The organism is Falsiroseomonas bella (assembly GCF_003173615.1).
GTDB classification, from domain to species: domain Bacteria; phylum Pseudomonadota; class Alphaproteobacteria; order Acetobacterales; family Acetobacteraceae; genus Falsiroseomonas; species Falsiroseomonas bella.
In genome coordinates this window covers 55,136-109,909 of the sequence record NZ_QGNA01000002.1, presented here as the reverse complement: position 1 = coordinate 109,909, position 54,774 = coordinate 55,136, and the positions used below count along the sequence as shown (strand labels likewise).

General features: G+C 71.2%; 59 protein-coding genes (2 of these 59 only partly in view). 42 read left to right on the top strand and 17 right to left on the bottom strand.

Annotated elements, in window-relative coordinates; genetic code table 11:
* Positions 1-1,288, top strand: the 3' portion of a protein-coding gene (gene accC, locus DFH01_RS08880) for an acetyl-CoA carboxylase biotin carboxylase subunit (RefSeq protein WP_109870095.1). The gene continues 65 nt to the left of window position 1, outside the view; the window shows 1,288 of its 1,353 coding nt (coding positions 66-1,353); its start codon lies off the left edge, out of view; it ends in the stop codon at positions 1,286-1,288.
* Positions 1,289-1,357: 69 nt separating this feature from the next.
* A complete protein-coding gene (gene aat / locus DFH01_RS08875; RefSeq protein ID WP_109870094.1) occupies positions 1,358-2,032 on the top strand; it encodes a leucyl/phenylalanyl-tRNA--protein transferase in 675 nt (224 codons plus the stop codon).
* Between the two features lie 6 nt (positions 2,033-2,038).
* Here the strand turns inward: aat and DFH01_RS08870 are convergent, their stop codons facing one another.
* From DFH01_RS08870 to DFH01_RS08855, 4 genes are read right to left on the bottom strand one after another with little or no spacing between them, the layout of a single operon-like run.
* Positions 2,039-2,407, bottom strand: coding sequence for a DUF2155 domain-containing protein (locus DFH01_RS08870; RefSeq protein ID WP_109870093.1), 369 nt, complete (start codon positions 2,405-2,407; stop codon positions 2,039-2,041).
* Positions 2,407-2,616: a hypothetical protein gene (locus tag DFH01_RS08865; RefSeq protein WP_109870788.1), complete on the bottom strand. Its 210-nt coding sequence runs from the start codon at positions 2,614-2,616 to the stop codon at positions 2,407-2,409. The genes DFH01_RS08870 and DFH01_RS08865 overlap by 1 nt, the downstream gene beginning before the upstream one ends.
* A 5-nt stretch (positions 2,617-2,621) precedes the next feature.
* Positions 2,622-3,128, bottom strand: a complete 507-nt coding sequence (gene mlaD / locus DFH01_RS08860) for an outer membrane lipid asymmetry maintenance protein MlaD (RefSeq protein WP_109870092.1) — start codon at positions 3,126-3,128, stop codon at positions 2,622-2,624.
* Entirely contained in the window at positions 3,128-3,478 is a 351-nt protein-coding gene (locus DFH01_RS08855; protein WP_109870091.1) for an NADH:ubiquinone oxidoreductase subunit NDUFA12, read from the bottom strand. Before DFH01_RS08855 ends, mlaD begins: the two co-directional genes overlap by 1 nt.
* 180 nt (positions 3,479-3,658) lie before the next feature.
* Here DFH01_RS08855 and DFH01_RS08850 point away from each other — a divergent pair, with 180 nt between their 5' ends.
* The 26 genes from DFH01_RS08850 (at position 3,659) to DFH01_RS08725 (ending at position 29,159) form a co-directional block, all read left to right on the top strand.
* Complete coding sequence (locus DFH01_RS08850; RefSeq protein ID WP_109870090.1) at positions 3,659-5,188, top strand: TSCPD domain-containing protein; 1,530 nt, start codon at positions 3,659-3,661, stop codon at positions 5,186-5,188.
* Positions 5,189-5,242: 54 nt separating this feature from the next.
* The gene (locus tag DFH01_RS08845; protein WP_109870089.1) at positions 5,243-5,710 is read left to right on the top strand and encodes a RidA family protein; all 468 of its coding nucleotides are present in this window, start codon (positions 5,243-5,245) and stop codon (positions 5,708-5,710) included.
* Between the two features lie 37 nt (positions 5,711-5,747).
* Positions 5,748-6,914: a GNAT family N-acetyltransferase gene (locus DFH01_RS08840; protein WP_109870088.1), complete on the top strand. Its 1,167-nt coding sequence runs from the start codon at positions 5,748-5,750 to the stop codon at positions 6,912-6,914.
* Positions 6,914-7,309, top strand: coding sequence for an MGMT family protein (locus DFH01_RS08835; RefSeq protein ID WP_109870087.1), 396 nt, complete (start codon positions 6,914-6,916; stop codon positions 7,307-7,309). The genes DFH01_RS08840 and DFH01_RS08835 overlap by 1 nt, the downstream gene beginning before the upstream one ends.
* Before the next feature lie 51 nt (positions 7,310-7,360).
* Complete coding sequence (locus tag DFH01_RS08830; protein WP_233256039.1) at positions 7,361-8,230, top strand: DMT family transporter; 870 nt, start codon at positions 7,361-7,363, stop codon at positions 8,228-8,230.
* A 41-nt stretch (positions 8,231-8,271) separates the two neighbouring features.
* Entirely contained in the window at positions 8,272-8,562 is a 291-nt protein-coding gene (locus DFH01_RS08825; RefSeq protein WP_146217019.1) for a hypothetical protein, read from the top strand.
* Between the two features lie 3 nt (positions 8,563-8,565).
* Positions 8,566-9,696: a glutathionylspermidine synthase family protein gene (locus DFH01_RS08820; RefSeq protein WP_109870085.1), complete on the top strand. Its 1,131-nt coding sequence runs from the start codon at positions 8,566-8,568 to the stop codon at positions 9,694-9,696.
* A 164-nt stretch (positions 9,697-9,860) separates the two neighbouring features.
* Positions 9,861-10,262, top strand: coding sequence for a DUF350 domain-containing protein (locus DFH01_RS08815; RefSeq protein WP_109870786.1), 402 nt, complete (start codon positions 9,861-9,863; stop codon positions 10,260-10,262).
* Between the two features lies 1 nt (position 10,263).
* A complete protein-coding gene (locus DFH01_RS08810) occupies positions 10,264-12,273 on the top strand; it encodes a DNA/RNA helicase domain-containing protein (protein ID WP_109870084.1) in 2,010 nt (669 codons plus the stop codon).
* Positions 12,274-12,346: 73 nt separating this feature from the next.
* On the top strand, positions 12,347-12,703 hold the full coding sequence (locus DFH01_RS08805) for a carboxymuconolactone decarboxylase family protein (RefSeq protein WP_109870083.1): 357 nt from the start codon (positions 12,347-12,349) through the stop codon (positions 12,701-12,703).
* A 55-nt stretch (positions 12,704-12,758) separates the two neighbouring features.
* Positions 12,759-13,628, top strand: a complete 870-nt coding sequence (locus DFH01_RS08800; protein WP_109870082.1) for an endonuclease/exonuclease/phosphatase family protein — start codon at positions 12,759-12,761, stop codon at positions 13,626-13,628.
* A complete protein-coding gene (locus DFH01_RS08795) occupies positions 13,625-14,851 on the top strand; it encodes an MFS transporter (protein WP_158287677.1) in 1,227 nt (408 codons plus the stop codon). The genes DFH01_RS08800 and DFH01_RS08795 overlap by 4 nt, the downstream gene beginning before the upstream one ends.
* Positions 14,852-14,861: 10 nt before the next feature.
* Positions 14,862-15,743 (top strand): polyphosphate kinase 2 family protein, encoded by an 882-nt coding sequence (locus tag DFH01_RS08790; protein WP_109870080.1) that lies wholly within the window; start codon positions 14,862-14,864, stop codon positions 15,741-15,743.
* A complete protein-coding gene (locus DFH01_RS08785; RefSeq protein WP_109870079.1) occupies positions 15,743-16,618 on the top strand; it encodes an alpha/beta hydrolase in 876 nt (291 codons plus the stop codon). The genes DFH01_RS08790 and DFH01_RS08785 overlap by 1 nt, the downstream gene beginning before the upstream one ends.
* 136 nt (positions 16,619-16,754) lie before the next feature.
* Positions 16,755-17,951: an ABC transporter substrate-binding protein gene (locus tag DFH01_RS08780; protein ID WP_109870078.1), complete on the top strand. Its 1,197-nt coding sequence runs from the start codon at positions 16,755-16,757 to the stop codon at positions 17,949-17,951.
* Between the two features lie 145 nt (positions 17,952-18,096).
* Complete coding sequence (locus tag DFH01_RS08775) at positions 18,097-18,966, top strand: branched-chain amino acid ABC transporter permease (protein WP_109870077.1); 870 nt, start codon at positions 18,097-18,099, stop codon at positions 18,964-18,966.
* Positions 18,967-18,978: 12 nt separating this feature from the next.
* Positions 18,979-19,929: a branched-chain amino acid ABC transporter permease gene (locus DFH01_RS08770; protein WP_109870076.1), complete on the top strand. Its 951-nt coding sequence runs from the start codon at positions 18,979-18,981 to the stop codon at positions 19,927-19,929.
* Positions 19,926-20,663: an ABC transporter ATP-binding protein gene (locus DFH01_RS08765; protein ID WP_109870075.1), complete on the top strand. Its 738-nt coding sequence runs from the start codon at positions 19,926-19,928 to the stop codon at positions 20,661-20,663. Before DFH01_RS08770 ends, DFH01_RS08765 begins: the two co-directional genes overlap by 4 nt.
* A complete protein-coding gene (locus tag DFH01_RS08760; RefSeq protein WP_109870074.1) occupies positions 20,660-21,373 on the top strand; it encodes an ABC transporter ATP-binding protein in 714 nt (237 codons plus the stop codon). Before DFH01_RS08765 ends, DFH01_RS08760 begins: the two co-directional genes overlap by 4 nt.
* A 4-nt stretch (positions 21,374-21,377) precedes the next feature.
* On the top strand, positions 21,378-21,845 hold the full coding sequence (locus tag DFH01_RS08755) for a 4-hydroxylaminobenzoate lyase (RefSeq protein WP_109870073.1): 468 nt from the start codon (positions 21,378-21,380) through the stop codon (positions 21,843-21,845).
* Between the two features lie 25 nt (positions 21,846-21,870).
* Entirely contained in the window at positions 21,871-23,433 is a 1,563-nt protein-coding gene (locus DFH01_RS08750) for a benzoate-CoA ligase family protein (RefSeq protein WP_109870072.1), read from the top strand.
* The gene (locus DFH01_RS08745) at positions 23,430-24,227 is read left to right on the top strand and encodes an alpha/beta fold hydrolase (protein WP_109870071.1); all 798 of its coding nucleotides are present in this window, start codon (positions 23,430-23,432) and stop codon (positions 24,225-24,227) included. Before DFH01_RS08750 ends, DFH01_RS08745 begins: the two co-directional genes overlap by 4 nt.
* Positions 24,228-24,296: 69 nt before the next feature.
* On the top strand, positions 24,297-25,946 hold the full coding sequence (gene boxC / locus DFH01_RS08740; RefSeq protein WP_109870070.1) for a 2,3-epoxybenzoyl-CoA dihydrolase: 1,650 nt from the start codon (positions 24,297-24,299) through the stop codon (positions 25,944-25,946).
* Positions 25,947-26,019: 73 nt separating this feature from the next.
* Positions 26,020-27,468 carry a benzoyl-CoA 2,3-epoxidase subunit BoxB gene (gene boxB, locus DFH01_RS08735; protein ID WP_233256038.1) on the top strand — a complete coding sequence of 483 codons (1,449 nt, stop codon included), beginning with the start codon at positions 26,020-26,022 and terminating at the stop codon, positions 27,466-27,468.
* Between the two features lie 43 nt (positions 27,469-27,511).
* Entirely contained in the window at positions 27,512-28,729 is a 1,218-nt protein-coding gene (gene boxA, locus DFH01_RS08730) for a benzoyl-CoA 2,3-epoxidase subunit BoxA (RefSeq protein WP_109870784.1), read from the top strand.
* Positions 28,713-29,159, top strand: a complete 447-nt coding sequence (locus DFH01_RS08725; RefSeq protein WP_109870069.1) for an acyl-CoA thioesterase — start codon at positions 28,713-28,715, stop codon at positions 29,157-29,159. Before boxA ends, DFH01_RS08725 begins: the two co-directional genes overlap by 17 nt.
* Here DFH01_RS08725 and DFH01_RS08720 read toward each other — a convergent pair whose 3' ends face one another.
* Genes DFH01_RS08720 through DFH01_RS08690 form a run of 7 tightly spaced genes read right to left on the bottom strand, consistent with a single transcriptional unit; the run spans position 29,160 to position 37,615 of the window.
* A complete protein-coding gene (locus DFH01_RS08720; RefSeq protein ID WP_109870783.1) occupies positions 29,160-30,062 on the bottom strand; it encodes a helix-turn-helix transcriptional regulator in 903 nt (300 codons plus the stop codon).
* Between the two features lie 54 nt (positions 30,063-30,116).
* Positions 30,117-30,995, bottom strand: a complete 879-nt coding sequence (locus DFH01_RS08715; RefSeq protein ID WP_109870068.1) for an NAD(P)-dependent oxidoreductase — start codon at positions 30,993-30,995, stop codon at positions 30,117-30,119.
* Positions 30,992-33,361, bottom strand: a complete 2,370-nt coding sequence (locus tag DFH01_RS08710) for a xanthine dehydrogenase family protein molybdopterin-binding subunit (RefSeq protein WP_158287676.1) — start codon at positions 33,359-33,361, stop codon at positions 30,992-30,994. Before DFH01_RS08710 ends, DFH01_RS08715 begins: the two co-directional genes overlap by 4 nt.
* On the bottom strand, positions 33,358-34,419 hold the full coding sequence (locus tag DFH01_RS08705) for an ABC transporter ATP-binding protein (RefSeq protein WP_109870066.1): 1,062 nt from the start codon (positions 34,417-34,419) through the stop codon (positions 33,358-33,360). The genes DFH01_RS08710 and DFH01_RS08705 overlap by 4 nt, the downstream gene beginning before the upstream one ends.
* 4 nt (positions 34,420-34,423) lie before the next feature.
* On the bottom strand, positions 34,424-35,344 hold the full coding sequence (locus DFH01_RS08700; protein WP_109870065.1) for a carbohydrate ABC transporter permease: 921 nt from the start codon (positions 35,342-35,344) through the stop codon (positions 34,424-34,426).
* On the bottom strand, positions 35,344-36,270 hold the full coding sequence (locus DFH01_RS08695) for a carbohydrate ABC transporter permease (protein WP_199231179.1): 927 nt from the start codon (positions 36,268-36,270) through the stop codon (positions 35,344-35,346). Before DFH01_RS08695 ends, DFH01_RS08700 begins: the two co-directional genes overlap by 1 nt.
* A gap of 1 nt (position 36,271) precedes the next feature.
* Positions 36,272-37,615, bottom strand: coding sequence for an ABC transporter substrate-binding protein (locus DFH01_RS08690; protein ID WP_158287675.1), 1,344 nt, complete (start codon positions 37,613-37,615; stop codon positions 36,272-36,274).
* Between the two features lie 140 nt (positions 37,616-37,755).
* On the opposite strand from DFH01_RS08690, the gene DFH01_RS08685 reads away from it, so the two are divergent.
* Together DFH01_RS08685 and DFH01_RS08680 are read left to right on the top strand one after the other, a co-directional pair.
* Complete coding sequence (locus tag DFH01_RS08685) at positions 37,756-38,373, top strand: NIPSNAP family protein (RefSeq protein ID WP_109870063.1); 618 nt, start codon at positions 37,756-37,758, stop codon at positions 38,371-38,373.
* A 106-nt stretch (positions 38,374-38,479) separates the two neighbouring features.
* Positions 38,480-38,968 carry an RrF2 family transcriptional regulator gene (locus DFH01_RS08680; RefSeq protein ID WP_109870062.1) on the top strand — a complete coding sequence of 163 codons (489 nt, stop codon included), beginning with the start codon at positions 38,480-38,482 and terminating at the stop codon, positions 38,966-38,968.
* Here DFH01_RS08680 and DFH01_RS08675 read toward each other — a convergent pair.
* Positions 38,929-39,333 (bottom strand): ArsR/SmtB family transcription factor, encoded by a 405-nt coding sequence (locus DFH01_RS08675; RefSeq protein WP_233256037.1) that lies wholly within the window; start codon positions 39,331-39,333, stop codon positions 38,929-38,931. The genes DFH01_RS08680 and DFH01_RS08675 overlap by 40 nt on opposite strands.
* A gap of 129 nt (positions 39,334-39,462) precedes the next feature.
* On the opposite strand from DFH01_RS08675, the gene DFH01_RS08670 reads away from it, so the two are divergent.
* The 5 genes from DFH01_RS08670 to DFH01_RS08650 are packed head-to-tail and all read left to right on the top strand — an operon-like array spanning position 39,463 to position 44,777.
* The gene (locus DFH01_RS08670; RefSeq protein ID WP_233256036.1) at positions 39,463-39,897 is read left to right on the top strand and encodes a YeeE/YedE family protein; all 435 of its coding nucleotides are present in this window, start codon (positions 39,463-39,465) and stop codon (positions 39,895-39,897) included.
* 8 nt (positions 39,898-39,905) lie between these two features.
* Positions 39,906-40,361: a YeeE/YedE family protein gene (locus DFH01_RS08665; RefSeq protein ID WP_109870061.1), complete on the top strand. Its 456-nt coding sequence runs from the start codon at positions 39,906-39,908 to the stop codon at positions 40,359-40,361.
* A 25-nt stretch (positions 40,362-40,386) separates the two neighbouring features.
* Entirely contained in the window at positions 40,387-41,280 is an 894-nt protein-coding gene (locus tag DFH01_RS08660; protein WP_109870060.1) for an MBL fold metallo-hydrolase, read from the top strand.
* A gap of 57 nt (positions 41,281-41,337) precedes the next feature.
* On the top strand, positions 41,338-43,011 hold the full coding sequence (locus tag DFH01_RS08655) for a bifunctional protein tyrosine phosphatase family protein/NAD(P)/FAD-dependent oxidoreductase (protein ID WP_109870059.1): 1,674 nt from the start codon (positions 41,338-41,340) through the stop codon (positions 43,009-43,011).
* Complete coding sequence (locus DFH01_RS08650; protein ID WP_233256035.1) at positions 42,981-44,777, top strand: SulP family inorganic anion transporter; 1,797 nt, start codon at positions 42,981-42,983, stop codon at positions 44,775-44,777. The genes DFH01_RS08655 and DFH01_RS08650 overlap by 31 nt, the downstream gene beginning before the upstream one ends.
* 9 nt (positions 44,778-44,786) lie before the next feature.
* Here the strand turns inward: DFH01_RS08650 and DFH01_RS08645 are convergent, their stop codons facing one another.
* Positions 44,787-45,785, bottom strand: coding sequence for a patatin-like phospholipase family protein (locus DFH01_RS08645; protein WP_233256034.1), 999 nt, complete (start codon positions 45,783-45,785; stop codon positions 44,787-44,789).
* Positions 45,786-46,033: 248 nt separating this feature from the next.
* A complete protein-coding gene (locus DFH01_RS08640; RefSeq protein WP_109870057.1) occupies positions 46,034-46,897 on the bottom strand; it encodes an amidohydrolase family protein in 864 nt (287 codons plus the stop codon).
* 65 nt (positions 46,898-46,962) lie between these two features.
* Between DFH01_RS08640 and DFH01_RS08635 the strand changes: the two genes are divergently transcribed.
* Complete coding sequence (locus DFH01_RS08635; protein ID WP_109870056.1) at positions 46,963-47,664, top strand: cysteine hydrolase family protein; 702 nt, start codon at positions 46,963-46,965, stop codon at positions 47,662-47,664.
* A gap of 7 nt (positions 47,665-47,671) precedes the next feature.
* Here DFH01_RS08635 and kynA read toward each other — a convergent pair whose 3' ends face one another.
* Complete coding sequence (gene kynA, locus DFH01_RS08630) at positions 47,672-48,508, bottom strand: tryptophan 2,3-dioxygenase (protein WP_109870055.1); 837 nt, start codon at positions 48,506-48,508, stop codon at positions 47,672-47,674.
* Positions 48,509-48,569: 61 nt separating this feature from the next.
* Here kynA and DFH01_RS08625 point away from each other — a divergent pair, with 61 nt between their 5' ends.
* From DFH01_RS08625 to DFH01_RS08615, 3 genes are read left to right on the top strand one after another with little or no spacing between them, the layout of a single operon-like run.
* The gene (locus DFH01_RS08625; RefSeq protein ID WP_109870778.1) at positions 48,570-49,715 is read left to right on the top strand and encodes an aminotransferase class V-fold PLP-dependent enzyme; all 1,146 of its coding nucleotides are present in this window, start codon (positions 48,570-48,572) and stop codon (positions 49,713-49,715) included.
* Positions 49,716-49,748: 33 nt separating this feature from the next.
* Entirely contained in the window at positions 49,749-50,735 is a 987-nt protein-coding gene (gene pdxA / locus DFH01_RS08620) for a 4-hydroxythreonine-4-phosphate dehydrogenase PdxA (RefSeq protein ID WP_109870054.1), read from the top strand.
* On the top strand, positions 50,732-51,463 hold the full coding sequence (locus DFH01_RS08615) for a pyridoxine 5'-phosphate synthase (protein WP_109870053.1): 732 nt from the start codon (positions 50,732-50,734) through the stop codon (positions 51,461-51,463). The genes pdxA and DFH01_RS08615 overlap by 4 nt, the downstream gene beginning before the upstream one ends.
* Before the next feature lie 160 nt (positions 51,464-51,623).
* Here the strand turns inward: DFH01_RS08615 and DFH01_RS08610 are convergent, their stop codons facing one another.
* Entirely contained in the window at positions 51,624-51,974 is a 351-nt protein-coding gene (locus DFH01_RS08610) for a hypothetical protein (RefSeq protein WP_109870052.1), read from the bottom strand.
* Positions 51,975-52,144: 170 nt separating this feature from the next.
* On the bottom strand, positions 52,145-52,573 hold the full coding sequence (locus DFH01_RS08605; protein ID WP_109870051.1) for a CBS domain-containing protein: 429 nt from the start codon (positions 52,571-52,573) through the stop codon (positions 52,145-52,147).
* Positions 52,574-52,698: 125 nt separating this feature from the next.
* Between DFH01_RS08605 and DFH01_RS08600 the strand changes: the two genes are divergently transcribed.
* The 3 genes in view from DFH01_RS08600 to folB are tightly spaced (at most 50 nt apart) and all read left to right on the top strand, a layout consistent with a single transcriptional unit that may run on beyond the window.
* A complete protein-coding gene (locus tag DFH01_RS08600) occupies positions 52,699-53,772 on the top strand; it encodes a dipeptidase (protein WP_408609189.1) in 1,074 nt (357 codons plus the stop codon).
* Between the two features lie 50 nt (positions 53,773-53,822).
* Positions 53,823-54,599, top strand: coding sequence for an SDR family oxidoreductase (locus tag DFH01_RS08595; protein WP_109870049.1), 777 nt, complete (start codon positions 53,823-53,825; stop codon positions 54,597-54,599).
* A protein-coding gene (folB, locus tag DFH01_RS08590; protein ID WP_233256033.1) for a dihydroneopterin aldolase crosses the window boundary here: on the top strand, positions 54,599-54,774 show its 5' end (the start). It continues 253 nt past the right edge of the window; 176 of the gene's 429 nt are visible here — the first part of the coding sequence; it begins with the start codon at positions 54,599-54,601; its stop codon lies beyond the right edge, outside the window. Before DFH01_RS08595 ends, folB begins: the two co-directional genes overlap by 1 nt.

Genomic DNA, 54,774 nt, shown 5'->3' with positions numbered 1-54,774 from the left:
TCAGGAGATGGGCATCCAGACGGTCGCGGTGCATTCGACCGCCGACAACACCGCGATGCATGTGCGCCTGGCGGATGAGAGCGTCTGCATCGGCCCGCCGCCGGCGCGCGAGAGCTACCTGAACATGGCCGCCATCCTCTCGGCGGCCGCGATCACGGGCGCGGATGCGATCCACCCGGGCTACGGGTTCCTCTCCGAGAACGCCTCCTTTGCGGAGATGGTGGAGGCGCATGGCCTCGCCTTCATCGGGCCCTCCCCCGAGCACATCCGCATGATGGGCGACAAGATCGCCGCGAAGGACGCGATGCGCCGGCTCGGCGTGCCGCTGGTGCCCGGCTCCCTCGGCGCGCTGGAGAGCCTCGAGGAGGCCCGCGCCGTCGCCGAGGAGGTGAAGTATCCGGTCCTGATCAAGGCCGCCGCGGGCGGCGGCGGGCGCGGGATGAAGGTGGCGCGCTCGGCCGAGGAGCTGGAGGAGGCCTGGCGCGTCGCCCGCACCGAGGCGAAGGCGGCCTTCGGCGACGATGCCGTCTACATGGAGAAGTATCTCGACCGCCCGCGGCATATCGAGCTGCAGGTGCTGGCCGACACGCATGGCAACGTCGTGCATTTCGGCGAGCGCGACTGCAGCCTTCAGCGGCGGCACCAGAAGCTGGTCGAGGAAGCCGGCAGCCCCGTGCTGACCGGGCCGGAGCGCGACGAGCTCGGCGCGAAGGTCACCGCGGCGCTGCGCCAGCTCGGCTACCGCAACGCGGGCACGCTGGAATTCCTCTGGCAGGATGGGCAGTTCGCCTTCATCGAGATGAACACCCGCCTGCAGGTTGAGCATCCGGTGACGGAGATGGTCTGCGGCGTGGACCTTGTGCGGGAGCAGATCCGAATCGCCGCCGGCGAGCCGCTCGGCTACGACCAGGCCGAGGTCCGCTTCAACGGCCACGCCATCGAGTGCCGCATCACCGCCGAGGACCCCGAGTCCTTCGCCCCGAGCCCCGGTCGCGTGGAAATGTACCATGCGCCGGGCGGGCTCGGCGTGCGCGTGGATAGCGCGCTCTACAGCGGTTACGTCGTGCCGCCGCACTACGACAGCCTCGTGGCGAAGCTGGTGGTGCACGGTGCGACGCGGGCCGAGGCGATCGCGCGGCTGCGCCGCGCACTCGCGGAAATGGTGGTCAGCGGCATCCGCACCACCCTGCCGCTGCACCAGGCGATCGTCGCCGATCCCGAATTCCAGGCCGGCGACTACACGATCCACTGGCTGGAGCGCTTCGTCGCGGGCATGCGCGCGGCGTAGTCGCGGCCACATCGTCGCGGCCGCGCCGGGACGCTCGCGCGCGGGCCGCCGCTTCGCCATACTGAGGGCGTGAGCCGCCGCCAGTTCGAGATCACGCCCGAACTCCTGCTCCGCGCCTATCGCGCGGGGCTGTTCCCGATGGCTGAAAGCCGGCGCGGCGAGCGGCTGTACTGGCTCGACCCTGAGCAGCGCGGCGTCCTGCCGCTGCAGGGGTTCCACCTGCCGCGGCGGCTGCGGCGCACCGTGCTGTCCGGCGCCTTCCAGGTGACCTCGAACCGCGACTTCGCCGGCGTCATCGCCGGCTGCGCCGAGTCGGTGGCCGGGCGGGAGGAGACCTGGATCAACCCGGAGATCGAGCGCCTGTTCGGCGCGCTGCACCGGATAGGGCACGCCCACTCCATCGAGGTCTGGCACGGCCCGCCGCAGGATGGTGCGCTGGTCGGCGGGCTCTACGGCGTCGCGCTCGGCGGCGCCTTCTTCGGCGAGAGCATGTTCAGCCGGGTGCGCGATGCCTCGAAGGTGGCATTGGTGCATCTGGTCGCGCGGCTGAGGCTGCTCGGCTTCCGGCTGCTGGATGCGCAGTTCCAGACCACGCACCTGGCGCAGTTCGGCTGCCGCGAGGTGCCGCGCGCCGACTACAAGCGCCTGCTCTCCGAGGCGGTCGAGGAAGCCGTGCCGTGGCGGGACGAGATGGACGCCGCGCGGCTCGAATCGGAGATCAGGGCGATGCGCGAGGCGGGCTGAGGCGCGTCATCGCGCCTGACACTCCAGCACGCGGATATCGTAGACGGGATGCTGCAGCATGTGCACGCCCGGCGCATTGGCGAACATCCAGCCGCGGAACACCGCCGCGCCATTCGCCGGGGCACGGCTGTCGGTGATCTCGAGCCAGGCGGCGGCGTCGGGGACCTCGTCCGGGGGCCGGGCATTGCAGGCGCGGACGGTGATGGTGAGGCTGCCGAAGCTCTCGGGCCGGTCCACCGGCACGCGCAGCGTCGTGACGCGGGCAGTGACCTTGTCCAGCGCCTGAAGCTCCGCCACGCGCTGCGGCACCCAGGACTGGGCGAAGGCCGTGGCAGGCAGCAGCAGTGCCGCGAGCATCAGCGCGGTTGCGCGCATCACGGCCGCTTCGGGCTGGGCAGGGCGGCGACGAGATCGGTGAGGATGCGCCGCATCGCGGCCTCGTCCACGCCCATCAGCACCGCGTCCTCGAAGGCGTCGCGCAGCACCTGCGCGGCCTCCCGGTGGTTCTCGGCCAGCATCTTCAGCTTCTCCCGGCAGGCGACCGGGGCGCCATCGGCACCCGGCCACTGCGCCGGGGGGTCCATCACGCTCATCGCGGGGTGGCGGTTCCGCCCTCCTGACGGCCCTGGGCGTTGCTGCCCTGGCCTTCCGTCATGGAGAAGATGAAGCGCCCGAGCAGGCTTTCCAGGCTGATCGAGGATTGCGTGATCGTGATCTGGCCGCCATCGGCCAGGATGCGGTCGGAGCCGCCGGGCACGATCGAGACGAACTTGCCGCCGAGCAGCCCCTCGCTCGCGATCTCGGCCGAGCTGTCATCCGGCAGGCGGAGGCTGCCATCCACCCGCATCGTCAGCACGGCGAGGAAGGTCTGCGGGTCGATGCGCTGGTTGGTGACCGAGCCGACCTTCACCCCCGCGATGCGCACATCGGCGCCGGGCGCGAGGCCGTCGATCCGGTCGAACTTCGCGGTGAGGCTGACGGCCGGGCCGGAGATGCCGCCGCGGCCGGAATTGGTCACGGCGAAGATCAGGAAGGCGATGGCGACGAGCAGCACCACGCCGCCCGCGGCAACCTCGGTGACCGATCGTCCGCGCATCAGCTCCCCGGGGTCCAGGCCTCGTAGTCGCCGGCCGTCCGCTGGCGCCGGCCGCCGACATAGTCATGGCCCTGCGGGCGATAGGCGGCGGCCGTCCCGGTCGGGTTCGGGCGGTGCTCGATCATCCAGGGATGGCGCTTGCCCTCGGGCAGCGGCGCATCGGTGGTGTGGTGCAGCCAGCCATGCCATTCCGGCGGCACCGAGGAGGGCTCGGCCTTGCCGGCATAGATCACCCAGCGCCGCTTGCGGCCATAGGCGCGGTAATCCTGGCGCGACTCGTAGTAGGTGTTGCCGAACCGGTCCGTGCCGACCTGGCGGCCGGAAAGGCGGGCGAGCAGGCGCTCGAACATGGAAAATCCTCGATCCGCCGCGCGGGCGGTGCGACGTGCATCTGCGGTGGAGGGCACTCTTGCACAAGCCCCGCTGCGGCGCAAAAGCCGGCGGGCTATCCACAGGATATTGCGGCTCCGGCGCCGCTACACCCCAAGATACGGCTTGCTAGCAACGAGTCGCGGCCGCAGGATGCCGGCATGTCGCAGCTTCGCGGAACCTTGTGGGACGGGGTGGCACTCTGGCGGGTCCGGGCCGCGCCCGAGCCCGATGCAGCCCCCCGCGCCATCGCCCTGCCCGTCGCCTGGGAGGAAGAGGAGGCCGCGGCGCTCGCCGCCATCGCCCCGGGCAGCGGCCCGGTGGCGCTGCCGCGCCTGGCCGAGGCCTGGATCGCCCCGCTGGCCGAGCGCGGGCGGCAGCTCGGCATCCTGGCCGACGCCGCCGAGCAGCGCGACTTCGCGGAGGGGCTGCGGGCGCTGCTGCTCTCGCGCCGCGCCGCGCCCGGCCTCGCGCTGTGGCGGCAGGAGGCCAAGGCCGCCCCGCGCTTCGTGCTGAACCTGCCGGAATTCCTTTCGCCCGAGGGCGGCTTCGCGGCCGAGGACTATGCCGCCTCCGTCGCGCTGGCGGTGCGGGCGCTCGACATCGCGACCGGCGCCAAGGCAAGCCGGCTTTCCGTCGGCTTCGCCGACCTCGCCGGGCTGCTTGCCGGCCTGCGCCTTGCCTATGACAGCGCCGAGGGGCGCGCGGTCGGTGCCGCCATCGCCGCCCTGACCCGCGGCGCCGCCGAGGCCGAGAGCGGCCGCCTGGCCGAACGGCTCGGCGCCCGGGAGCCCGTGGCGCTGCTGGCCCCTGCGCCCCCTGGCGCGACGCCGGTGCCGGGCCTGGCCGAGGCGGCGCGGGCGGCGCTGGATGCCGCTGCCGGCTGCGCCGGGCTGCGCCACCGCGCCCTGGTTGCACTCGCCGCGCCGGATGCGGTGGAGCGGCTGCTCGGCGCGGAATCCGGCGGGATCGCGCCCGCCCAGGGCCCGAGCCGCCTGACGCTCGATCGCGACGGCTGGGTCGCGGAGTTGCCGACGCGCGCCGCGCTGCGCGCCGGGCCCGCCGCCGAGCGGCTGCTCGCCCCGGTGCCCCATGCCGCCTGGATTGCCATGGCGCAGGCGGTGGCCCCCTACCTGCACGCCGCCCCGCCCCTGCCGGCCGCGGAACCCGCCCCCGCCCGGCCCGCCGCGCCGGCCCCCGCGCGCGGCCCGGCCTTGCCGCTGCGCCCCTCCGGCGCGGTCTGGAAGGTTACGGTCGGCGGGCATCGCGTGGTGTTGCGCACCAGCGAGGACGCGAATGGCCAGCCCACCGAGATCGCCATCGCGCTGACGAAGGAGGGGGCCGCCTATCGCAGCCTGATGGATGCGATGACGCAGTCCGTCTCCATCGCGCTGGCCGCCGGCGTGCCGCTCGCGGCCTTCGTGGACGCCCATGCCTACACCCGCTTCGGCCCGGCCGGCGCGGTGGAGGGCGACCCGGCGATCCGCCGCGCGACGAGCGTGCTGGACTGGGCCTTCCGCAAGCTGGCGCGGGAATATCTCGGCCGGCGCGACCTGCCCGACCCGGCGGAGGAGGATTGCGCGCCCGACGCGGTGGGCCGGGCCGCGGAACAGGCGCCGCTGCTGCCGCTCGACCTGCCCGAGACCCCCTCCCCCCGCGCGCGGCGCAAGCAGTTGCGGCTGGTCGGGTAGCCATCCGGCGCGGGGTGCAGCACTCTCCGCGCGGCTGACAGCACGGAGCGCATCATGGCCGGCACCATCGCGGCGAAGCTCGCCGAACTCGGCATCACCCTGCCGCAGCCGGCGGCGCCGGTGGCCAACTACATCGGCTACAACATCGTCGGGAACCAGGTGATCGTCTCCGGCCAGATCCCCTTCGTGGAGGGCAAGATCGCCGTCACGGGCAAGCTCGGCGCCGGCGTCTCGATCGAGGACGGGCAGCGCGCGGCGCGGATCTGCTTCGTCAACCTGCTGGCGCAGGTGAAGGCCGCGGCGGGCGGCGACCTGGACCGGGTGAAGCGCGTGGTCCGGCTCGGCGGCTTCGTCGCCTGCACGCCGGACTTCACGCAGCAGCCGCAGGTGATCAACGGGGCCTCCGACCTGGCCGTCGCGGTGTTCGGCGAGAAGGGCAAGCATGCCCGCGCCGCGGTGGGCTGCCCTTCCCTGCCGGGCGACGCGGCGGTGGAGGTCGAGGGCATGTTCGAGTTGGCGTGACATTGCGCCGGCCGCGCGCGCCCCAACCTGACGTCCCATGCCGGATGGCGGGCCCGAACTGAGCCTCACGCTGCACCGGGCGATCGCGGAGATCGCGGCGCCGGAGTGGGATGCCTGCGCGGGCGGCGGCAATCCCTTCGTTAGCCATGCCTTCCTGCAGGCGCTGGAGGAAAGCGGCAGCACCGGCGGGCGCAGCGGCTGGCTGCCGCAGCATGCCGCGCTGCGCGACGCGGGGGGCCACCTGCTGGCCTGCGCGCCGATGTATGCCAAGGCGCATTCCTATGGCGAATACGTCTTCGACCATGGCTGGGCGGACGCCTTCGAGCGCGCGGGCGGGCGCTACTACCCGAAGCTGCAGGTGGCCGCGCCCTTCAGCCCGGTGCCCGGCCCGCGGCTGCTGCTGCATCCGGCCTCCGGTTTGGGATTCGGGGCGATGGCGCAGGGGCTCGCGCAGGCCTGCCGGCAGCTCGACCTCTCCTCGGCCCATGTCACCTTCTGCACCGAGGCGGAGTGGACGGCGCTGGGCGAGGCAGGCTGGCTGCAGCGCATCGGCACGCAGTTCCACTGGACCAATGCCGGCTATGCCAGCTTCGACGATTTCCTCGGCGCGCTCTCCTCCCGCAAGCGCAAGGCGATCAGGCGCGAGCGGCGTGATGCGGAGGCCTCCGGCTTCGTGCTGAAGACACTGCGCGGGCATGAGATCACGCCGCGGCACTGGGCGGCGTTCCACCGCTTCTACAAGGCGACCACCGACAAGAAATGGGGCCGCAGCGCCTATCTCAACGCACGCTTCTGGCCGCTGCTGGGCGCGGCGCTGGGCGACCGGGTTGTGCTGATGGTCGCGGAGCAGGATGGCGAGCCGGTGGCGGGCGCGCTGAACCTGCTGGGCGACGAGGCGCTGTATGGCCGCAACTGGGGCGCCGTGGTGGATGCGCCCTTCCTGCATTTCGAGCTCTGCTACTACCGCGCCATCGACTTCGCGATCGAGCACAGGCTGCCGCGCGTGGAAGCCGGCGCGCAGGGCGAGCACAAGATCCAGCGCGGCTACCTGCCGGTGCCGACCTATTCCGCGCACTGGATCGAGCATGCCGGCCTGCGCCGCGCCGTCGCGCAGTTCCTGGACCAGGAGCGGCCGGCGATGCTGCGGGAGATGGAGGCGCTGGCGACGCTCTCGCCCTTCCGCAGGGACGGCGACGAGGGCTGATGGGCTCGCCCTTCTTCGCGCGGATCAAGGGCGATGTGCTGCGGATCGTGGCGGCGGTGCCGCCGGGGCGCGTCGTGACCTTCGCGGATGTGGGCGCGCATCTCGACGTGATGCCGCGGCATGTCGCCTACATCCTGGCGACGCTGTCCGAGATGGAGAACGCGACGTTGCCCTGGCATCGCGCGGTGACGGCGGACGGCATGCTCGGCGTGCCGAAGTCGGGCGCCGGCGGCGAAAGCCAGCGCGCCCTCCTTGCCACAGAGGGCGCGGCGTTCGACCCGGAGGGGCGCATCACCGACTTCGTCGTGCGGCGCGCCGAGGTGGCGGCGCTGCCGCATGGCGTGGCGCGGCAGACCCGGCCTGCGGAGGCGCCGAAGGTCCAGCGCAGGCGGTAAGCAGCAGCGCCGCCCCTCCCCGCCGAAGCGGCGCAAGGCTAAGGTTGCCCCGTGTTCCTCGCCTATTCCCAGCTCGCGCTCTCCATGGCGCTGGTCGGCGCCAATGTCGCGGTCGCGAAGCTGCTGGCCGAGAGCCTGCCGGTCGCGCTGATCCTCGCGCTGCGCTGCCTGCTTGCCGTGGTGGTGCTGTGGCCGCTGGCGCGCGCGATGGATGGCAGCCTGCGGACCTCGCCGCGCGTGTTGTGGAATCTCGGTCTGCAGGCGCTGTTCGGAACGCTGCTCTACAACCTGGCGCTGCTCGCGGGGCTACGACTGACGACGGCGCTGGAAGCGGGGCTGATCCTGGCGACGCTGCCGGCCGTGGTGGCGGTGGGCGGCGCCGCCTGGCTGCGCGAGAGGCTGCCGGCGCGGCAATGGGCGGCCGTGATCCTCGCCGCCTTCGGCATGGGCGCGCTGGTTCTGGCGCGCGTGGCGGCGGATGGGCATGGCAGCGCGCTCGGCAACCTGCTGGTCTTCGCGGGCGTCTGCGGCGAGGCGATGTATGTGCTGCTCGCGCGCCGCATCGCCGGGCAGGTGCCGGTGGTGACCGCGACCTTCTGGATGCAGCTTTTCTCGCTGCTGATGCTGTTGCCCTTGGCGTTGCCGGTGGTCGGCGCCGTCTCCGCCTTGGCGGACCCCACCGTCTCCGGGCTGCTGGTGTTCCACAGCCTGACCTCGAGCGTGATCTGCCTGCTGCTGTGGTACGCGGGCATGAAGCGGGCCTCCGCGAGCCTCGCCGGCGTCTTCACCGCCTTCCTGCCCGCGACCGCGGCCGCGGTCGCGGTCGGCGTGCTGGGCGAGCCCTTCACGGCGGTGCACGGCGCGGGCTTCGTGCTGCTGCTCGGCAGCCTGCTGCTGGCCACCTGGCCGGCGCGGCGCTGATCCTCTCGACACCGGCCGACGGCGCTGTCACGCTCGCAACCGTGAAGCGAACCAAGGCGCTCCGACTTGTGCTGCTGGGGGGCGGCGTCGCCACCATGCTGGCCGCCTGCGGCGACGACGAGGCGAAGGCGCGCGCCTGCCAGGAAGCCAAGGCCGCGCAGCGCCCGGACGCCGCCGAGATCTGCGCCCGCAGCACCAGCGCGACTTCCAGCGGCTCGCGCGGCTATGCCGCGCCCTTCATGTATGGCCGCACGCGCTCCTCCGGCTCCAGCGTCACGCGCAGCAGCGTGAGCCGCGGCGGCTTCGGCTCGGTCGGGCGGTCCAGCTCCTGAGCCATGCGCCGCATCGCGCTCGCCCCCCGCCCCGACCAGCGCGCGCATGCCGCGAAGCTCGGCTTCGCCTTCGCCGAGATCGCCGCCGAGCCCTATTGGGACGAGACCGCCTGCTACGCCTTCACCGCCGAGGAGGTGGACGTGCTGGAGGCAGCGACGCAGGAGCTGCACCAGCGCTGCCTCGACGCCGTGGCGCATGCGGTGCGCAACGACCTGAACGGTCCGCTCGGCATCCCCGACGGCGCCTGGCCCATCGTGAAGCGCAGCTGGGAGCGGGACGAGCCCTCGCTCTATGGCCGGATGGACCTGCGCTGGGACGGCACCGGCGCGCCGAAGCTGCTGGAATACAACGCCGACACGCCGACCGCGCTGTTCGAGGCCGGTGTCGTGCAGTGGGAATGGCTGGAGACGCGCCAGGCGCTCGACCGGCCCGGCGCGAAGCCCGCTGACCAGTTCAACTCCATCCACGAGACGCTGGTCGCGACCTGGCCGAGGCTGCGCCTGCCGCCGATGGTGCATTTCGCCTGCGCGCGCGACAGCGACGAGGATCGCGGCACGGTGGACTACCTGCGCGACACCGCGATCCAGGCCGGCATCGAGGCGCCCTTCCTGCACATGGACGAAATCGGCTGGGACGGCGCGCGCTTCCTGGACCTGCAGGAGCGGGAGATAAGCGCGATCTTCAAGCTCTATCCCTGGGACTGGCTGCTGCGCGAAACCTTCGGCCGCAACATCCCCCGCGCGACGACGCGCTGGATCGAGCCGGCCTGGCGGCTGGTGCCCTCCTCCAAGGCGTTTCTTTCGCTGCTCTGGTACTTGTTCCCCGATCACCCGAACCTGCTGCCGGCCTTCCTGGAGCCGGGGCGCACCGGTGGGCCGGAACTGTCGAAGCCGCTCTGGGGGCGGGAGGGCGCGAATATCAGCGCGCCGGGGATCGAGACGGACGGCCCCTATGCCGGGCAGCCGCGCGTCTGGCAGGCCTATGCGGAGCTGCCGGTCTTCGGCGGCCGCTATCCGGTGCTGGGCAGCTGGATCGTGGGCGGCACCGCCTGCGGCCTCGGCATCCGCGAGGACGCGACGCCGATCACGCGCGACACATCGCGCTTCGTGCCGCACTTTTTTGAGGGCGCCTGAATGCGCCGCATTCAGGCCCTCAGACGCCGGCAGCGGCCATCCGGCCGCCTTGGCTTCGCGCAGGGCACTGCTGCGCCAGTTGCAAGGTCGGTTTGTGCGCGGGCCGCATTCGCGGCCTCGGCCTGCGCTTCGCGCCGGCCGCCCATGAAGAGGATGTCTGCGTCATGACCAGCCTCGCCACGCTGCCGGGCTTCCTGGCCTATTTCGTCACCGGCGTCGTGCTGCTGGCCGGCGCGATGTTTCTCTACGTGCAGGTCACGCCGCACAGCGAGTTGGCGATGATCCGCGCCGGCAACCAGGCGGCCGCGATCACGCTGGGCGGCGCGCTGATCGGCTTCTGCCTGCCCATCGCCTCCGCCTTCTCGCATTCGATCAACCTGGTGGATGCGGCGGTGTGGAGCCTGGTGGCGCTGGCGGTGCAGATCGGCGTGTTCTTCGCGGTGGCGAAGCTGCTGGGCAGCGAGTGGCGCGGCGCGATGGAACGCGGCGAGACGGCGGGCGCGATCCTCAAGGCGAGCGTCGCCATCGCCGTGGGCATGCTGAACGCGGCGTGTCTTTCGACCTGACGTGAGGGCCTGGTTCGCCTGCAGCGGCGCGACCCTTCTCGCGCGCGATCCCGCGGACACGGTCGGGCGGCTCGCCGCGGCGCAGCAGGCGCGGGGCTATCCGGGCGCGACTGAGCAGCAATACGCCTGGGAGCAGCAGGTCGCGGCGCTGCGCATCGCGATAGCCGCGGCCGGCGGCGGAGCATGGACCGTCGCGCTGGAATACGACCTGCTGCGGCTGGAGAAGCGCATCGACGCGGTGGTGCTGACGGACCGCGCGATCATCGCCATCGAATTCAAGTCGGGCGCCGCCGCGCCCGCGTTGCTCGCGGAAGCCGAGGACTACGCGCTCGATCTGCGGGATTTCCATGCCGGCAGCCGCGACCATCCGATCGTGCCGCTGCTGGTCGCCGGCGATGCGCCCTTCGCACCGCCCGCCCAGCCGCCGCTGATCTGGGAAGGCGTAACGGCGCCGATCGGCTGCGGCCATGCCTCGCTCGGCGCGGCGCTCGCCTGGGTGCAGTCCACGGCACCGGAAGCTCGCAGGCCACTGGATGGCGAAGCATGGTTGCAGGCGCCCTATCGCCCGGTGCCGACCATCATCGAGGCCGCGACCATGCTCTACGCCCGCAACGGCGTGGCGGAGATCGCGACGGCGCGCGCGGACACGGCGAACCTGACGCGCACCGCCGAGGCGATCCGCCGCGCGGTCCGCGCCGCGCAGCAAGCCGGCGACAAGCGTCTCGTCGTGGTCACCGGCATACCCGGCGCCGGCAAGACGCTCTGCGGCCTGAACGCGGTCTTCGCGCCGGAGGCCGGCCCGCACAGCGCGTTCCTCACCGGCAATGTTCCGCTGGTGGCGGTGCTGCGCGCGGCGCTGGCGCAGGATGCGGTGCGGCGGGGCGAATGCGGCCGCGACGAAGCCGTACGGCGCGCGAAGCAGCGGCTGCAGAACGTGCATCGCTTCCTTGAGGACGGCGCGATGGATGCGGCGCGGCGCGCTCCGGTGGACCGGCTGATCGTCTTCGACGAGGCGCAGCGCGCCTGGGATGCCGCGAAGGCGCGGCTCGGCACGCGAAACAAGCCCTCCAAGCTCACCATGAGCGAGCCGGCGCACACGCTGGAAATCATGGGCCGGCATGAGAGCTGGGCCGTCATCGTCGCGCTGATCGGCAACGGGCAGGAGATCAACACCGGCGAGGCCGGCCTCGCGGAGTGGGGGGACTGCGTTGCAGCCTCACACGGCGCCTGGCGTGCGGTGGCGGCGGCGCGCGCCATCGAGAACGCCGACCCGGTGCAGCGACTGGCCGAGGGTTGGCCCAACTGGCTCGACCGCGACGACGACCTCGACCTCACCGTGCCGGTGCGCAGCGTGCGCGACAGCGCGGGCGCGGCCTGGGTGGATGCGGTGCTGCGCGGCGCGGTGGCGGAAGCGCGCGACATCGCCGGCGGCGCGACCGACCTGCCCTTCCTGCTGACGCGGGACCTGCATGACCTGCGGGCGGCGTTGCGCCGCTTCGCGCGCGGACAGCGCCGCGCCGGCCTCGTCGCGGCCGCCGGTGCGAAGCGGCTGCGGGCGGAAGGGCTCGGCGTGCAGGCCGAGGATGTGGCGGACTGGTTCCTCCGGCGCTGGCCCGATGTGCGCGCCTCCGATGCGCTCGAAACCTTCGCCACCGAATATGACTGCCAGGGGCTGGAACTCGACGTCGTCGGGCTCGCCTGGGGCGGCGATCTGCTGTGGCGCGGCGACGCCTGGCTGCCGCGGCGCTTCGCCGGGGCGGATTGGCAGATCGTGCGCAGCGCCGAGGAACGGCGCCACATCGTCAACACCTACCGCGTGCTGCTGACCCGCGCCCGCTACGAGACGGTGATCTGGGTCCCGCGCGGCAGCCGCGGCGGCGGCCCGCACCACGACAGGACACGCGATTCACGTGAGCTCGACGCCATCGCCGACTTCCTGCTCGCCTGCGGCGCACGCCCGCTGGAGGCCGCGCGTCATGCCGAGGCCGCCGCGGTGCCCACCCTCCTTTAGCCAGGCTTGATGCAGCGCAAGGCCAAGCGGGGCGAAGCGCGCTGATCTCCGCCTCACCTCACAGGAGATCGCCATGCACCAGGACTGGCCCGCCCTCGCCGCCGGGCTCTCGGCGCCGCTGAAGGAACTGCGCGGCGGCACGCCCGATGTGATGAAGGGCTTCTCCGCCCTCGCCCGCGCCGCGCTGGATGCCAAGGCGCTCGATACCAAGACCAAGGAGCTGATCGCCCTCGGCATCTCCGTCGCCACGCGCTGCGCGCCCTGCATCGCCTATCACGCCGAAGCCGCGCAGAAGCTTGGCGCGACGCGGGACGAGGTGATGGAGACGATGGGCATGGCGATCTACATGGGTGCCGGCCCCTCCGTGATGTATGCGGCGCAGGCCGTGGAGGCCTTCGACCAGTTCACCGCCAAGGCTGCGGCCGGCTGACCCGCGGTGCCGGGGGGGCGGGACGAAGGGGCGCCTTGCTGCTAGGCTCCCGACCATGCGTCGTTTCCTCCTCGTCCTGCTGCTCCTGCTCGCCGCGCCCGCCTGGGCGACGCAGGAGGTCAAGCTCGCCACCTGGAACATCGCCTGGCTCACCCTGAAGCCCGAGGGCCATCCCGACCTGCCGCGCGAGATCCGGCCGCGCTCGACCGAGGACATCCGGCTGCTGCGCGGCTATGCCACGCGGCTGAACGCCGACATCGTCGCGCTGCAGGAGATCGACGGCACCGCGGCAGCCGAGCGGGTCTTCGACCCGGCGACCTACGCGATCCACCTGACCAGCGAATCCGACACGCAACGCCCCGGCTTCGCCGTGCGGCGCACGCTGCGCATGACGCGCCACCCGGACCTCGCGGAGCTCGACATCCGGGCCGGCGCACGACGCAGCCTGCGCCGTGGCGCCGACATCACGGTGGAGGGCGAAGGCTGGCGGCTGCGCCTGCTGTCGGTGCATCTCGACGCCGGCTGCCGTGACGAGCCCTTGCAGGCCAACCCCTCGCGCGATTGCGAGGGACTGGCGCGGCAGGCGCGCATCCTGGCGCGCTGGGCAGAGGCGCGGCAGCGGGAGGGCGTCGCCTTCGCCATCCTCGGCGACTTCAACCGCGTGATCGGCCGCAACGACGATTTCATCCGCATCGTCACCGAACCCGCGCCGCTGCTTCGCCCGACCGAGGGCTTCTCCACGCCCTGCTGGGCGGATTCGCGCGGCGGGCGCCCCTTCATCGACCACATCCTGCTCGGCGGGCCGGCGCGCGACGCCGTCGTGCCGAACAGCATGGCCGTGATGGCCTATGCCGAGCGCGACCGCAGCTTCCGCCAGCGCCTGTCCGACCATTGCCCGGTGAGCGTGCGGCTGCGGCTGCCGTGACGCCGCCGAGCTTCGCCCGCCTCACCCTGCCGCTGGCGGGGCTGAACTTCGTCAACCAGGCCTCCCGCACGCTGATCGCCACGATCGGCCCGCTGCTGGCGGTGGAGTTCGCGCTTTCCGCCAGCGAGCTCGGGCTGCTCGCGGCGATGTTCTTCGCCGCCTATGCCGTGGCGCAGCTGCCGGTTGGGTTGGCGATCGACCTCTGGGGCGCGCGGCGCGTGCAGAGCGTGCTGGCGCTGGTCGCCGCCTCCGGCTTCCTGATCTGCGCGCTCGCCGGTGGGCCGATGACGCTGGCGATCGGGCGCGTGGTGACCGGTCTCGGCATATCGGCCGGGCTGATCGCGATGCTGAAGGTCAACACGCAATGGTATCCGAAGGAACGCGTGGCGGGCCTCACCGGCCTCGGCGTCTTCGTCGGCGCCATGGGCAGCCTGGCGGCGACGCTGCCGGCGCAGATGCTGGTGCCGCTGCTGGGCTGGCGCGGCGTGTTCCTGCTGCTGGGCGCGATGGCGATGGCGGCCTCGGCCTGGATTTTTCTTTCGGTACCGGATCGCGGACCCGGTCCTGCGCCACCGCGGCGCAGCCTCGTGCTCGAGACGCGGGAGTTCGGGCGCATCTTCGCCCATCCGGCCTTCCTGCGGCTGGCGCCGGCCATCGCGCTGCTCTCGGCGATGAACTTCACCTACCAGGGCCTCTGGGCCGGGCCCTGGCTGCGCGACGTGGCGGGGCTGGACGAGCAGGGCCGCGCGACGCTGCTGCTGGTCTACGCGCTCGGCCTGATGCTCGGCAGCGCGGGGCTGGGCCAGGCGGCGTCGCGGCTGCAGCGGCGCGGCTGGTCGCCGATGGCCATGCCGGTGCTTGCCATCGTGGTGATGGCGGTGGTGCAGGCACTGCTGATCGCGCTGCCCTCGACGCATCCCATCCTGCTCGGTGTCCTGTGGTTCGTCTTCGCCTTCTGCGGCGCCGGCGGACCGGCGGGCTACGCGGCGGTTGGGCAGCGCTTCGGCGCGGAGCTCGCCGGGCGCGTCGCCACCGCGATCAACGTCGCGATGCTGGTGCTGGTCTTCTTCCTGCAGAACGTCACGGGCTGGATCCTCGACCTCTGGCCGCGCACGGCGTCGGGTGGTTGGGCCTCGCAGGGCTATGGCTGGTCGCTCGCGCTCACGCTGGCCTTGCAGCTTGCCTCCATCGCCTGGATGCTGCGCCCGGAACGAGGCCGATAGGGAGAGGCGGATGGACAGGAAGGTCGAGAAGCTTCTGGCGCGCTATCGCGTGGAGGCGGGCAAGGGCTTTCGCCTGCGTGACCACAGCCCGGACGACGACGGCGGCCTCGACCTCGAGAAGGACGGCGCGCCGGACCTGCTGCAGCGCGGCGTGGAGTACCTGGCCGAGCAACAGGACATGCTCTACGCGCAGGACCGCTGGTCCGTCCTCTGCATCTTCCAGGCGATGGACGCGGCGGGCAAGGACAGCGCGATCAAGCATGTCTTCTCCGGCGTCAACCCGCAGGGCTGCCATGTGGCGAGCTTCAAGGCGCCGACCTCGCTGGACCTCGACCACGATTTCCTGTGGCGCCACCAGCAATGGCTGCCGCAGCGCGGCCAGATCGGCATCCACAACCGATCCTGGTACGAGGAGGTGCTGGTGGTGCGGGTGCATCCCGCGATCCTGGAGAACCAGAAGCTGCCGCCGCGCCTGGTGACGAAGCGCATCTTCGACGAGCGGCTGGAGGACATCGCCGCCTATGAGCGCTACCTGGCGCGGCAGGGCGTGGTGGTGCTGAAGTTCTTCCTGCATGTCAGCCCGGAGGAGCAGCGCAAGCGCTTCCTCGCCCGCATCGAAGAGCCGGAGAAGCACTGGAAGTTCAGCGCCAGCGACGTGGCGGAGCGCGACCACTGGGACGACTACATGAAGGCCTACCAGGCGGCCATCCGCGCAACCGCTGCGCCGCATGCGCCCTGGTACGTGGTTCCGGCGGACCGCAAATGGTACACGCGCCTGGTGGTCGTCGCCGCGATCGCGCGCGCGCTGGAAGGTCTCGGGCTGCACTACCCGAAGGTCGCCGCGAAGCAGCGCGAGGCGCTGACGCAGGCGCGCGAGGCGCTGACGGGCTGATGCTGCGCAGGCTGCTGCCCGGCGGCCTGCTGCCACGCCTGCTGGCCAGCGGCGCGCCGATGCGCCTGGCCGGGCTGATGACGCCGCGTGCCGGGGCGGAGGAGTTGCGCGGCCTGCGCTACGGCCAGGGGCCGCGGCGGCTGCTGGACCTGACCCTGCCGAAGGGCGCGGACGCTGCGACGCCGCTGCTGGTGTTCTTCCATGGCGGCTCCTGGCAGACCGGCTCGCGCGGGGACTATGCCTTCCTCGCACGTGCCTTCGCGGCGGAGGGCATCGCGGTCGCGCTGCCCGACTACCGGCTGTGGCCGACGGCGCGCTGGCCCGACTTCATCGAGGACGGCGCCGCGGCGCTGGCCTGGCTGCGCGGCGCGCCGCAGGCGCCGCGCGGGCCGCTCTTCGTGATGGGGCATTCGGCCGGCGGCTTCATCGCGGCCGCGCTGGCGCTCGATCCGCGCTGGCTCGACGCCGCGGGATTGGCCGGCGGCCGCGCCGCGCTCGCGGGCGCGGTGCTCGTCTCGGCGCCGATCGCATGGCAGCCCACGGACGAGCCGATCCGCAGCATCTTCGCGCGCGCGCCAGGCGGTCGCATCGCGGCGGTGCCGGACGCCGCCACGCTGCGCGGCGCGCCGCCGCACCTGCTGATCCACGGCACCGCGGACACCGTGGTCGGCCCCTTCCATAGCGAAGAACTGGCGAAGGCATTGCAACAGGCCGGCGGCACGGCGCGGCTGCACAGGGTCCCGGGCGCCGGCCATGTCGCACCGATGGTGGCGATGAGCGCGCCGGCGCTGCGCTGGGGCTGGGCGGAGCGCGACACCTTGCGGGCGACGCTGCGCTTCCTGAGGCAGGCGACGTCGCGCGGCTCAGCCGCCTGAAGGCCCAGGCGCACAGGAAGCTGGCAAGATCCTGCACGCACATGCATGATCTTGCCAGTCCCTCCCGGCTCATTCATCCTGACTTGCAAGGAAGCCTGTCCTGGCGTGTTCTGCCCGGACAGAAGAAGGGAGGTTCATGTCCATGCCCGCTGGCTCCATGCCGTTGTCCCGCCGAAGCTTCGGTGCGCTCGCCGCGGCAGCCGCGGCAGGCGGGCTTGCCCGCCCCGCCGTCGCACAAGGCGCGCCGCTACGCATCGGCTTGATGCTGCCTTTCTCGGGCACCTTCGCCGCACTCGGCGAGAACATCGCCGCGGCCGTCGAGCTCTATATCGCGGAGAAAGGTGGGCGCATCGGCGGCCGCACGCCGCAGCTCATCCGGCTCGATGACGAGAGCAACCCGGCCAACGCGGTGCAGAACGTCAACCGCCTGGTCGGACGCGACCGCGCCGAGGTGATGATCGGCACGGTGCATTCCGGCGTGGTGATGGCGCTGGTGCAGGCCAGCCGCGAACGCGGCGTGCCGCTGATCATCCCCAACGCCGGCAACGTCGCGGCGACGCGCGAGCTGTGCTCGCCGACCGTGTTCCGTTCCTCCTTCAGCAACTGGCAGCCGGCCTATGGCATGGGCCTGGCGCTGGCGAAGTCGGGCGTGAAGCGCGCCTGCTGGGTCACCTGGGACTATGCGGCCGGCGCGGAATCCGGGCAGGGCTTCGCCGATGGCCTGAAGGCCGGCGGAGGCGAACTTGTCCGCGAGCTGAAGCTTCCCTTCCCGGAAACGAACTTCCAGCCGCTGCTCGCACAGATCCCCGGTCTCAACGTGGATGCGGTCGGCAGCTTCTTCGCAGGCGGCGGCGCGGTGCAGTTCGTGCGCGAATACGCGGCGGCCGGGCTGAAGGACCGCATTCCGCTCACCGGCTCGGGCTTCCTGACCGAAGGCGTGCTCGGCCCGCAGGGTGCCGCGGCCGAGGGCGTCCGCACCGCGCTGCATTACGGCGACGGCCTCGACAACCCGAAGAACACCGCCTTCCGCGCCGCCTTCAAGCAGAGGACCAACCGCGACGCCGATGTCTATGCCGTGCAGGGCTACGACGCGGCGCAGATGCTGGCCGCGGGCCTCGAGGCGACGCGTGGCGACCCGACCGCGGAGGCCGCCTTCGCCCGCGGCATCCGCAGCGCGCGCATCGACAGCCCGCGCGGCGCCTTCACGCTCTCGCCCAGCCACAACCCGGTGCAGAACATCTACCTGCGCGAGGCGCGCGGCGGGGAGAACCGGGTGATCGGCGTCGCTGCGGAAGCGCTGGCCGATCCCGGCACCGGCTGCCGCATGACGTAATTCCCCACGACGTCGCTGCGCGACGCCGCGGGGACCCCGGTTTGGCTGTCTTCCTGGATGCTACGGCTCCGACTGCCGCAGCAAAGCTGCGGCAGGGCACCGGGGGGCTGCGGCTGCCAGGGCACCAGCAAAGGATCTGGCGCGCTTGGATCTGTCAGGCCTTTTCGCGCAGGTCCTGAACGGCCTGCAGTATGGGTTGCTGCTGTTCCTGATCAGCAGCGGGCTCACGCTGATCTTCGGCGTGATGGGCGTGATCAACCTCGCGCATGGGTCGATGTTCATGATCGGCGCCTATCTTGCCTATGTCATCGCGAGCCTGACGGGCGCGCTCTGGCTGGCGCTGCCGCTCGCGGTGCTCGGCGGGCTGGCCATGGGCGCGGCGCTGGAAGCGGGGCTGTTCCGCCGCTTCTACAAGCGCGAGCATCTCGACCAGGTGCTGCTGACCTTCGCGCTGATCCTGCTATTCGAGGAAGCGCGCTCCGCCATGCTCGGCAACGACTTCCACGCCGTGCCGGTGCCGGCGATCCTGGACTTCTCCGTGCCCGTCACTGCGGAGTTCGCCTATTCGGCCTACAGGCTGGCGGTACTGGTGGTGTGCCTGTTCGTCGCCCTGCTGATGTTCCTCGGCATCGAGCGCACGCGCATCGGCTCCGCGGTGCGGGCCGCGGCGGAGAAGCCGGAGATGGTGGACCTGCTCGGCCTCGATGCGCGGCGCATCCACCTGCTGGTCTTCGCCGTCGGGACAGCGCTCGCCATGCTCGCGGGCGCGCTGGCCGCGCCGCTGCAGAGCGTCTATCCGAACATGGGCGAGAGTTTTCTGATCATCTGCTTCGTCGTCGTCGTGGTGGGCGGCGTGGGCTCGATCGCCGGCGCCTTCTGGGCGGCGCTGCTGATCGGGCTGGTGGACACGCTGGGCAAGGCGTATCTGCCGGAGATCGCGGGGCTCGTGGTCTATCTGCTGATGGCCGGCGTGCTGCTCTGGCGGCCCTCGGGCCTGTTCGCCCCCGGGCGATGAGGGGCCGCTGAGATGCTCGTCGCGGGCCGCACCGGAACGCTGCTTCTGCTGCTCGGCGCGGCGGTGGTCGCCTCGATGCCCTGGTGGGCGTCGTCGTATCACCTGCAGCTTGCCTCGACCGCGCTGGTCTCCGCGATGTTCGCGCTGAGCCTGCAGCTGCTGGTCGGCGGCGCGGGCATGGTGAGCCTGGGTCACGCCGCCTTCTTCGGCGTCGGCGCCTATGCCGTCTATCTGCTGCCGCCGGGGCTTTCGATCGGGCTGACGCTGCCGGCGGCGGCGCTGCTGGCGGGGGTGGCCGCGCTGCCGGTCGGCGCACTCAGCCTGCGCACGCGCGGCTTCTTCTTCCTGATGGTGACGCTCGCCTTCGGGCAGATGCTGTTCTTCCTGTTCCACGACACGCCGCTCGGCGGCGGCAAGGACGGCGTCTTCGTCACGCGGCCCGCCTTCGAGATCTTCGGCCTCCTATGGGAGGTGCCGCGCCGGCAGCGCGCGCAGGTGCTGCTCTGGGTCAATCTCGGCCTGCTGATCGCGATGTATGCGGCGCTGGCCGCGCTGATGCGCACGCTGTTCGGCCATGCGCTGCTCGGCATCCGCGCGAACGAGGACCGGATGCAGGCGCTGGGCTACGACACGCGGCGGATCAAGCTGGTTGCCTTCGTGATCGCGGGCGCGCTGGCGGGCATATCCGGCCATATGTGGGCGATGACCGAGGCCTTCGTGAACCCCGAATTCCTCTCCTGGCACCGCAGCGCGGAGGCGCTGCTGATGGTGCTGCTGGGCGGCATCGGCGCGCTGCACGGCCCGATCCTCGGCGCCTTCGCCTATGTCGGCCTTGGCGAGGCCGCGACGCTGATCACCGAACGGCAGCGCCTGGTCGAAGGGCTGGTGTTCCTGGCCGTCGTGCTGCTGCTGCCGAAGGGCCTCGCGGGCCTCCTGCCGCGCGGGAAGGAGGGCGGGCGATGAGCGCGCTGGAAGCGGAGGCGCTGACGCGACGCTTCGGCGGCCTCACCGCCGTGGCCGATGTCTCGCTCTCGATCGCGGTCGGCGAACTGCACGCCGTCATCGGGCCGAACGGCGCGGGCAAGTCCACGCTGGTGAACCTGCTCTCCGGCACGCTGCCGCCAAGCTCGGGCCGCTTTCGCCTGGGCGGGCAGGACGTGACGGGCTGGCCGAGCTGGCGCCTGGCGCAGGCCGGCATCGGCCGCAGCTTTCAGCGCACCAACGTGCTGCGTGAGATGAGCGTCTTCGAGAATGTGCGGCTGGCCGCGCAGGCCGCGGGTTTCGCGCCCGGGCTCTGGCTGCGCCGCGCCAAGCGCGCGGCCGCGCCGATCGAGGCCGCGCGCGCTGCGCTGGCCCGCGTCGGGCTGGAGCGGGAGGGCATCGCCGGCACGCTCAGCCATGGCGAGCTGCGCCTGCTGGAGATCGCCATGGCGCTGGCCACCCACCCGCGCGTGCTGCTGCTGGACGAGCCGCTGGCCGGCATGGGGCCGGAGGAAGGCGAGCGCGTGGCGGCGCTGCTGAAGGAGCTTGCGCGCGACCATGCCGTGCTGCTGATCGAGCACGACATGGATTTCGTCTTCGCGGTCGCGGATTCGATGACGGTGATGGTGGATGGCCGCGTGCTGGAACAGGGCACGCCGACTGCGATCCGTGCATCGGACGCGGTGCGCGAAGCCTATCTCGGTACCGACGCATGACGCCCCCCATCCTCGAAGCGCGCGGCCTGCAGGCGGGGTATGGCGAAGGGCTCGTGCTGCGCGGGGTGGACATCGCGGTGCGGCCCGGCGAGGCGATCGGGCTCATGGGCCGCAACGGCATGGGGAAGACCACGCTGATCCGCACCCTGCTCGGCCAGCTGCCCGCGCGCGCCGGACAGGTGCTGGCGGACGGGCGGGACATCACGCGCGAAGCCACCTTCCGCCGCGCGCAGCGCGGCATCGCCGTGGTGCCGGAAGGCCGCGGCGTGTTCGCGTCGCTCAGCGTGATGGAGAACCTGCTTCTCGCCGCGCGGCCCGACGCGGATGGCCGCACGCCCTGGCCGCTGGAACGCGTGCTGACCACCTTCCCCCGCCTGGCGCAGCGCGCGCGCAACCGCGGCGACCAGCTTTCGGGCGGCGAGCAGCAGATGCTCGCGATCGGCCGCGCGCTGATGACCAATCCGCGCCTCCTGATCCTGGACGAGGCGACGGAAGGCCTGGCACCGCTGCTGCGTGACGAGATCTGGCGCACCATCCGCACGATCCGCGAGGCCGGGCTGGCCTGCATCGTCGTGGACAAGACCGTCGGCGCCGTGCTGTCCGTGGTGGACCGGGCGGAGATCCTGGTGAAAGGCTCACTGGTCTGGTCCGGCCGGCCGGACGCGCTGCGCGCCGATCCGGAGTTGATGCACCGCCACCTGGGAGTGTGACCCCATGTCGCTTGCAGCTTTCGAGGCGAAGATCAAGGACGTGACCGCGGCCATCGCAGGGCTGCCTGTCGAGCCGGATCTGGCGGAAACACTGGCAGAAAGGTTTCCGCCGGGATCGGAGACCTTCGAGGCGCTGAAGGCGCTCTGCCGCCAGGGCATCGCGGAAGGCTGGCTCTGCCAGCGCGAAGCCGGCGGCATCCGCTTCGGCCGCCCCGTGAAGCCAGGCCCCGACACCGCTGGCTACAGCGTGGACGTGGTGCTGATGGACAGCCTCGCGGGCCCGCATCACAGCCATCCGAACGGCGAGATCGACATGATCATGCCGGAGACGCCGGGCGCGGCCTTCGACGGCAAGGGCGAGGGCTGGCTGGTCTATGGGCCGGGAACCGCGCATCACCCGACCGTGTCCGGCGGCCGCGCGATCGTGCTGTATCTGCTGCCCCAGGGCGCCATCCAGTTCACGAAGGGCTAGCGGCCCGCCAAACGGGAAGGCTTCCATGACAAACGCCGTCGCCTGGTTCCTCGATCGCCATGTGGACGAAGGCCGCGGCCAGTCGCCGGCCTTCGTCGATCTCCATCGCAGCGTCACCTATGAGCAGCTTGCGCGGACCTCCGCGCGCGTGGCCGGCGGCCTGGCGGCGGCGGATGTCGGGCGCGAAAGGCGGCTCGCGATGCTCATGCTCGACACCGTGGATTTCCCGGCGGTGTTCTGGGGCGCGCTCCGCGCCGGCGTCGTGCCCATCCCCATCAACACGCTGCTGCCGGCCGAGCAGGTCGCCTACATCCTGCAGGACAGCCGGGCGGAGGCGCTGGTCGTCTCCGCGCCGCTGCTGCCGGCGCTGCGGCATGTCCTCGCGCGGCTGGATGCGCTGAAGCTGGTGCTGGTGGCGTCCATGGACGGCTCGCCTGCGGCCGGACTGAAGGGGAACGAGCGCGACTTCGGCGGCTTCGTCGCGCAGGCGCTGCCGGCGGCGATCGCGGTGGAGGCCTCGGACGACGAGGTCGCCTTCTGGCTGTACTCCTCCGGCTCCACCGGCGCGCCGAAGGGCGTGAAGCATGTCCATGCGAGTTTGAAGGCGACGGCGGACACCTATGCCGACCAGGTGCTGGGCATCACGCGCGACGATGTGTGCTTTTCCGCGGCGAAGCTGTTCTTCGCCTATGGCCTCGGCAACGCCATGACCTTCCCGATGCATGTCGGCGCCTGCGCCGCGCTGCTGCCGGACCGGCCCACGCCGGACAGCGTCATGGCGACGATGCAGCGCCACAAGCCCACGATGTTCTTCGGCGTGCCGACGCTCTACGCCGCTATGCTGGCGAACCCGGCGCTGACGCGCGGCGCCGGCTCGCCGCGCCTGCGCCGCTGCGTCTCCGCCGGCGAGGCGCTGCCGGAGCATGTCGGGCTGCGCTGGAACGAGGCGGTGGGCGTGCACATCCTGGACGGCATCGGCAGCACGGAGATGCTGCACATTTTCGTCTCCAACCAGCCCGGGAAAATCCGCTACGGCAGCTCCGGCATCGCCGTGCCCGGCTATGAGCTTCGCATCGTGGACGAGCACGACCGCGACGTGGCCGATGGCGAGACGGGCGAGCTTCTGGTGAACGGCCCGAGCGCGGCAGAGGGCTACTGGAACCAGCGGGCGAAATCGCGCCGCACCTTCCAGGGCGAATGGACGCGCACCGGCGACAAGTATCTGCGCGACGCCGAGGGCTTCTATCGCTACCAGGGCCGCGCCGACGACATGTTCAAGGTCAGCGGCATCTGGGTCAGCCCCTTCGAGGTGGAGGCCGCGCTCGTCTCGCATGACGCGGTGCAGGAAGCGGCCGTGATCGGGCGCGAGGATGCGGACGGGCTGGTGAAGCCGATGGCTTTCGTCGTCCTCAAGGGCGGCGGCATCGCCGGGGAGAAGCTGGTCGCGGAACTGCAGGCGCATGTGAAGGCCTCGGCCGGTCCTTGGAAGTATCCACGCTGGATCGAGGTGGTGGAGGACCTGCCCAAGACCGCCACCGGCAAGATCCAGCGCTTCCGGCTGCGCGAACGCTTCGCGAGCCACACGTGAAGGACGTCTCCTTCGACCTCGACGGTCGCCGCATCGAGGCGGCGTGGTGGGGACCGGGGCCAGAGGAGGCTCCGACGCTCGTGCTGCTGCATGAGGGGCTGGGCTGCGTCGCGCTGTGGCGCGACGTGCCGGCGACGCTGGCGGCGATGACGGGCTTCGGCGTCATGGCCTGGTCGCGCCTGGGCTACGGCCAGTCCGACAGCGTGGCCCTGCCTCGCCCGCTCACCTACATGCATGACGAGGCGCGCGACATGCTCGGCCGCGTGCTGGATGCGCAGCGCATCCGCCGCTGCATCCTCGTCGGCCATTCGGACGGCGCCTCCATCGCGCTGATCTATGCCGGCTCCCACCAGGACCGCCGCGTGCGCGGCATCGCGCTGCTCGCGCCGCATGTCATGGTGGAGCCCTTCTGCATCGGCGAGATCGAGCGCGCGCGGGATCGCTGGAACACCACCGACCTGCGGGAGCGCCTGCGGAAATACCATCGCGACCCCGACGCCGCCTTCCTCGGCTGGAACGGCGCCTGGCTCGATCCGGGCTTTCCCGCCGTGCTCGACCTGCAGCCGGAGATCGCGCATGTGCGCGTGCCGATCCTGGTGGTCCAGGGCGCAGCCGACCCCTACGGCACGCTGGAACACCTGCACGTCATCGAGCGCGAGACCTACTGCCCCGTGGACCGCCTGGTGCTGCCGGGGGTGGGCCACGCGCCGCATCTGGAGGCGCCGAGGCCGACGCTGGACGCGGTCTCCGACTTTGCCAACCGCCTTTTCCGGGTTCATGAGCCGGCAGAATAATGCATCTTTCTGCTTGCATCGGGCAGAACGCCTGCATTATTTAGCATCCCACGAGGGCAGGAAACGCGCATGGCACGCATCGACTTCCAGACGGAGCCGAGCCGCTGGCGCCATTGGCGCCTGGAACTCGATGGGCCCGTCGCGAATCTGATCATGGACGTGGATGCGAATGGCAGCCTGTTCGACGGCGTCGAGCTAAAGCTCAACTCCTACGATCTCGGCGTGGACATCGAGCTGCATGACGCGATCCAGCGCCTGCGCTTCGAGCACCCGGAGGTCGGCGCGGTCGTCATCCGCTCCGGCAAGGAGAACGTGTTCTGCGCCGGCGCGAATATCCGGATGCTCGGCAAGGCGACTCACGGGCACAAGGTGAATTTCTGCAAGTTCACCAACGAGACGCGCTGCGCGATTGAGGACGCAACCCACAACTCCGGCCAGTTCTACATCGCGGCTGTGAACGGCGCCTGCGCCGGCGGTGGCTATGAGCTGGCGGTCGCGGCGGACTACGTCATGCTGATCGATGATCGGCGGTCCTCGGTCGCGCTGCCGGAGACGCCGTTGCTCGCCGTGCTGCCCGGCACCGGCGGGCTGACGCGCGTGACGGACAAGCGGAAGGTGCGGCGCGATCTTGCTGACGTCTTCTGCTCAATCGAGGAAGGCGTGCGCGGCAAGCGCGCGGTGGATTGGCGCCTGGTGGACGAGGTGGTGCCGCCCTCCGCCTGGGCCGAGCGCGTGCGGCAACGCGCGCAGGAATTCGCCGCGAAGACCGATCGGCCGCAGGACGCGAAGGGCGTTGCGCTAACGCCGCTCGACCGCCGCTTCGAGGGCGAGCAGGTGATCTATTCCCGCGTGCGCGTGGAATGCGACCGCGCCGCCGGCCGCGCGACGGTCACCGTGATGGGGCCGGAGGCCGCGCCGCCCGCAGGCCTCGACGCCGCCAAGGACGCGCAGTTCTGGCCGCTGCGCGTCGCGCGGGAGCTGGACGACGCGATCCTGCATCTGCGCACCAACGAACCCGAGCTCGGCCTGATTACCTTCCGCACCGAGGGCGACGCCGCGCTGGTGCTGGCGCATGACGCCTTCCTGGATGCGCACGCGGGCGACTGGTTCATCCGCGAGGTCCGCCACTACCTCAAGCGCGTGCTGAAGCGCGTGGACATGACCTCGCGCAGCCTGGTCGCGCTGGTCGAGCCCGGCAGTTGCTTCGCCGGCACGCTGGCCGAGCTCGCCTTCGCCGCGGACCGTGCGGTGATGCTGTCGGGCAAGCGCGAGGGCGACAACCGCCCGCCGGCCGCGATCACGCTGTCTTCGATGAATTTCGGCGCCTATCCCATGTCCAATGACCTCACGCGCCTGCAGGCCCGCTTCTGGGGCGAGCCGGCGAGCGTGGACCGCGCGAAGGAGGCCATCGGCGAGAAGCTGGACGCCGAGCGCGCAGAAGAACTCGGGCTGGTCACCATGACCTTTGACGAGATCGATTGGGACGACGAGGTCCGCATCATGCTCGAGGAGCGCGCGAGCTTCTCGCCCGACGCACTGACGGGGATGGAGGCTAACCTCCGCTTCGTCGGGCCGGAGACGATGGAGACGCGCATCTTCGGCCGCCTGACGGCCTGGCAGAACTGGATCTTCCAGCGCCCCAACGCGGTCGGCGCGGAAGGCGCGTTGAAGCTCTACGGATCGGGCGTGAAGCCCAACTACGACAAGCAGCGCGTTTAGCGCGTCCGATCGCCGCAGCGCTGCAGGCGCGAAGGCGTGAATCGGCCGCGTAAACGATATGGAGGACACGCAGATGCCCGACGGCATGAACGTCAACTATGACGGCCTGATCCCGAACAACGTGGACCTCAACAGCGACGCGCGCGTGCGCAAGGCGCTGGAGACCTGGCATCCCGGCTACATCGACTGGTGGAAGGACATGGGGCCGGAGGGCTTCCAGGAATCCCTGGTCTATCTGCGCACCGCCATCAGCGTGGACCCGAAGGGCTGGGCGAAGTTCGACTATGTGAAGATGCCCGAGTACAAGTGGGGCATCCTGCTCGCGCCCGCGGTGCCGGACCGCAAGATCGGCTTCGGCCACCACAAGGGCGAACCCGCCTGGCAGGAAGTGCCGGGCGAATACCGTTCCATGCTGCGCCGCCTGCTGGTGATCCAGGGCGACACGGAGCCGGCCTCCGTCGAGCAGCAGCGCCACCTCGGCAAGACCGCGCCCTCACTCTACGACATGCGCAACCTCTTCCAGGTGAACGTCGAAGAGGGCCGGCATCTCTGGGCGATGGTCTATCTGCTCCAGAAATACTTCGGGAAGGACGGGCGCGAGGAGGCGGAGGAGCTGCTGCGCCGCCGCTCGGGCCACCAGGACACGCCGCGCATGCTCGGCGCCTTCAACGAGGCGACGCCGGACTGGCTGTCCTTCTTCATGTTCACCTTCTTCACCGACCGCGACGGCAAGATGCAGTTGGAGGCGCTCGCCCAGTCCGGCTTCGACCCACTGTCGCGCACCTGCCGCTTCATGCTGACGGAAGAGGCGCACCACATGTTCGTCGGCGAGACCGGCGTGATGCGCGTGGTGGAGCGCACCTGCCAGGCCATGAAGGATGCCGGCATCCAGGACGCGCATGACATCGAGAAGGTCCGCGCCCTCGGTGTCATCGACCTGCCGACCATCCAGAAGAAGATGAACCTGCACTTCTCGCTGACGCTGGACCTGTTCGGCAGCGAGGTCAGCACCAATGCGGCGAACGCCTACAATGCCGGCCTCAAGGGCCGCTACCGCGAGGACAAGATCGAGGACGACCACCGCCTGATCGACAGCACCTATCCCGTGCTGCGCTGCATCGACGGCCAGGTCGTGAAGGAGGACGTGCCCGCCCTCTCCGCGTTGAACATGCGGCTGCGCGACGACTATGTCGTGGACTGCCAGGGTGGCGTCGGGCGCTGGAACAAGGTGATCGAGAAGGCCGGCATCGCCTTCCAGCTCAAGCTGCCGAACGTCGCCTTCAACCGGAAGATCGGCGAGTTCAACAAGATCCACGCCGACCCCGAGGGCCGCGTGATCGATGCCGGCACCTGGGGCGCGAAGCGCGACGAATGGCTGCCGTCCACGGACGACAACCTCTTCATCACCGCGCTGATGCAGCCCGTGGACACCGCCGGCAACTACGCCAACTGGATCGCCGCGCCGAAGGTCGGCATCGACAACAAGCCCGGCCACTTCGAATACGTGAAGCTGCACGATTGAGCGCGGTGCAGGTGAGCTAAGCCGGGAGCGAATTATGGACGGGATGCAGAACTCCGAGGGCACGACCCTCAAGCAGCACCTGATCGACCCCGAGATCTGCATCCGCTGCAACACCTGCGAGGCGACCTGCCCGATCAATGCGATCACCCACGACGACAACAACTACGTCGTGGATGCGAACACCTGCAACGCCTGCGGCGACTGCATCTCCCCCTGCCCCACCGGCGCGATCGACAACTGGTTCAACGTCGCCAAGCCCTACTCGCTTGACGAGCAGTTCTCCTGGCAGGAATTGCCGCCGCGGCCGCCGGAACCGGCGCTCGCAGCCGCGGCCGCCGATGCCGAGGCCGCTGCGCTCTTCGCGGAAGCGCACAAGGGCGCCGGCGGTCCGGCGCGCGCCCCAAGCACGGCCGCGAAGCCGAAGGTGAACCTGTTCAATCGCGCGACGCCGGCGCAGGCGCGCGTCGCCGGCAACATCCGCGTGACGAAGTCCGGCACTTCCTCCGACGTCCACCACATCATCCTGGACTTCGGCTCGACGCCCTTCCCGGTCCTCGAAGGCCAGAGCATAGGCGTCGTCCCGCCCGGCCTCGACGCCACCGGCCGCCCGCACGCCATGCGGCTCTATTCCATCGCCAGCGCGCGCGACGGCGAGAAGCCCGGCGCGAACAACCTCGCACTCACCGTCAAGCGTGTCGCCGAGCCGCGCGAGGATGGCAGCGTCTTCCGCGGCGTCGCCTCAAATTGGCTGTGCGACCTCAAGGTCGGCGACAGCCTCGGCGTGATCGGACCCTTCGGCACCACCTTCCTGCTGCCCGACGAGCCCGAGGCCGATGTCGTGATGATCTGCACCGGCACGGGCTCGGCGCCCTTCCGCGGCTTCACCGAACGCCGCCGGCGCATCGCACAGGCCGGCAGCGGGAAGCTGCATCTCTACTTCGGCGCGCGCACGCCGCAGGAACTGCCCTATTTCGGCCCGCTCCAGAAAGTGCCGGCCGAGGTGCTGGCGCAGGAACTCGTCTACAGCCGCTTGCCCGGCGCGCCCAAGGAATACGTGCAGGACCGCATGCGCGCGCGCAGCGCCGAGCTCGGCGCGCTTCTCGCGAAGCCGCGCACCCACATCTATGTCTGCGGCCTGCGCGGGCTGGAAGCCGGCGTGGATCAGGCGCTGACGGAGATCGCGGCGGCGCGCGGAATGGACTGGCCGGCGGTCCGCGCGGCGATGCGCGAGGAAGGCCGGTTCCATGTCGAGACCTATTGAGGGCAAGGCCTACCCCTTCATCCACGCCCGGCGCATCCGCTGGGGCGAGTCCGATCCGGCGCGCATCGCCTACACCGCGCGCTTCCTGGATTTCGCGATGGACGCGATCGAGGCCTTCTTCACCGACCGCCTCGGCGTCAGCTTCTACGAGTTCAACGTGGACATGGGCTCCGGCTCGCCCTTCGTGCGGGTCGAGCTGGATTTCCGCAGCCCCGTCACGCCGCGCGACACGCTGGAGACCGAGGTGCGGATCGCCAGGCTCGGCGGGTCCTCCGTGACCTTCGTCGTCATCGGGCGCGTCGGCGACCGCGTTTCCTATGAGGGCCGGCTGGTCTGCGCCTTCGTGGATTCGACGGGCGAGAAGATGAAGCCGATCCCCATCCCGCCCGAATTCCGCGCGAAGCTGGAAGCGGACGTGCTGCCCGGCTGATCAGGCGCGGGCCAGCAAAGGCAGCGTCAGCAGCGCCTCCAGCACCTGCTCGACGCCGCGGCCGGAGGTCTCCACCGTGTAGTCGGCGCGCGCGTAGAGCGGCGCGCGGCTTTCCAGGATCGCGCGCAGATCCTCCATGGCGCGGCGATTGTCGCGCATCGGCCGCGTGTCGCCCTGCGCGATGACGCGCCGCATATGGTCCTCCGGCGTCGCTCGCAGCCAGACGGTGAGGCAGCTGTCGAGCAGCAGGCCGAAGGTCGCGGGCTCCGCCACGATGCCGCCGCCGGCCGCGATCACCGCGGGCTGGTCCTGCCGCACCAGGCGATGCAGCGCCGCCTGTTCCAGCCGCCGGAACCCCTCCTGCCCGTGCACGGCGAAGATGTCGGACAGCTCCATCCGGCCTTCGCGTTCCACCTCCCGGTCGAGCTCGACGAAATCCACGCCGAGCCGCTCCGCCAGCAGGCGGCCAAGCGTGGACTTGCCCGCGCCGCGCAGCCCGATCAGCGCGATGCGCTGCGTGCGGGAGGGCGCCGGCGTTCCGCCGAAATGCTGCAGCAGCAAGCGCCGCGCCTCGGCCAGGCGTGCCTCCGGCAGTTGCGCCAGGAACTTGTCGAGCAGCGCGTGCTCCACGCTGCGCTCCGCACGCTCAGCCGTCAGCTCGTCGGCGCCGATGCCCAGCGCACGCGCGATGCGGCGCAGCAGCAGGATGGAGATGTTGCCGCTGCCGAGCTCCACCTGCGCGATGTGCCGCTCCGAGACGCGGGAGAGCCGCGCGAGGTCGCGGCGCGTCACGCCGCGCCGCGCGCGGATGGTGCGCAGGCGGCTGCCGAGGGCGCGCAGGAAGGCCTCGTCGTCCGGCTCGCCATCGGCCGGTGCGGGGCGTTGCGGGGTTTCGCCAGACATCGCCCGCAGCATAGGCCAGGTCGCGCGCGCCGGGCAGACGCACGCGTGCTGCGCTCAGCGATAGGCGGCGATGATCGCCTGCGTGCCGACCTCGCCGCCGAGTTCCGCCTGGACGCGCTCGAACAGCCGGCGGGACTGCGCCATGCCCGGCAGGTCGAGGCCCATCGCCTCGGCTTCGGCCATGGCGATGCCGAGGTCCTTGAGGAAGTGCTTCACCATGAAGCCTGGCGCGAAATCGCCCACCAGCATCTTCGGTCCCATCACGTTGAGCTGCGTGGAGCCCGCCGCGCCAGGCGCCAGCGCCGCCAGCACCGATTCGCCATCGAGGCCCGCGCGGCGCGCGTAGGAGACGGCCTCGGCCACGCCCATCACGGCGGAGGCGATGGCGATCTGGTTCGCCATCTTGGTGTGCTGGCCGGCGCCCGGCCCGCCCATGTGGCGGATCGTCTTGCCCATTTTCTCGAACACGGGTTGCGCGCGCGCGAACGCGTCCGCCGCGCCGCCGACCATGATGGAGAGCGCCGCGTTGCGCGCGCCGACATCGCCGCCGGAGACCGGCGCATCCAGCGCCGCGCAGCCCCGCGACGCGGCCTTCTCGGCCAGCGCCACAGCCAGGCGCGGCGAGGAGGTGGTCATGTCGATCAGCAGCGTGCCGGGCTTGGCGCCGGCCAACAGGCCATCGGCACCGAGCCAGACCTGCTCCACATCCTGCGGGAAGCCCACGATGGTGATGACGATGTCGGAGGCGGCGGCCAGCGCGGCCGGCGTCTCCGCCCAGGTCGCGCCGGCCTGCAGCAGCGCCTGCACGCCCGCCCCGCGCGAGCGGTTGGCGATGGTCATGGGATGGCCGGCGGCGCGAAGATGGCCGGCCATCGCGCCGCCCATGATGCCGAGCCCCATGAAGCCGATGCGGGGAAGCGTGTCGTTGCTCATGCCTTGTCCTTCGCGGCCTGCAGCGCCGCCCAGATGCGGGCCGGCGTCGCCGGCTGGCTTTCGAGATGCGCGCCGGTCTGCGCCAGCGCGTCGTTGACGGCGTTCATCAGCGCGCCGATGCCGCCCATCGTCCCGCCCTCCGCCATGCCCTTGATCCCGGCCGGCGTGCGCGGGTTCGGCGTGTCGTGGTGGGAGAGCGTGAAATCGGGCAGATCGGCGGCGCGCGCAAGGGCGTAGTCCATGAAGGAACCGGCGAGCGCCTGGCCGTCCTCGCCATAGGCGGCGTGCTCCATCATGGCGCCCGACAGGCCCATCGCCGTCGCGCCATGCGTCTGGCCCTCGACGACGAGCGGGTTGATGCGCGTGCCGGAATCCTCGGCGACGACGTAGCGCAGGATGCGCAGCGCGCCGGTGGCGGGCTCGATCTCCACCGCGCAGGCATGCGTGCTGTTGGTGTAGGTCATCGCCGGCGGATCGAAGGCGAGCACCGTGTGCAGCCCGGGCTCCATGCCCGGCGGCAGGCGCAGCGGATCGAGATGCGCGGTGCGCGCCACCTGCGCGAGCGTGAGGCCCGTGTCGGCCCAGGCGCCTTCCACCTGGCGCAGCACGCGACCTTCGCGCAGGTCGAGACCGTCGGCGCTGTTGAGGTCGAGCATCGCCGCGGCGATCGCCAGCACCTTCGCCTTCAGCCGCTGCCCGGCCATGTAGAGCGCGCCGCCGCCCGCCGCCGCGCCGCGGCTGCCGCGGCTGCCCATGCCGTATGGCGCGATGTCGCTGTTGCCGATCTGGATCACCAGGTCATCGAAGGCGGCACCGAGGCCCGCGGCGGCGGCCTGCGCCAGCGTCGTCTCGTAGCCCTGCCCCGATCCCATCAGCCCGCAGGAGGCGATGACGGCGCCGGAGGGTTCCACGCGGACCGTCGCGACCTCATGGCCCGATCCTGGAATGCCGGCCGACCTGTAGAAGGCAGAGCCGTAGGTGGTGCTTTCCACCACGGTGCAGAGGCCGATGCCGAGCAGCGTCTCGCGCTTCTGCGCCTGCTGCGCGCGCAGCGCGTCGTAGCCGAGCGTGTCGGCGGCGGCATCCAGCGTGGCGCGCGGGGTCAGCGCGTCGTAGCGCTCGCCGGTCGCGGTGATGAAGGGCAGGTCGGCGTCGGCGATGGAGTTGATCCGCCGCACATCCAGCGGATCGAGGTCGAGTTCGCGCGCGATGGCGTCCATCGTCCCCTCCATGATCCAGGAGGTGACGGCCATCGGCGCGCGCATCGGGCCGGCGGGGCATTTGTTGGTCAGCCAGACCTGCACGTCGTAGCCGTATTCCTTCACACGATAAGGCCCCGGCAGGATCATCGCGACGACGCGCGCCATGTAGTTGGCGGGAAAGAAGGCCCAGGCGCCGAAATCGGCCTCGATGGCGCAGGTGAGGCCGAGCAGGCGGCCATCGGCGCTGACGGCCGCGCGGGTGGTGACGATCTCCTCGCGCGCCATCATCGCGGCGGTGAGATTTTCGCCACGCGTTTCGCGCCAGCGCACCGGGCGGTTCAGCAGGCGGGACGCGGCAGCCAGGCAAAGATCTTCACGCAACGGAATGATCTTCTGGCCGAAGCCGCCGCCCATCTCCGGGCTGTCCACCGTGATCTGGAATTCCTTAAGGCCGAGCCGCGCGGCGACGGCGCTACGATAGGGATGCGGCGCCTGGGTGCCGACGCGCATGGTCAGGTGCTCGCGCCCCGCATCCCAGATCGCCAGCACGCCGCGCGGCTCCATCGGCACATGCGTCTGGCGGTGCTGGCCGAAGCGCGTCTCCACCACGCGATCCGCGCGCGCGAAGGCGGCGTCGAGGCCTTGCGTCGCGAAGACCTGGTGCGAGACGCGGTTGCCCGGAACCGCCGGGTCCACGAGGGCGGCGGCTTCCTTTGCCTGGGCGATGCTCGCGATGGCGGGCAGCGGGTCCCACGCCACCTGCACCAGCTCCGCCGCGTCCTCGGCGGCGATGCGCGTCTCCGCCAGCACCAGCGCGACGGGATCGCCGACGAGGCGCGCCGCTTCTACCGGCAGCACCGGCATCTCCATCGGCAGCAGGCCCTCGATCGGCGGCGCCATGCGCAGCGGCGCGACCAGCGCGTTCAGCTCGCGCCCGGTGAGTACGGCGACCACCCCCGCAACGCCGCGCGCCGCATCGCTGTCGATACCGCCGATCCGTGCATGCGGATGCGGGCTGCGCACGAAGACCGCGTGCAGGCAGCCCGGCGGCGCGGCGATGTCGTCCAGGAAACGGCCCTGGCCCATCAGCAGGCGCCGGTCCTCGCGCCGGCGCAGCGGACGGCCGAGGACGCCGCCCGGTTCGGGGGGCGGCGGGACGCTCACAGCCGCGCTTCCGTCTGCTTGTCGAATAGATGCAGCCGTGCAGGGTCCACCCCGAAGCTGATGGTGTCGCCCGAGCGCGCACGCCATTCCTTCGCGACGCGCAAGGTGAGCGGCACGTCGCCTGGCGCCACCACCTCCAGCAGCGTCTCCGAGCCGAGCGGCGAGACGAGGTCCACCCGCGCCTCGATGCTGGCGAGGCCGGGCGCGGGCGCGCCCACATCCTCCGGCCGCAGCCCGAGCATCACCGCGCGCCCCGGCGCCGCGGCGCCTGCCGGCAGCGCGATGCGCATCGGGCCGCGGGCGAAGCTGCCATCGGGCGCGATCTCGCCCTTGATCAGGTTGATCTGCGGGCTGCCGAGGAAGCTGGCGACGAAGGTGTTGGCCGGGCGGCCATAGATGCCCTCGGGCGTGTCGAGCTGCTGAATCAGCCCGCCGCGCATCACCGCGATGCGGTCGGCGAGCGTCATCGCCTCCGCCTGGTCATGCGTGACATAGACGAAGGTAGCCTGCAGGCGCTGGTGCAGGTGCTTGATCAGGCTGCGCATGGAAAGCCGCAGCGCGGCGTCGAGGTTGGACAGCGGCTCGTCCATCAGGAAGACGCTTGGCTTGCGCACGATGGCGCGGCCGAGCGCCACGCGCTGCCGCTGCCCACCGGACAGCTGGGAGGGGCGGCGATCCAGCAGATGCGCGATCTCCAACTGCTCCGCCACTTCCTGCACCGCGCGGTCGATCTCCGCGCGCGGCGTGCGGCGCAGAGCCAAGGGAAACGCGATGTTTTCGCGCACGGTCTTGTTCGGGTAGAGCGCGTAGGACTGGAAGACCATGGCGACTTCCCGCTTGTGCGGGGGCTGCCAGGTCACGTCCTTCTCGTCGAAGCGCAGAGTGCCGTCGCTGATCTCCTCGAGCCCCGCGATCATGTTCAGCGTGGTGGTCTTGCCGCAGCCGGAGGGGCCGAGCAGCACCATGAACTCGCCGTGCCGGATCGTCAGGTCCAGCCGGTCCACGGCGACGACGCTGCCATAGCGCTTTGTCAGCTGCTCGCAGGCGATGGTGGCCATGGCGTTACCCCTTCACCGCGCCGGCAGTGAGGCCGGAGACGATGTAGCGCTGGAACAGCACCGCCATCAGCACCGGCGGGATGATGGCGATGACGCCCGCCGCGTTCACGAAGGAGAAGCTGGTGGTGAAGTCCATCACGAATCCCGAGATGACGATCGGCAGCGTCTGCGCCGCGACGTTCTGCGTCAGCACCAGCGCGAAGACGAACTCGTTCCAGGAGGTCAGGAAGGCGAAGGTGAGCGAGGCCACCAGCGCCGGCAGCGACAGCGGCAGATACACGTGCCGCAGCGCCCCCCAATGCCCGCACCCATCGATGCGCGCCGCGCGGTAGAGGTCGCGCGGGATGCCCTCGAAATAGGAGATCAGGATGAAGATGGTGAAGGGCACGGTGATGGCGAGATAGGTGACCACCAGCGCGCCGAGCGTGTTGATCAACCCGAGGTTCCGCACCACCAGGAACAGCGGCACGATCAGTGCGATGTCCGGCACAACGCGCGTCGCCAGCACTGTGTAGAGCGTGACGCGGCGCCCGCGGAAGTCGATCACCGCGATCGCATAGGCCGCGGTGATGGACAGCAGCAGGTTCAGCACCGCGACCCAAACCCCGACCGTCAGGCTGTTCCACAGCGAGGGGATGAGGTTCGCCGCGCCGGACGGAAGGAAGCCGCCCGTCGCGGGGTCGCCCTGGCGACGTGTCTCATAGGTCACCTGGCGCTCGGCGGCGTTCAGGATGGCGTCGAAATTGCCGAAGTTCAGCTCGGGCGGCAGCCAGTTCGGCGGCACCGCGGTGATCTGCGCTTCCGTCTGCAGCGAGGAGGAGACGAGCCATGCCACCGGTCCCGCGACATACAGCACGAACAGCGCCGAGAAGAAGGCCAGCAGCAGCGCGCGGCCGATCCGGGGTGCGACGGGACGCCCGGCCATCAGAGGCGCTTTCCCAGCCAACGGATCACCGCCCATGACAGCAGGAAGGTCGCCATCGCGAGCACGTAGCTCATCGCAGCCCCGGTCCCGAAGCGGAGCGAGCGGAAGGTCTCGACATAGATCAGCCAGGAGAGCGTGAAGCTGGCATCGCCCGGACCGCCCTGCGTCATGATCAGGAACAGGTCGAAATGGCGGATGCTGATCATCGTCTCATAGACCAGCACGAGCATCAGGCCGGGCCGCAGCGCCGGCAGCGTGACATGCACGAAGCGCTGGAACACGTTGGCGCCATCCACCTTCGCGGCGCGATACAGGTCGTCCGGGATCGCCTTCATCGTCACGATCAGCAGCAGCGCGGCCAGCGGCATCTGCTTCCAGATCGCCGCATTGGCGATCAGCAGCAGCGTCAGGTCGGGGTCGCCCAGCCAGGCGCGATATCGCTCCAGCAGCCCGAGTTGCACGAGCAGCGCATTGAGCAGGCCGTAGGTCGGATCATAGATCCACTTCCACATCAGCCCGTTGACGACCGAAGGCGTCGCCCAAGGCACCAGCAGCAGCGCGGCCAGGATGCGCTGGCCGGGAAAGGCCTCGTTCAGCAGCAGCGCGACCAGCACGGCCAGGATCGTCGTCACGGCGACCGTCACCACCGTGTAGAAGGTGGTCCGCCCCACCGCGAGCCAGAAGCGCTCGTCGTCGAAGATGCGCAGGTAGTTGTCGAAGCCGACGAAGGGCCGGCGCAGCGGGCGCGTCAGCACGATGTCGTGCAGGCTGACCCAGAAGGAATAGAGGATCGGGTAGGCCGCGACGACCAGCAGCACCGCCACCACCGGGAAGACCAGGATGGCGGCGCTGCGCTCGTCGTAGCCCAGGCCCAGGCGCCAGCGGCGCCCCGAACCACCAGGGCGCCGATCGAGCGTCGTGCTCACCTCAGCGGAAGGCGCGCTTCAGCTCGGTCCACTTCGCCGCCGCCGTGCGCATCGCCGCCTCCGGCTCCGCGCGCCCGAGGCAGACCGATTGCCAGGCCTGGTTGGAGGTCTCGACCCATTCGCCGAACCAGGGGGAGATCACGTCCTTCTTCTTGGCCAGCGTCGCCTGCTGCGCGATCACCTCGCCGCCGCCGGCCCAGCGCTGCCAGAACTGCTGCACCACCGGGTCCTGCGCCAGCGGCATCGCACAGGTGGGCAGGCCCACATCGGTCAGCAGCAGCCGCTGCATCGAGTATTCGCCCGAGGTGTCGCGGCCGCCGAAGAACTCCACGAACTTCACCGCCCGCTCGCGCCGTGCACGGTCCTGTTTGGCGCCGGGCGTCATGCCGTAGAAGCGGATCCAGCCGCAGGTCGCGTTCGTGCCGTCCGGCCCGCCCTTCGGCATCAGCGCGATGCGGATCTTGCCCGCCGCCGAGGCCTGCGAGGGATCGTTCAGCGCGCGGATGCGATAGGTCGGCACGATGCCGAAGGCGTGGGAACCGCCGCCCATCGCACGCAGCCCGTTGATCTCCGGCGTCTCCACCGCGCCGGCAGAGACGATCTTGTGGGTGTGGATCGCCTCCCGCATGAAGCGCGCCGCGCGCACCGCGCCGCGATTGGCATCTGCCATGACAGCATTGCCCTGCTCGTCGGTGAAGCGGCCGCCGAAAGCGAAGGTGAGCGCGGAGACGAACTCGATCAGCCAGGTGTCGGCCGCGAGCGAGAGCAGCAGCGGGAATTCCGAGATGCCCTGCTGCTTGATCCGCAGCGATTGCTGCACGACCTCGTCCCAGGTGGTCGGCGGCGTGGAGATGCCGGCGCGCTGCAGGATCTCCGTGTTGTACATGAAGCTCATGTGGTCGCCGTAATAGGCGAGGCCATACTGCTTGCCGCCATAGATCATGGACTGCGTGCAGTACTCCGCCGCCTCGGCGTTGTAGCGCATGAGCTGCGGGACGTCGTTGATCTCCGCCAGCCAGCCGGCCTCGGCGAATTCCGGCAGCCAGGCGTCGGAGATCCATGCGACGTCGATCGGCGCATTGCCGACCAGCCGCGTGACCAGCGCGGTGCGGTACTGCGCCCAGGGGAAGTTCTCGTAGTTCACGCGCAGATTCGTCGCGCGCTCGAAGGCGGAGATCTGGGCCTTCACCTGGTCCACCGCGGCGGACCAGCCGACGAAGTTCACGGTGCCGCCGGCCTGCGCCGCGGCGCCGCGCGGCGACATGCCGGCGAGCAGGGCGGGAGCGGCGGCCAGCCCCGCGAGGACGCGGCGGCGCGGCACCGGCGATTTCACGGACATGGTCATGGCGGGGCTCCTGCTTGGATGGCAGCAGTATTTGCGTATGCCTACATCCTGTCGAGGCCCCCGCGCGCAGGCCGCATTCCCTTCCGCCGCGAACCGGGCCAGCATGCGCGCCGCAACACCGCCCCGGCAGGAGGAACCGCATGCTCTACGAACTCGCCACGCTGACCACCGCGATCGGCGGCGCCGGCGCCGCCGCGAAGGCGATCCCCGGATGGTGCGGGGATGCGGGCGCGAAGGGGCGGCTGCTCGGCCTGTGGAGCACGGATCTCGGCACGCTCAACCGCGTGGTCGTGCTGCGCGGCTTCGCCTCGGCCGAGGAGGTGCAGGCGGAGCGCCGCCGCGCGATGATGAGCGCGAGCCCGTTCAACGGCGGCGGCTGGCTGACGGCCATGCAGCTCGACACCTACATGCCGCTCTCCTGGCTGCCGCCGGTCGAGCCGGGCGCCTACGGGCCGGTGTACGAGCTGCGGAGCTACGGCGTGCGGCCGCACGGGCTGCCGCCGCTGATCGAGGCGTGGCGCAACCAGCTGCCCGGCCGGCTCGCGCTGTCGAAGCTGCTGGTGGCGATGCACACCGTGGATGGGCCGACGCGCTTCACCCATATCTGGCCCTATGCCAGCACCGATGCGCGCGCGGCGATTCGCGGCGAGGCGGTGAAGGGCGGCAACTGGCCGCCGAAGGGCGGGCCGGAGAACCTGTTCGGCGAGGACATGCAGAGCTGGATCTGCCTGCCCATGGCGGGATCGCCCCTGACCTGAGCCGGGCGGCCGGGCCCGTCGGGCCCGGCCTTCCGAATCGAATCCTGGCGCCCACCCGCAAAAACCGGCATACGCAATACCGTTTTTTGTAGGGAGGGCGCCCGGCATGCGGCTGACCCAGTTCTCGAACTTCGCGCTCCGCACGCTGCAATTCGCGGCCGTGCGGGCGCCTGAGATCGTCACCGTCGAGGACGTGGCGCGCGCGCACCGGATCTCCAAGGCGCATCTGGTGAAGGTGACGACCGAACTCGCCCGCCGCGGCTATCTCGAGACGATCCGCGGCCGCCGCGGCGGCATGCGCCTGGCGCGCCCGCCTGAGGCGATCACGGTCGGCGAGATCATCCGCTGGACCGAGGCGCCACTTGAGCTCGTCGAGTGCTTCGACCCGGCCACCAACACCTGCCCGCTGCTCGGCGCCTGCCATCTCTCGCGCGGGCTGCACCGGGCGCTGCGCGCCTTCCTCGCCGTGCTCGACGACATGACGATCGCCGACATCGCCTGGAACAAGGAGGCGCTGCTGCAGCGCCTTCAGGCGGCGCCCGCCGTCGAGCAGCGTCAGCCGCCGCCAGGCCCGCACTCCGCCGGCGCGCAGTAGAGGCGGTAGAGCGTCTCGAGGATGGCGGCGACCTCGGGGCTGGCCAGGCGGTAGAACACCGTCTGCCCGTCGCGCCGCGTCTCCACGAGGCGCAGGTCACGCATGCGCGCCAGGTGCTGCGACAGGGCCGTCGGCGACAGCGCCACCATCTCGGCCAGCCGCCCGACCGAGACCTCTCCCTGCAACAGGTGGCAGAGCGCCAGCAGGCGCTTCGGATGGGCGAGGGTGGCGAGCATCCGCGCCGCCTCCTCCGCCTTCGCTTCCATCTCGGGAAAGTCGAGCTTGGGGAAGGCCGGTGCGTCGGCGCCTTCCGGCAGCCTGCCCGTCACGGTGTCGACGACCGGAAAACCGGCATCGCTTGTCATAGTTTTCATATTGACATCTTCGCATATTCGCAGATATATGTCCACGCAGACTTCAAGGGAGATCCCCATGCACCGCCCCGTCATCCAGCCGCGCCTCGCGCGCCGCCTCCCCGGCCGCATCGCCGGGGCATGACCATGACGCCGACCGACTTCACCCCCTTCGCCTCCCTTCTCGGCGGCGCGCTGATCGGCGCCGCGGCGGTGGCGATGATGGCCGGCACCGGGCGCATTGCGGGGATCAGCGGCTTCGCCGTCCGCCTGCTGCCGCCCTACACGGAGAACGGCTTCGCAGGCCGCCTCGCCTTCCTGCTCGGCATCGTCCTCGCCCCCCTGCTCGTCGGCTTCGCCACGGGCAGCATGCCCGTCCCGGTCATCGAGGCCGGAACGCCCGTGCTGGTGCTGGCCGGGCTGCTCGTCGGCTTCGGCGCGGTCTGGGGCAATGGCTGCACCTCGGGCCACGGGGTCTGCGGCATCTCGCGGCTCTCGATGCGATCGATCGTAGCGACGCTGGTCTTCATGGCCACCGCCGTGGCCACCGTCTTCCTCACCCGCCACGTCCTGTGAGGGCCGCCATGACCATCCTGCTGCAATTCGTCATCGGCCTGCTGTTCGGCCTCGGCCTCGTCGTCGCCGGCATGTCGAACCCGGCGAAGGTGCTGAACTTCCTGGATGTCGGCGCGATTCCCGCCGGCACCTGGGACGCGAGCCTCGCCTTCGTCATGGCCGGCGCCATCGCCGTGACCTTCGTCGGCTACCGCCTGGTGCTGCGGCAATCCCGCCCGCTCTTCGGCGAACGCTTCCACGTGCCGACGGCGAAGGAGCTCGACAACCGCATCCTGCTCGGTCCGGCGATCTTCGGAATCGGCTGGGGCCTCGCAGGCTTCTGCCCAGGCCCCGCCCTGACCGCGCTCGGCACCGGCGGCCAGCCGGCCTGGATCTTCGTGGCCGCGATGTTCGCCGGCATGGCCGGCGCCCGCTGGCTCGCCAACCGCCCTGCCGCGCCCGCGGCCGGACCCCGCCACGCCTGACCACGCATCACAAAGGAGACGCCCGATGAGCATGCTTCCTCCCGGCATCGACCTCTCGGTGAAGCCCGAGGTCACCGCCTTCTTCGACCCGCCGACCAACACGATCAGCTACGTCGTGAAGGACCCCGGCTCTAAGGCCTGCGCCGTGGTCGATTCGGTGATGGATATCGACTACGCCGCCGGCCGCATCACCTACGACAGCGCCGACGCGATCATCGCCCACATCCGCGACCGCGGGCTCGACCTGCAGTGGCTGATCGAGACGCATGTGCATGCCGACCACCTCTCCGCCGCGCCGTACATCCAGGGCAAGCTCGGCGGCCGCATCGGCATCGGCGAGAAGATCACCGTGGTGCAGGAGGTGTTCGGCAAGGTCTTCAACGAAGGCACCGAGTTCCGCCGCGACGGCAGCCAGTTCGACCGCCTGTTCAAGGACGGCGACAGCTACATGATCGGCGGCATGAAGGCGGTCGTGCTGCACACGCCGGGGCACACGCCGGCCTGCATGACGCATGTGATCGGCGACGCCGCCTTCGTGGGCGACACGCTCTTCATGCCCGATGGCGGCTCCGCCCGCGCCGACTTCCCCGGCGGCGACGCGCGCACGCTGTTCCGCTCGATGCGCCGCATCCTGGAACTGCCGCCGGCGACGCGGCTGTTCATGTGCCACGACTACGGCCCGAACGGCCGCGAGATCCGCTGGGAGAGCACGGTCGCCGAGGAGCGCGCGCAGAACATCCATGTGCGCGACGGCATGACCGAGGACGAGTTCGTCGCGATGCGCGAGGCGCGCGACCGCACCCTCGGCATGCCGCGGCTGATCCTGCCCTCGCTGCAGGTGAACATGCGGGCCGGCGCGCTGCCGCCCGCCGATCCTTCCGGCCGGCATTTCCTGAAGGTGCCCGTCAACGCCCTCTGACGACCCGCCGGTCGCCGCAACCCGAACACGCCGGCGGGACGCCGGGGGAGGATGCGCATGAACGCCAGGACGCTCACCGCCACGCTGTCCGTCTCGGGGCAGATCGCCCCGTCGGACATCGCAGGCCTCGCCGCCGCGGGCTTCCGCGCGGTGCTGTGCAACCGCCCGGACGGCGAGGGCGCGGACCAACCCGCCTTCGCCGAGATCGAGGCGGCGGCGGAGGGTGCCGGCCTTCGCGCCGCCTACCTGCCGGTGGTCTCCGGCAAGGTGAGCGACACGGATGCCGCGGCCTTCGCCGAAGCGCTGGATGCGCTGCCCAAGCCGGTGCTCGCCTATTGCCGCAGCGGCACGCGCTCCGCGACGCTGTGGTCGCTGTCAGAGGCGGCGCGCGGCCGCCCCGTGGCGGAGATCCTGGCCGCCACCAAGGCCGCCGGCTACGACATGAGCGGCGTCGCGCGCCGCATCGCCAATCGCGGCCGCACGCCGACCGATGTCGCCGATGCCGAGCACCAGGTGGTGATCGTCGGCGGCGGCGCGGCGGGCATCGCCGTCGCCTCCAGCCTGAAGGCGCGCGCGCCCGATCTCGATATCGCGCTGATCGACCCGGCCGACATCCACTACTACCAGCCGGGCTGGACGATGGTGGGCGCCGGCATCTTCGATCCCGCCACCACGGCGCGCACCATGGCCTCGCTGATCCCCGAGGGCGTGCGCTGGATCAAGGCCGCCGTCGCCGCCTTCGAGCCCGAGAAGAACGCCGTCATCCTGGATGGCTGCCGCGTGGTGAAGTACCGCGCCCTGGTGGTCGCGCCCGGCATCAAGCTGGACTGGGCGGCGATCGAGGGCCTGCCGGAGACGCTCGGCCGCAACGGCGTCACCTCCAACTACCGCTACGACCTGGCCCCCTACACCTGGGACTGCGTGCAGAAGCTGAAGGCGGGCCATGCGGTCTTCACTCAGCCGCCCATGCCGATCAAATGCGCCGGCGCACCGCAGAAGTCGCTCTATCTCTCGGCCGATCACTGGCTGCGCGCGCGGCGGCTGAACGATATCCAGATCGACTTCTACAATGCCGGCCCGGTGCTGTTCGGCGTGAAGGAGTACGTGCCGGCGCTGATGCGCTATGTCGAGCGCTACCATGCGCAGCTGCACTTCCAGCACCGGCTGGTCCGCGTGGACGGGCCGGCGCGCCGCGCCTGGTTCGTGCGGACCGATGCCGGGGGCGCGACCGAGACGGTCGAGACCGGCTTCGACATGCTGCATGTCGTGCCGCCGCAGACGGCGCCCGATTTCCTGCGCGTCTCGCCGCTCGCCGATGCCGCCGGCTGGATCGCCGTGGACCAGGCGACGCTGCGCCACGCCTCGCTGCCCGGCATCTACGGCCTGGGCGATGCCTGCAACGCGCCGAACGCCAAGACGGCCGCCGCGGCGCGCAAGCAGGCGCCGGTGGTCGCGCACAACCTGCTCAAGGATCTCGGCCTGATCACGGGCGCGGATGCGCTCTATGACGGCTACGGCTCCTGCCCGCTGACGGTGGAGCGCGGCAAGATCGTGCTCGCGGAGTTCGGCTATGGCGGCAAGCGCTTGCCGAGCTTCCCCTCCTGGCTGATCGACGACACCCAGCCCAGCCGCCTCGCCTGGCTGCTGAAGGAGCGGATCCTGCCGCCGATCTACTGGAAGGCGATGCTGCGCGGGAAGGAATGGATGGCCCGCCCGCAGACGGCGGCGTGATCACGATGCGCCGCCTCGCCGCCCTGCTGCCGATCCTCGACTGGGCCCCGCGCTACACCCGCGAGGAGGCCGGAAGCGACCTCTTCGCGGCGGTGATCGTCACGATCATGCTGGTGCCGCAGAGCCTCGCCTACGCCATGCTGGCGGGGCTGCCGCCCCAGGTCGGGCTCTACGCCTCGATCCTGCCGCTGGTCGCCTATGCGCTGTTCGGCACCAGCCGCACGCTCGCGGTCGGGCCGGTCGCCGTGGTCTCGTTGATGACGGCGGCGGCGGTGACGCCGCTGGCCGCGCCGGGCTCGCCGGAATACGTGGCGGCGGCGGCGGCGCTGGCGGTGCTCTCGGGGCTCGTGCTGCTGGCCATGGCGGTGCTGCGGCTCGGCTTCCTGGCGAACTTCCTCAGCCACCCGGTGATTTCGGGTTTCATCACGGCCTCGGGCATCCTGATCGCCTTCAGCCAGGCGAAGCACATCCTCGGCATCCGCGCCGAGGGCGACACGCTGCCGCATATCGTTGCGGGGCTGGCCGGTGCGATCGGGCAGGTGAACCTGCCGACCCTGGCGATCGGGCTCGCCGCCACCGCATTCCTGTTCTGGGCGCGGCGGTCGCTGAAGCCGCTGCTGCGGCGCGCGGGCCTCGGGCCACGGGTCGCGGACCTGCTCGCGAAGGCGGGTCCGCTGCTGGCCATCGTCATCTCCATCGCCGCCGTCTCGGCCTTCGATCTCGCCGCCGCCGGCGTGCGGCTGGTAGGCGAGATCCCGGCCGGCATGCCCCCCTTCGCCATTCCCACGATGGATCCCGCGCTGTGGCTGGAACTGCTGCCGGCGGCGGTGCTGATCAGCCTGGTCGGCTTCGTCGAATCCGTCTCGGTCGCGCAGACGCTCGCGGCGAAGCGGCGGCAGCGCATCGTGGCGAACCAGGAGCTGGTGGGCCTCGGCACCGCCAACATCGCGGCGGCCGTCTCCGGCGGCTATCCGGTGACCGGCGGCTTCGCGCGCTCCGTGGTGAATTTCGATGCCGGCGCGGCGACGCCGCTGGCCGGCGCGATGACGGCGGTGGGCATCCTGGCCGCCACGCTGTTCCTGACGCCGCTGTTCCGCCTGCTGCCCCAGGCCGTGCTGGCGGCGACGATCATCGTCGCGGTGCTGTCGCTGGTGGATCTCGGCGCGATCCGCCGCACCTTCGCCTATTCCAAGTCGGACTTCGCGGCGATGGCGGCCACGATCCTGCTGGTGCTGCTGGTCGGCGTCGAGGCCGGGATCGTGGCCGGCGTCGCGCTCTCGCTCCTGCTGTTCCTGTGGCGCACCAGCACGCCGCATATCGCGGTGGTCGGCCAGGTGCCGGGCAGCGAGCATTTCCGCAACGTCGAGCGCCATGCGGTGGTCACCGCGCCCGACCTGCTGACCATCCGCGTGGACGAGAGCCTCTACTTCGCCAATGCCCGCTTCCTGGAGGACCGCATCCTGTCGGAGGTCGCGTCGCGGCCGGAGCTGCGCAACGTGGTGCTGATGTGCTCGGCGGTGAACATGATCGACGCGAGCGCGCTGGAAAGCCTGGAGGCGATCGCGGACAGGCTCGGCTCGGCCGGCGTCGGATTCCACCTGTCGGAGGTGAAGGGGCCGGTGATGGATGCGCTGCGCCGTTCGGACTTCTTCGCCCACTTCAAGGGGCAGGTCTTCCTCTCGCAGTACGAGGCGTTCCGCACGCTTGCGGCGGTGCCGGCGCCGCGGCTCACCACGCCGCGGGCGGACCTGGTCGGCGCGGGCTGACAGCCGCCCTCACACCCCGTCTAGCAGCGCGTCCAGGTCGAGCGAGGACCGCCTGCCGATGTCCTCGCCATGCGCGTCCAGAAATTCCTGCGCGGCCTTGCGGCCCTCGTCGCGCAGCATCTCCAGGAAGGCCCATTCGGCGTTCAGCTTGGAGGAATAGCCGAGCTGCACCATGACGTTGTTGCGCACCACATGCATGCGCATCCGCGCCCAGGCCGCGCCCTCGGTGTTGCCGGGATCGGCCACCTTGCGCAGCAGCGCCAGCATCTTGAGTTCCTTCAGCGCGACCGCGTTGAAGGAGATCTCGTTCACCCGATCCAGGATGTCCCGCGCGCTGCGCGGCGTGCCGGGCCGCTCGATCGGGTTGATCGGCACCAGGATCGTGTCGTCCGATTCCAGCTCGTTCACCAGCGGGAACAGCGTCGGGTTGCCGGCGAAGCCGCCATCCCAATAGGGCTCGCCGTCGATTTCCACCGCCTGGAACAGCTGGGGCAGGCAGGCGGAGGCGAGCAGCGCCGTCGCGGTGATGTCGGCGTTGCGGAAGATGCGCCCGCGGCCCGTGCGCACATTGGTGGCGGTGACGAAGACCTTGATCGGGCCAGTGGCGAGCGCGGCGAAGTCCACGCTCTCCTCCAGCACCTCGGCCAGCGGGTTGCCGCCGATCGCCGGCACGTCATAGGGCGAGACGACGCGCGCCAGCAGGTCCATCGCCAGGAAGGCCGGCGAGTTGTCGAGCGTCCAGCGCCCGAGCAGCACGTCGATCGGGCCGCGCTGGAAGGGGCTGAAGGTCGCCGCGCGGGAAACGCGCCGCCAGAAGGCGGCCAGCGCCTCGCGCGCCGCCGGCGCGCCGCCCTTCGCATATCCGGCGGCCAGCACCGCGGCGTTCATCGCGCCCGCCGAGGTGCCGGAGATCCCCTCGATCTCCAGCCACTCCTCCTCGAGCAGGCGGTCGAGGACACCCCAGGTGAAGGCGCCATGCGCGCCGCCGCCCTGCAGGGCGTAGTCCACCGCGACGCGCCCGCGCGGCCTGGGGGAGGGTTGACGGCTCCGGGGCTGACGCATCATGGGCCGGCCTGGCCGCGACGGGCCGAGGGGTGGGCGAAGGCCGGGCGAGCCCCGGCCGCATGGCACGTCATCCGGCCCTCCGCAGAAAAATGCTGCACCGCACCAAACTCCCTAGCGCCCTTGCGTCCCCGGCAAAGCGCCTCCGCGTCCCACGGATTGGCGCTACATTCCAGGGGCGAGGACGCGGCTCGTCACGCCAGTCCGTAGACCCGCAGCGCGTTGTCGCGCAGGAATTTCCGAAGCGGTCCGGGGCGCAGGCCGAGTGCCGCGACCTCCTCCCGCATGCGCTTGAAATGCAGCACGGGGAAGTCGGTGCCGAACATCACCTTGTCCTGCCCGTAGCTGTCGATGTAGCGCACGAAGCTCTCGGGCCAGTGCTTCGGCGCATGCGCATCCGCCACGATGAAGACGTTGCGGTGCTTCCAGGCCATGGCGATCATTTCGTCATGCCAGGGGATGCCGATATGGATCCCGACCAGCTTGAGCTCCGGGAAGTCGCAGGCCACGGCATCGAGCGTGATCGGCCGCCCCACCGAACGCAGCGGGCGCCGCGGGTCATAGACCAGCGACTGGCCGACCTGCAGCTGGATGGGCACGCCAAGCTCGCAGCACTCGGCATAGAAGGGATACCAGCGCGCATGGTCGGGCGGCAGCTCGAACCAGTGCGGATAGCCATGCGCACCGATGAAGCCATGCTGCCGCACCCAGCGTCGCAACTCCCGCACGCCCGCCATGCCCTGGGTGGGATCGAGCCCGACGAGGCCGCTGAACCGCTCCGGCCGCCATTGCACGAGGTCCGCCACGACCGCCGGGTCGAGATGCCAGGACCCCGGCAGCCCGAGCTGGCCGATCTTGGCGGCGACGAGGAAGGCGCGCCCGATCCCGGCCTCGTCCATCATCGCCAGCATCGCCTCCTTCGTGTAGCCGGCGCGGACGGCGCTCTCCTGCTTGAAGGTGCCGGTGTGGAACTCGCCGCTCCATGCGGGGCGGGAGGCGACGATCTCCGGCGTCAGCGGATTGACCACGGTATCGATGGCGAGGATCTCGTCGGGCACGTCCGCTCCCTTGGCGCAGCCTGTCGGTCGCGCGAGGATCGGGCGCGAAGCGGAGCAAGTCCAGCATGCGGCCAGAGGCGATGTTCCCGGCGGAGCTGATCGAGCGCGTCAGGGCGCGCCGCGCCGGCCGCGTGCATGTGACGACGCGGCTCGATCCGCGGCGCACGGCGCTGGTCGTGGTGGACATGCAGCTTGCCTTCACGCGGCATGGCGCGCCTTCCGGCACCGGGGACGCGCCCTCCATCGTGCCGGCGATCAACGCGGTGGCGGCGGCGCTGCGCGGGGCGGGCGGCTTGGTGGCCTTGTCGCGCGGCACCTTCGACGCCAGCGAGGATGGCGGCTGGCCGGGCTTCTACCGCCGCATGGTGGAGCCCGGCCTCGCGCAGCGCATCCTGGAGGGCTTGCGCGAAGGCCATGAGCTGCACGCCCTCGATCCGGGGCTGGAGGTGGCGGCGGCGGATTTCGTCTTCCCCAAATGCCGCTACTCCGCCTTCGCGCCCGGCGCCTCGCCGCTGCCCGCCTGGCTCGCGGAGCGCGGCATCGCGACGGTTCTGGTCGCCGGCACGCTGACCAATGTCTGCTGCGAGAGCACGGCGCGGGACGCCATGCAGCACGGCTACGAGACGGTGATGATCGCCGACGCCAATGCCGCGCGCGACCGCGCCGCGCACCAGGCGACGCTCAACACCTTCCTCGAATTCTTCGGCGACGTGCTGACCGTCGCGCAGGTGCTGGCCTTGCTGCGCGGAGAAGAACTGCGCGACTGACCCGCCGCTAAAGCTTGCCGCGCACGCTCCAGAGCTCGGGGAAGAAGCGCTTCTGCAGCGCGGTGCGCAGGTAGGCGACGCCGGAACTGCCGCCCGTGCCGGGACGGCCGCCGATGATGCGCTCCACGGTCGAGAGATGGCGGAAGCGCCAGGTCTGGAAGGCGTCCTCCAGGTCCACCAGTTCCTCGGCCAGCTCATACAGGTCGAAATGCGTCTGGGCGTCGCGATAGACCTCCGCCCAGGCGGCTTCCACCTGCGGATCGGGGGCGTGGGGCTGCGTCAGGTCGCGATGCAGCACGGCATCGGGCACGGGCAGGCCGCGGCGGGCCAGCAGACGCAGCGCCTCGTCATAGATCGAGGGCGCGGCGAAGGCGGCCTCGAGCTGCGCGTGCAGATCGGGGCGGTGACGGTGCGGCTTGAGATACAGCGCCTCCCGCGCGCCCATGCGGATCTCCAGCAGCCGGTATTGCCAGGACTGGAAGCCGGAGGAACTGCCGAGCGAGGCGCGGAACGCCAGGTAGTCATGCGGCGTCATGGTGGTCAGCACCTCCCACGACTCGACCATCTGCTTCTGGATGCGGCTGACCCGCGCCGTCGCCTTGAAGGCCGGGCCGAGGGTGTCCGCCCGGATGCAGGCCATGGCCAATTCCAGCTCGTGCAGGATCAGCTTCATCCACAGTTCCTGGACCTGGTGGATGGTGATGAAGAGCAGCTCGTCATGCTGGCCGGAGAGCGGCTTCTGGGCGCCCAGGATCAGGTCCAGGCCGAGATAGTCGCCGTAGCTCATCTTGCGGGCGAAATCGGTCTCGATCCCCGCCGTCGCTTCTGTCCCGTCCTCGGCCATCGGAGCCTCCTGTGCCGACCCGTATCTAGGCGGCCGGGGCGGCCTCGCACATATGCGGGCGATGCTCGACCTCCGCGCACAGTTCTCCCGCTTCCTCGGCGCCGATCCCGCCCGGCTGCATTTCGCCGCCCATAGCCATCACCCCTGGCCGGACGCGACGCGCGAGGCGCAGCTTGCCGCATGGGACACCGCGGCGCGGCTGCAGGACGGGAAGTGGGACGAAATCCTCGGCCCGGTGCAGGACGGGCTGCGCGCCAAGGTCGCCGCGCAGCTCGGCCTGCCCGATCCGCGCACGCTGGTCTTCGCGCCGAACACGCATGAATTCGTGGTCCGCATCCTGTCGAGCCTGCAGGCGGGGCGCCCGCCGCGCGTGCTGACCACCGATGCCGAGTTCCACAGCCTGACCCGCCAGCTCGCCCGGCTGGAGGAGGAGGGGCTGGTGCAGGTCACGCGCATCCCCACCGCGCCGCACGCGACCTGCCGCGACCGCCTGGTGGAGGCCGCACGCCGGGGCTTCGACCTGATCTGGGTCTCGGAGGTTTTCTTTTCGTCCGGCTTCGCGCTGGATGGGCTGGAGGCGCTGGCCGAAGCCGCCGGGAACGCCGTGCTGGTGCTGGATGGCTACCACGCCTTCATGGCGCGGCCGGTCGATCTCTCGCGGCTTGCAGGCCGGGCCTTCTACACGGCGGGCGGCTACAAATACGCGATGGCCGGCGAGGGATGCTGCTTCCTGCATTGCCCGCCCGGCTGGCTGCCGCGGCCGCGCGCGACCGGTTGGTACGCCGCCTTCGGCGCGCTGGCCGGCAGGCAGGGCGAGGTCGGCTATGCCGAGGACGGTTGGCGCTTCATGGGCGCGACCTTCGATCCTTCGGGGCTGTATCGCCTCTCCGCCGCGCTCGACTGGTTCGCGGCCCAGGGGCTGACCACCGCGATGGTGCGCGACCATGCGCATGCGCTGCAGCGCCGCTTCGTCGCGGGGCTCCCCGGAACGGGGCTCGACCCGGCGGCGCTGGTGGTGCCGCTGGAGGAAGCACGACGCGGGAATTTCCTTACGTTCGATCTGCCCGACGCCGAGACGTGGCAAGCGCGCCTCTCGGCGGCCGGCATCGTCACGGACCGGCGGGCGACGCGGCTGCGCTTCGGCTTCGGGATCCACCAGACGGCGGAGGAGGTGGACGCTCTGCTGGGCCGCATGCGGCGCCTGTAGCCAGGGCGGCCATCCGGGACTACGCCAGACGCCATGACCCCGCTTCCCCTCGCCCTGACCATGGGCGAGCCCGCCGGCATCGGCCCCGAGATCACGATCGCCGCCTGGCGGGCCGTCCGCGCCGCCGGCCCCGTTTTCTTCCTGATCGGCGATCCGGCGCTGCTGCCGGGCGCGCCGCTGGCCCTGATCGAGCGGCCGGAGCAGGCCGCCGACGCCTTCCCCGAGGCGCTGCCCGTGCTGCCGCTAAGCCTCGCCGCGCCGGCAGTCCCGGGCCGGCTCGACCCGCGCAACGCGCCCGCCGTCATCGCCGCCATCGAGCAGGCGGTCGCCTTCGCCAGGGCGGGGCGCGCGGGCGGGGTGGTGACCAACCCGATCCAGAAATCCGTGCTCACCGCCGCCGGCTTCCCGCATCCCGGCCACACGGAATTCCTCGGCGAACTGGCCGGGACCGGCGTGCCGCCGGTGATGATGCTGGCCTGCCCCGGCCTGCGCGTGGTGCCGGTGACCATCCACGTCTCCCTCAAGCGCGCCGCCGCGGAACTCACCACCGCGGCCATCGTCACCCAGGGGCTGGTGGTGGCCGAGGCGCTGCGGCGCGACTTCGGCATCGCCGCGCCACGCCTCGTCGTAGCCGGCCTCAATCCCCATGCCGGGGAGGACGGCACCATGGGCCGGGAGGACATCGAGATCGTCGCCCCCGCCGTCGCCGCTCTGCGCGCGCAGGGGATTGCCGTCCGAGGTCCGCTGCCGGCCGACACGCTGTTCACCCCGCGGGCGCGCGCGACCTATGACTGCGCGCTCTGCATGTATCACGACCAGGCGCTGATCCCGGTGAAGACGCTCGACATGGATGGGGGAGTCAACGTGACGCTCGGGCTTTCCATCGTGCGGACCAGCCCGGACCACGGCACCGCGCTCGACATCGCCGGCAATGGGCTCGCCGATCCCGGCAGCCTGATCGCCGCGCTCCGCATGGCCGCCGACATGGCCCGCCACCGCGCCGAAGGAGCCGCCGCATGAGCCCGCTCAAGCTTTCGATCAACATCGATCATGTCGCGACGCTGCGGAACGCGCGGGGAGGGACGCATCCCGATCCATTGGAGGCGGCCCAGGCGGTGCTGGCGGCCGGCGCCGACGGCATCACCGTCCATCTGCGGGAGGATCGCCGCCACATCCGCGACCAGGACGTGGAGCGCATCCGCGCCGCCATCGCCGCGCCGCTGAACCTGGAGATGGCCGCGACCGAGGAGATGGTCGCCGTCGCCGAGCGCCTGAAGCCCGCCGATTGCTGCATCGTGCCGGAAAAGCGCGCCGAACTGACCACCGAGGGCGGCCTGGACGTGCTGCGCGCCGGCCCGTTCCTGGCGGAGGCGATCCGCCGGCTCAACGCCGCCGGCATCCGCAGCTCGATCTTCGTGGAAGCGGACGCGGCGCAGATCGCGGCGGCGGCCGCGCTCGGCGCCCATGCGATCGAGCTGCACACCGGCGCCTATGCGGATGCGGCGGCGTCCGAACGGCCCGCGCATCTGCGCCGGCTACAGGAGGGCGCCAGGGCCGCCGCCGCGGCGGGGCTGGATTGCCACGCCGGCCACGGCCTCGGCTTTGAGACGATCGCCGGGATCGCACGCATCCGGGAAGTCTCCGAGGTCTCGATCGGCCACTTCCTGGTCGGCCAGGCCGTGTTCACCGGCCTGCCGGCCGCGGTGCGGCGGATGAAGGCGCTGATCGAGCGCCACCGCGGGGGCTGATCGCTCGAAGCGACATATCAGGGAGCCTTTCCGCGGACACGGAAAGGCATCTCGATGGCCGGCGGCCCTCCGGCCCTTGGCTTCGCGGCATGGGCGCCGGACCGCGTCCGCGGCCTCGCCCGCCGTTGGCGGGCGCAGGTCACGACAACGGCGCGGGGCCTCAGGCCGCGCGGCGCTCCGGGCGGGCGGCGTCGCGCACCGAGGCCGCCCAGCGCGGGGCGGCCGCGAGGAAGGCATCGAGATCGGCCGGGGCGAGCGCCTCGACATGCTCCGCCGCCGTGGTCGCGGCGGGATCCCAGAAGCGGGCGACGCGCAGCACCACCTCGGCCGCCTGGCCGGCTGCGGCCTGGTGCGGGGCGATCCGCAGCATGCGGCGGGCAGTGACCAGCACGCGCGCCGCGGCGTCGAGGCGCATACGTTCCGCCAGGCCGCCTTCGGCGAGTTCGGCGACCGCCGCCATGACGTGGCCGGACTCGGCCCTCACCGCAGGCTGCACGACGACATGCGACATCCCAGGCCAACTCCCGTTGCAGATCGGTTGACGACACAGAGACGGCGCCCGCCGCGCCGTTTCACTGGGATGGGGACGCGCGAGGTCCGCTGCAAGTCTCAACCTCACAAAACTTCAATCCGCCTGTCACCTGTGTCACCGGTCCGGGAGCACCCGAGCCGCCGGGTCGCTCAGCGCAGCATCTCCCAGAAGCCGTTCTCCTCGTTCAGCCGGGCGTGGTCCATGGCGCGGAAATCCCCGCGGGACACCACCCCGACCACCCTTCCATCCTCCGCCACCGGCAGGTGGCGGAAGCCGCCATCCTGCATCAGGCGCAGCGCCTCCAGCGCGCCGGCGCCGGGCTGCAGCGTGACGGGGCGCGGCGTCATGGCGTCAGCGAGCCTGGTGCGCGCCGGAGGAAGGCATTCGGCGCCGATGCGGCAGATGGCGTCGCGCCCGGTGAAGATACCGAGCAGCCGGCCTTCCGGGTCGGTCACCAGCACGCAGCCGATGCGGTGGGCCCGCATGACGCGGCAGGCCTCCTGGACCGTCGCCTCGGGTCCGAGCGTGACGGGATCCCGCCGGTGCAGCAGCATGTCGGCGAGGGGCCGGTCGCGCATGGCGCTCTCCTGTCTTCCTTCCGGCCGTGGCCTGCCAGGCTCAGGCGGCCGGGCCATATGACGGAACGATGATGGCGTCCCGGCTCCGGCGCGGACAAGTCATCACCATGGGAGGGTTGGGCCGGTTGACGCTGGCGGCGCCCCACCGCAGCCTCGCCGCCGAGGAGAATCCCGCGCCCGTGCCCGAGACCGACGATGCCGCGCGGATACACGCGCAGACCCTCACCCTCGACACCCATGTGGACATCCCCTGGCCCGATCCGCCCGATCCGTCGGGGGAGACGAAGCGGCATGTGGATTTCGGCAAGATGCGCCGCGGCGGGCTCGGGGCGGTGGTGTTCATCGCCTATGTCCCGCAGGGGCCGCTGACCGCCGAGGGGCATGACGCCGCCGCGGCGCGGGCCGAGGCGATGCTGCGCCACATCGCCGGCACCGCCGGCGGCGACCGCGCCTTCTGCGCCGATGCGCCCGCGCTGGAGGCGGCCAAGGCCGAGGGCAAGCTCGCCGTGCTCTCGGCCGTCGAGAACGGCTACGCGATGGGCGAGGATCTCGCGCGGCTCGCCGACTGGCGCCGGATGGGCGCGATCTACGTCACCCTCACCCATAACGGGCACAACCTGCTGGCCGACAGCGCCATCCCGCGCAAGGACCTCGGCGACGGGCCGGAGCGGCATGGCGGGCTTTCCGCGCTCGGCCGCGCGGCCATCGCGGAGATGAACCGCGTCGGCCTGCTGGTGGATGTCAGCCACGCCTCCCGCGCCGCCATGCTGCAGGCGGCCGAGGCCTCCCGCACGCCGGTCGTCGCGACCCATGCCTGCTGCGCCGCGCTGCGGCCGCATCCGCGCAACCTGGACGACGCGCAGCTCGATGCGCTGAAGGCGGTCGGCGGGCTGATCCAGATCACCGCCGTCTCCAGCTTCCTGCGCGCCATGCCGGGCAACGGGGCCGGCCAGGCGGCGAGCGTCGCCGACTATGTGGACCATGTGGACCATGCGGTGCGCCGGATCGGGATCGACCATGTCGGCCTGTCCTCGGATTTCGACGGCGGCGGCTGGCTCAGCGACTGGCCGGATGCCGCACGCTCCCGCGCCGTCACGGCGGAGCTGCACCGGCGCGGCTATGGCGCGCGGGAGATCGGGCTGCTCTGGAGCGGCAATTTTCGGCGCCTGATGCGGCTGGCCGCACGGCAGGCCGCCTGACCGCGGAGCCCATAGGCAGAGGCGGCGGACGCCCCCATCTGCGCGCGGCCATGACCATCCCCGACACAATCCCCCGCGCCGCGCTCGTCACCGGGGGCGCGAAGCGCCTCGGCCGCGCCATGGCACTCGCCCTGGCCGATTCCGGCTTCGACATCGCCCTGCACTACGCCGCCAGCGCCGCGGAGGCGGCGGAAACCGCGGCCGAGATCCGCGCCCGCGGCCGCCGCGTTGTCACGCTGCAGGCGGACCTGGCGAAGGAGGCGGAGGTGGAGCGGCTGGTCCCGGCGGCGGAAGCGGCGCTCGGCCCGGTCGGGGTGCTGGTGAACAACGCCTCCACCTTCGAGCGGGACGAGTGGGACGACGCGACGCGGGAGAGCTGGGACCGCCACTTGGAGCCGAACCTGCGCGCCCCCTTCGTGCTGGCCCAGGCCATGGCGAAGGCGCTGCCGCGCGGCCGCGAGGGCGTGGTCGTGAACCTGCTGGACCAGCGCGTCTGGTCGCTGACGCCGCATTTCGTCTCCTACACCGTCTCCAAGGCGGCGCTCTGGACGCTGACCCAGACGCTCGCCCTGGCGCTGGCGCCGCGCATCCGGGTGAACGGGATCGGGCCCGGGCCAGCCCTGCCCTCCCCCCGCCAGAGCGCCGAGCAGTTCGAGCGGCAATCGGGCTCCGTGCCGCTGCGCCGCGGCACCTCGCCGGAGGAGGTGGCGGCGGCGCTGCTCGCCATCCTGGCGCTGCCCTCGATGACCGGGCAGATGATCGCGCTGGATGGCGGACAGCACCTGCAATGGGCGCCGGTGCGCGACCCGATGGACATGGTCGAATGATGTATGCCCCCGATGCCGAGCGTGGCCGCCGCGTGGTCTTCCTGCGCGGGCTGGAGCTGATGGCGCGCCTCGGCATCCATCCGCATGAGAAGGCGGCGCCGCAGCGCATCCGGCTGGACGTGGAACTGCTGGTGCGCGATGAGGCGGCGCCGGCCGGGGTTGGGCCGGACGACTT

Bases quoted from the DNA above. Each gene is read 5' to 3' on its own strand.
- DFH01_RS08635 (WP_109870056.1), top strand. From the start codon at position 46,963: ATGCGGCCAGAGGCGATGTTCCCGGCGGAGCTGATCGAGCGCGTCAGG.
- DFH01_RS08870 (WP_109870093.1), bottom strand. From the start codon at position 2,407: ATGCGCGCAACCGCGCTGATGCTCGCGGCACTGCTGCTGCCTGCCACG.
- DFH01_RS08705 (WP_109870066.1), bottom strand. From the start codon at position 34,419: ATGGCCACCATCGCCTGCGAGCAGCTGACAAAGCGCTATGGCAGCGTC.
- DFH01_RS08595 (WP_109870049.1), top strand. From the start codon at position 53,823: ATGACCATCCCCGACACAATCCCCCGCGCCGCGCTCGTCACCGGGGGC.
- DFH01_RS08845 (WP_109870089.1), top strand. From the start codon at position 5,243: ATGGCCGGCACCATCGCGGCGAAGCTCGCCGAACTCGGCATCACCCTG.
- DFH01_RS08760 (WP_109870074.1), top strand. From the start codon at position 20,660: ATGACGCCCCCCATCCTCGAAGCGCGCGGCCTGCAGGCGGGGTATGGC.
- DFH01_RS08670 (WP_233256036.1), top strand. From the start codon at position 39,463: ATGACCATGACGCCGACCGACTTCACCCCCTTCGCCTCCCTTCTCGGC.
- DFH01_RS08790 (WP_109870080.1), top strand. From the start codon at position 14,862: ATGGACAGGAAGGTCGAGAAGCTTCTGGCGCGCTATCGCGTGGAGGCG.
- DFH01_RS08720 (WP_109870783.1), bottom strand. From the start codon at position 30,062: ATGTCTGGCGAAACCCCGCAACGCCCCGCACCGGCCGATGGCGAGCCG.
- DFH01_RS08680 (WP_109870062.1), top strand. From the start codon at position 38,480: ATGCGGCTGACCCAGTTCTCGAACTTCGCGCTCCGCACGCTGCAATTC.
- DFH01_RS08840 (WP_109870088.1), top strand. From the start codon at position 5,748: ATGCCGGATGGCGGGCCCGAACTGAGCCTCACGCTGCACCGGGCGATC.
- boxC (WP_109870070.1), top strand. From the start codon at position 24,297: ATGGCACGCATCGACTTCCAGACGGAGCCGAGCCGCTGGCGCCATTGG.
- DFH01_RS08655 (WP_109870059.1), top strand. From the start codon at position 41,338: ATGAACGCCAGGACGCTCACCGCCACGCTGTCCGTCTCGGGGCAGATC.
- DFH01_RS08685 (WP_109870063.1), top strand. From the start codon at position 37,756: ATGCTCTACGAACTCGCCACGCTGACCACCGCGATCGGCGGCGCCGGC.
- DFH01_RS08605 (WP_109870051.1), bottom strand. From the start codon at position 52,573: ATGCGCGACCGGCCCCTCGCCGACATGCTGCTGCACCGGCGGGATCCC.
- DFH01_RS08625 (WP_109870778.1), top strand. From the start codon at position 48,570: ATGCTCGACCTCCGCGCACAGTTCTCCCGCTTCCTCGGCGCCGATCCC.
- boxB (WP_233256038.1), top strand. From the start codon at position 26,020: ATGCCCGACGGCATGAACGTCAACTATGACGGCCTGATCCCGAACAAC.
- DFH01_RS08660 (WP_109870060.1), top strand. From the start codon at position 40,387: ATGAGCATGCTTCCTCCCGGCATCGACCTCTCGGTGAAGCCCGAGGTC.
- DFH01_RS08665 (WP_109870061.1), top strand. From the start codon at position 39,906: ATGACCATCCTGCTGCAATTCGTCATCGGCCTGCTGTTCGGCCTCGGC.
- DFH01_RS08800 (WP_109870082.1), top strand. From the start codon at position 12,759: ATGCGTCGTTTCCTCCTCGTCCTGCTGCTCCTGCTCGCCGCGCCCGCC.
- DFH01_RS08820 (WP_109870085.1), top strand. From the start codon at position 8,566: ATGCGCCGCATCGCGCTCGCCCCCCGCCCCGACCAGCGCGCGCATGCC.
- boxA (WP_109870784.1), top strand. From the start codon at position 27,512: ATGCAGAACTCCGAGGGCACGACCCTCAAGCAGCACCTGATCGACCCC.
- DFH01_RS08865 (WP_109870788.1), bottom strand. From the start codon at position 2,616: ATGGACCCCCCGGCGCAGTGGCCGGGTGCCGATGGCGCCCCGGTCGCC.
- DFH01_RS08650 (WP_233256035.1), top strand. From the start codon at position 42,981: ATGGATGGCCCGCCCGCAGACGGCGGCGTGATCACGATGCGCCGCCTC.
- DFH01_RS08610 (WP_109870052.1), bottom strand. From the start codon at position 51,974: ATGTCGCATGTCGTCGTGCAGCCTGCGGTGAGGGCCGAGTCCGGCCAC.
- DFH01_RS08725 (WP_109870069.1), top strand. From the start codon at position 28,713: ATGTCGAGACCTATTGAGGGCAAGGCCTACCCCTTCATCCACGCCCGG.
- DFH01_RS08765 (WP_109870075.1), top strand. From the start codon at position 19,926: ATGAGCGCGCTGGAAGCGGAGGCGCTGACGCGACGCTTCGGCGGCCTC.
- DFH01_RS08780 (WP_109870078.1), top strand. From the start codon at position 16,755: ATGTCCATGCCCGCTGGCTCCATGCCGTTGTCCCGCCGAAGCTTCGGT.
- DFH01_RS08750 (WP_109870072.1), top strand. From the start codon at position 21,871: ATGACAAACGCCGTCGCCTGGTTCCTCGATCGCCATGTGGACGAAGGC.
- DFH01_RS08815 (WP_109870786.1), top strand. From the start codon at position 9,861: ATGACCAGCCTCGCCACGCTGCCGGGCTTCCTGGCCTATTTCGTCACC.
- kynA (WP_109870055.1), bottom strand. From the start codon at position 48,508: ATGGCCGAGGACGGGACAGAAGCGACGGCGGGGATCGAGACCGATTTC.
- DFH01_RS08615 (WP_109870053.1), top strand. From the start codon at position 50,732: ATGAGCCCGCTCAAGCTTTCGATCAACATCGATCATGTCGCGACGCTG.
- DFH01_RS08855 (WP_109870091.1), bottom strand. From the start codon at position 3,478: ATGTTCGAGCGCCTGCTCGCCCGCCTTTCCGGCCGCCAGGTCGGCACG.
- DFH01_RS08675 (WP_233256037.1), bottom strand. From the start codon at position 39,333: ATGACAAGCGATGCCGGTTTTCCGGTCGTCGACACCGTGACGGGCAGG.
- DFH01_RS08690 (WP_158287675.1), bottom strand. From the start codon at position 37,615: ATGACCATGTCCGTGAAATCGCCGGTGCCGCGCCGCCGCGTCCTCGCG.
- DFH01_RS08755 (WP_109870073.1), top strand. From the start codon at position 21,378: ATGTCGCTTGCAGCTTTCGAGGCGAAGATCAAGGACGTGACCGCGGCC.
- DFH01_RS08835 (WP_109870087.1), top strand. From the start codon at position 6,914: ATGGGCTCGCCCTTCTTCGCGCGGATCAAGGGCGATGTGCTGCGGATC.
- DFH01_RS08805 (WP_109870083.1), top strand. From the start codon at position 12,347: ATGCACCAGGACTGGCCCGCCCTCGCCGCCGGGCTCTCGGCGCCGCTG.
- DFH01_RS08770 (WP_109870076.1), top strand. From the start codon at position 18,979: ATGCTCGTCGCGGGCCGCACCGGAACGCTGCTTCTGCTGCTCGGCGCG.
- DFH01_RS08715 (WP_109870068.1), bottom strand. From the start codon at position 30,995: ATGAGCAACGACACGCTTCCCCGCATCGGCTTCATGGGGCTCGGCATC.
- pdxA (WP_109870054.1), top strand. From the start codon at position 49,749: ATGACCCCGCTTCCCCTCGCCCTGACCATGGGCGAGCCCGCCGGCATC.
- DFH01_RS08700 (WP_109870065.1), bottom strand. From the start codon at position 35,344: ATGGCCGGGCGTCCCGTCGCACCCCGGATCGGCCGCGCGCTGCTGCTG.
- DFH01_RS08850 (WP_109870090.1), top strand. From the start codon at position 3,659: ATGTCGCAGCTTCGCGGAACCTTGTGGGACGGGGTGGCACTCTGGCGG.
- mlaD (WP_109870092.1), bottom strand. From the start codon at position 3,128: ATGCGCGGACGATCGGTCACCGAGGTTGCCGCGGGCGGCGTGGTGCTG.
- DFH01_RS08785 (WP_109870079.1), top strand. From the start codon at position 15,743: ATGCTGCGCAGGCTGCTGCCCGGCGGCCTGCTGCCACGCCTGCTGGCC.